This is a genomic window from Collimonas sp. (assembly GCF_035566555.1).
Classification (GTDB): Bacteria; Pseudomonadota; Gammaproteobacteria; order Burkholderiales; family Burkholderiaceae_D; genus Collimonas.
Genome location: NZ_DATMRB010000165.1, coordinates 1 through 45,756 on the forward strand (window position 1 = coordinate 1; position 45,756 = coordinate 45,756).

The window sequence follows — 45,756 nt, forward strand, 5'->3', positions numbered from 1 at the left end:
ATAGGGATGTTTGCGCGACAGTTGTTGCAAGGTTCGTTTCTCCGCTTCAGTCAGTTCAACTTTCAGTTTCATGAGCATCGGTTCGAGTTGAGATTGCCTTCAGACTCATAATCGTGAATTTAGTTTACCCGGGGCACTTACTTCTCGTTGTTTTATTTTGCTAACTGAGTTTTACATCAAAAGGGCATTGTCATGACCAAAGTTGCTATCGTTTACCACTCAGGCTACGGCCATACCAAGAACCAGGCCGAGGCAGTGCATGCCGGCGTATTGCGCGCGCAAGGCGCGACGCCTGAGCTGATCGCCATCGATGCCGAAGGCAATCTGAGCGATGCCGCCTGGGCCACGCTGGAAGCTGCCGACGCCATCATCTTTGGCACGCCGACCTACATGGGCACGGTTTCCTGGCAGTTCAAGAAATTTGCGGATACTTCGTCGAAGCAATGGTTTGGCCAGAAATGGAAAGACAAGGTCGCCGCCGGCTTCACCAATTCGGCGACCATGAATGGTGACAAGGGCACCACCATGAGCTACCTGATCACGTTCGCGATGCAGCACAGCATGGTGTGGGTCGGCACCGGCCTGATGCCAGCCAACAGCAAGGCAGCGCAGCGCAACGACGTCAATTTCGTCGGCGGCTTTTCCGGCGCCCTGGCGCAAAGCCCGTCCGATTCGTCGCCGCAGGAAGGTCCTGCAGCCGGCGACCTGGAAACCGCCAGCCAGTTCGGCCAGCGCGTTGCCGAGACTGCGCAGAAGTTCAAGAAGTAATTGATTTGACGGGAGGGCGCAATCCCTCCGCTCGGAAAACAAAAAGCCCGCGGCAACTGCCAGCGGGCTTTTTCATGGGGCTGAATTGCGCGATTAATGCGCCGTGCTGATGTCCGATGGCGCTGCCGCTTCGGCCGGAACTGTCTCGGCCAGGCAATGCGGGCAAGACTTGCCGGCAACGTATTGCGGCGACAATTGCTGGCGCGGCGTCACCACCGCGCGGCAGGCGTAGCATTGCACCGTGGCGGTTTCCTGCAGTTGCGGATTGAGCGCGGTGCGATAGTCGAACACGAAGCAATCGCCGTCGTAATGGGCGCCGCCGCATTCCTCGAAATACTTGAGGATGCCGCCTTCCAGCTGGTACACGCTGTCATAGCCGATGTCTTGCATGTGGATTGCCGCTTTCTCGCAACGGATGCCGCCGGTGCAGAAGGTAACGATGGTCTTGCCGGCCAGCTCGTCCTTGTGCTCTGCCACTACCGCGGGAAACTCGCTGAACTTTTCGATGCGGTAGTCGATGGTGTTTTCAAAGGTGCCGACATCGACTTCAAAGGCATTGCGGGTATCCATCATCACCACCGGCCGGCCGTTGTCGTCAACGCCCTGGTCCAGCCAGCGTTTCAGGGTCTGCGCCTGTACTGCCGGCGCGCGCCCCAGTTCCGGCTTGATCAGCGGATGCTTCATGGTGATGATTTCCGCTTTCAGCTTGACCAGCATGCGGGTGAACGGCTGTTTATCGGAATAGCTTTCCTTGACTTCGATGTCCGCAAAGCGCTCGTCGGCGCGTAGCCAGGCCAGAAACTGGTCGATTTGCGCACGTTGTCCAGCCAGAAACAGGTTGATGCCTTCCGGAGTGAGCAAGATCGTGCCTTTTAGTTGCAATTCCTTACAAATTGCAAGAAATTCTGGGCGCTTCTGCTCCGTGTCTATGAAAGTGACGAATTTGTAGGCCGCAATATTGACAAAAGAGTGACTGGACTGCATGGGAAATTTCTCGGTAAGTCGTTGATTTATCAGTATTATAAACGGCAGGCATGGGTTTGCCCAATTTTGCTAAAAGTCTGACAGGCCTCGGGGTAAAATACCGCCCATGACGACACCGCAATTTATTCACCTCCGCCTCCACTCTGAGTATTCCATCGTCGATGGCCTGGTGCGCATCGACGACGTAGTGAAAGCAGCAGCCAGCGATGGCCAGGCCGCGCTTGGCATTTCCGACCTCGCCAACCTGTTCGGCATGGTCAAATTCTACAAGGCCGCGCGCGGCAAGGGCATCAAGCCGATCATCGGCTGCGACGTCTGGATCACTAACGACGACGAACGCGACAAGCCGTCTCGTCTGCTGTTGCTGGTCAAGAACCGCAGCGGCTACCTGCAGCTGTGTGAACTGTTGTCGCGCGCCTGGCTGGAAAACCTGCACCGCGGCCGCGCCGAAATCCGCGCCGAATGGCTGGCCGCTCTCAAGGACCACGGGAATGGCAGCGGCAACGGCCTGATTGCCTTGTCGGGCGCCCACTTCGGCGATATCGGCATGGCCATCGACAACGGCAACCTGGAAGCGGCCGAGCGTTGCATCCAGCGCTGGATGAATATTTTCCCGGATAATTTTTACGTTGAAGTGCAGCGCGCCGAGCAGCCGAACATGGAAGCGCATGTGCGCCAGGCAGTGGCGCTGGCGGCGAAATTCGGCGTGCCGGTGGTGGCTACCCACCCGACCCAGTTCCTGGACAAGGAAGAGTTCATCGCGCACGAAGCGCGTACCTGTATCGCCGAAGGCGAGATGCTGGCGAATGCGCGCCGCGTGCGCCGCTTCAATGTCCAGCAATCGTTCAAGAGCCAGGCCGAGATGGCGGAACTGTTTGCCGACATGCCGGCGGCCTTGCAGAATTCGATTGAAATCGCCAAGCGCTGCAACCTGACGCTGCAGCTGGGCAAGCCGCAACTGCCCGATTTCCCGACGCCGGACGGCATGACCATCGGCGAATTCCTGATCCAGCAATCACAGGAAGGCCTGGAGCTGCGCCTGGCGCACCTGTTCCCGGATGAGGCCAAGCGCGAGCAGCAGCGCCAGCGTTACCAGGACCGCCTCAAGTTTGAAACCGACACCATCATCAAGATGGGTTTCCCCGGCTACTTCCTGATCGTTGCCGAGTTTATCCGCTGGGCCAAGCAGAACGGCGTGCCGGTCGGACCGGGACGGGGTTCCGGCGCCGGTTCTCTGGTCGCCTATTCGCTGCAGATCACCGACCTCGATCCGCTCAAATACAATCTGCTGTTCGAACGCTTCCTCAATCCGGAGCGGGTATCGATGCCCGACTTCGACATCGACTTTTGCCAGGAAGGGCGCGACCGCGTCATCCAGCACGTCAAGGATTTGTACGGCAAGGATGCGGTATCGCAGATCGCCACCTTCGGCACCATGGCCGCCAAGGGCGCGATCCGCGACGTCGGCCGCGTGCTCGACTTCGGCTACAACTTTTGCGACGGCATTTCCAAGCTGATCCCGTTCAAGCCGGGCAAACATGTGACCATCGCCGATGCGATCCAGGAGGAACCGATGCTGGCCGAACGCCTCGAAAACGAGGAAGAGGTCAAGCAGCTGCTCAACCTGGCGCAGCAGGTCGAAGGCATCGCCCGCAACATCGGCATGCATGCCGGCGGCGTCCTGATCGCTCCAGGCAAGCTGACCGATTTCTGCCCGCTCTACACCCAGGGCGGCGATGCCGGCGTGGTCTCGCAATACGACAAGGACGACGTCGAAGCGGTCGGCCTGGTGAAGTTCGACTTCTTGGGTTTGACCACCCTCACGATCCTCGACCGGGCGGTGCGCTACATCAAGCAGCTCGATCCTGCCATGGCCGATTTCAGCCTGGAAAAGCTGCCGCTCAACGACCGTGCTTCCTATGAACTGCTGACCGCGGCCAAAACGGTCGCCGTGTTCCAGCTGGAAAGCCGCGGCATGCAAGGCATGCTGAAAGATGCGCGCCCCGACCGCTTTGAAGACATTATCGCGCTGGTGGCTTTGTATCGCCCGGGTCCGATGGACCTGATCCCGGATTTCTGCAAACGCAAGCATGGCGAGCGCTTCGATTATCCGGATCCGCGCACTGAGGGTATCCTGTCCGAAACCTACGGCATCATGGTGTATCAGGAGCAGGTGATGCAGATGGCGCAGGTGGTCGGCGGCTACTCGCTCGGCGGCGCCGATTTGCTGCGGCGGGCGATGGGTAAGAAAAAGGCGGAAGAGATGGCGGAGCACCGCCAGATTTTCCGCGACGGCGCGGCCAAGGACGGCTTGAGCGAAGCCAAGGCCGACGAGATTTTCGACTTGATGGAAAAATTCGCGGGCTACGGCTTCAACAAGTCGCATGCCGCCGCCTATGCTCTGTTGTCCTATCACACCGCCTACCTGAAGGCGCATCATCCTGCCGCGTTCATGGCCGCCAACTTGTCGCTGGCGATGGACGACACGGAAAAGATCAAGATCCTGGTGGAAGATTCGCTGGTCATCTGCAAGCTGACCTTGCTGCCGCCGGACATCAATCTGTCGGACTACCGTTTCACGCCGGAAGGCGAACCGGGCAAGAAAGCAACCTTCATCCGTTACGGCCTGGGCGCCGTCAAAGGTTCGGGACAGAACGCGATCGAAGCCATCATCGCCGCCCGCCAGGAAAAGCCCTTCGTCGACCTCTTCGATTTTTGCCTGCGGGTGGACAAGCGTCAGATCAATCGCCGCACCATCGAGTCGCTGATACGTGCCGGCGCCTTCGACTGCTTCAAGGTCGACCGCGGCATCCTGCTGGCTTCCGTGCCGCGTGCGATGGAAGCCGCCGATCAGAAACTGGCGTCTGCCAATCAGGTGAGCCTGTTCGGCGGTGACGACAGCGACCTGGAAGCGCCGATCGAATATGTGCAGGCGACGCCCTGGACCGATAAACAGAAACTGACGGAAGAGAAGAGTGCGCTCGGCTTCTATCTGTCTGGGCATCTGTTCCACGCCTACGCTGCCGAAGCGCGCCGTTTTGCGCGCACGCCGCTAGGCAGCCTGGAACCATCGCGCGAGCCGCGCACCCTGGCCGGCATCATCTCCAGCTTGCGGACCCAGATGACTCAGCGCGGAAAAATGATGATCGTTACCCTGGACGACGGCAGCGCGACGCTTGACGTCACCGTCTATAACGAGCAGTTCGAACCGAACAAGGCGTTTTTCAAGGAAGACGAATTCCTGGTAGTGCAGGGCAAGGTTTCGGAAGACCGCTTCAATGGCGGCTTGCGGGTGTCGGCAGAAAAGGTGATGGATATTGCTACTGCGCGGATTCACTATGGGCGTCAAATTGTACTGTCTTTATCGTCTCCTTCGCAGAAAGTCGATGCGTTGCAGCTTAGGGAGATGCTGTCGTCACATCGTTCAGAAACAGGCCTGCCGATAACGTTGCGTTACACCGGGGAGGGCATCGCGTGCGAAATCTTATTCGGCGATGAATGGAGGATGTCTCCTAGCGACGGCCTGCAGCTCGCCTTGTCAGAAAAAATAGGCCCGGAAGCGGTCGCGGTGGAATATTAAACTGGTGCAATTTACCAGAGCCATTTCACCATTTAACTTAAATCCGGAGAAGAAATTTGTCTTATATTAAATGGCCTGTAATTCTGGCCATTCTGTTGTTTCCTGCCTTATCCATAGTGCTGCACAATGCTGGCAATGCCTGTTTATTCGTGCTTTTGATTTGCAGCATAGCCGCACTGATCTTGCGCTGTAAGCCCATGGGCATCACGTTCAGTCAAATGTTGAAAGACTATTGGCCGCTTCATCTTGCCATGGCATCCTTGTTCATTGCAGTCATTCTCAATCAGTTTTCGCTTGGGATTTTTGACGCTAAACAATATGATCGCGCTCTGCGCCTTGCCATCTTTGCGCCAGTCTTTTGGATAGTGATGGCGGCACCCCTTAAATATCTGAAGTATGTGCAGTGGGCTTTCATTTGCGGAATCATTGCAGCAACGATCAAGATATATCTGGTGACGGATGGGGGAGTATCCCGGCCAGGCAATATCGGATTTCTGCTGATCATTGCTTTTTCTGATATTGCCCTGTTGCTGGGTTGCATGACACTGCTGTCGATCGGCTGGAACAGCCGCCGCAGTAAAATGATCATGGCCCTGAAATTCATCATTTTTATTGCCAGTCTGTACATCACCATTCTGGGACAGTCCAGAGGTACCTGGATAGCGATTCCTTTTTTTGTGATTTTCGTAGTCCATTCCTGGAGAAGAATCCAGCTGCGCCATAAGTTGATGCTGGCAATTTTCTCTCTTGTGGTGGTGGGATCCGTGTTTACTTTCAGTGGTACTGTGGAAACCAGGGTGACGGAAGCTAAATCGGATATTTCTCTTTATTTGCATGGAAAAAATGTTGATACTTCGCTAGGTATCAGACTTCAGCTCTGGCGGGCGTCGTGGGAACTGTTCAAGGAACGCCCGGTTTTCGGGATCGGACGGGAGAACTTCGGTATCGGCTTGGAAACCCTGTCTGCGCAAAACCAGATTACTCCTCTCGCGGCGTCTCTTGCACATTCTCATAATGAGCTTTTGTTCAATCTGACCATATTGGGGATATTCGGACTGCTTGCGAACTTGTCGATCTATTGTGTGCCAGCATACTATTTTTCCAGGGAGATACATCATCCTGACCGGGACATTCGAGTGGCGGCGGGAATGGGGATACTCCTGTGCCTGGGTTTCTTTATCTTCGGCCTTACGGACCTGATGTTTTTCTGGACGGTTCTTGGCGGATTTTATTGCATGAGCGTTGCGACATTCCTTGCCATCATAATTAAGCGTAAAAAAGAACTTAAAGCAGACTGACTGATGAGCTCATCTTCCTACACAACTTATTTCAAGCGCCTGGCGATACTGCACCGGCCATACAAGAAGCGCCTGTTTCTCGGATTGCTCGGGATGGTGGTAACGGCGGCAACAGAACCGTTGGTTGCCTATATTTTTAAAATTTTGCTGGATAACGGTTTTGTTCAAAAGCCGACTTTCCCTCTGTGGCTGGTGCCGGTTGCAGTGATCGGTGCATTTGTAGCACGTGGCGCGTCAACCTTCTTGACGACATACATGACTAACTGGGTTTCCACTCGGGTGTTGAATACGTTGCGGCAGCAAATGTTCAATCGCATCTTGCATGTGTCGATCGACTTTCACGCCACTCATACGGTAGGGCGGGTGATCAATTCGATCATGTTTGAAGTGCAGCAGATCATAGAAATGATCAGCAAGCTGTTTACGTCGATTGTGCGTTGTGTGCTGACGGTAGTGGGTTTGCTCGGATACATGCTGTTTATCAGCTGGAAGCTGACGATAGTCGCGCTGGTGCTGATGCCTTTGATGATCATGGTAGTCCGCACGACTGCCAAGCGCCTGAAAAAACTCAACAAGGATGCACTCGACGTCAATGCCCAGCTGACTCAGGTAATCGAAGAAACCACGCGTGCCCAGCAGGTCATCAAGGTGTTTGGCGGAGAAACATACGAGAAAAAACGCTTCGAAGAATCGGCCGAGCATATCCGGCACTACAGCATGCGCATGACCAGTACCTTCGCCGCTACCGTACCTGTTACGCAAATCATGATGGCTTGCGCGATGTCGGCCATGATCACCATGGGCCTGGTGCAGGCAAGTCATGCGCAGCTCACCGCCGGTGATTTCGTGTCGTTTCTGGCTGCCATGATCGCTTTACAGGTGCCGCTGAAGCAGCTGGCTGAGGTGAACGGCCCGCTGCAGCGTGGCATGGCTGCGGCGGAAGCTGTATTCAGGCTGATCGATAGTCCGATTGAGCGCGCCGACGGTATACCGCTGGATCGGCGTGTCACCGGGAAAGTTGAATTTTCCAATGTCGGTTTTTCATATCCCGGGCAGGAAAAGCCTGCGTTGATGGATATTAACCTGAATGTCGAACCGGGGGAAACGATTGCATTCGTGGGCATGTCAGGAGGCGGAAAGTCGACCCTGGTCAATTTGATTCCTGGATTTTATTCGGCGACTGAAGGCCGTATCCTGTTGGATGATCTGCCCATTGAGGAGATCTCTTTGCGCAGCTTGCGCTGCCAGATAGCCATGGTGAGCCAGAATGTGGTGCTGTTCAACGATACGATTGCGGCCAATATCGCCTATGGCGACAGTAATCCCGACCGTGCACGGATAGAAGCTGCTGCCAAGGCTGCGCATCTGTCCGAGATGATTGCGGCTTTGCCGGACGGCTACGAGACGCAAATAGGTGATAACGGCTCACGTCTCTCCGGCGGCCAGCGTCAGCGACTGGCGATGGCGCGCGCGATTTACAAGGATGCCCCGATCCTTATCCTGGATGAGGCTACATCCGCGCTAGATACCGAATCCGAGCGAGCAGTACAGGCAGCGCTCGACCAGTTGATGGAGGGCCGCACTACGTTCGTGATCGCGCACAGGCTGTCAACCATTCAGCGCGCCAGCCGCATCGTCGTGCTCTCGAACGGCAGCATTGTGGAAATCGGCACCCATGATGAATTGCTTGGCAAGCGAGGCGCATATGCAAATCTGTATCACCTGCAGTTTTCCAAGGAAGTGGTGAATGTAGAGAGCTGATGCGAGCGGCCCTGAGCAGCGGTCTTGATCTCGTCAACCTGCCGCATTTGAAAATACAGTCTGCAAGAAAATCAATAGAAAATCTCATGACAGCACAACTCGCTCCTGCCGCTTTGTTGGAAAAAACAGATAAGATCCTGTTCATTGCCCATCTCGCACTCGGCGATTTCACTTATCTGCAAAACTGTTTTCAGGCTTTTGCACATGCTTTTCCGCATATCAAAATCCATATTTGGGTTGATGAAGTGCGTCGCACCAACAACACTGCAGCATGGCCGTATTTGAAGAAATACGCCTTGTATGACTGGCTGGCTGAATGCCCGTTCGTTGCCAAGATTTACCAGCAGACTTACAGCCCCGCATTATTTGAGCAATCGATAGTCGAGGCGCAACAGGAGGATTATTCACTCGTCGTGTCGCTGGCGACCTTGCGGCCGCCAATGTATGCGAAACTTGCGCGCCAGATCAGCCCGCGCGGTTTTGTTGCTGGCATGAAAAAACCGGCGAGCATCTTTGCGCTGCATAAGTGTCTTGCCTATCAAAAACTGGATGCCGCGTTTGATCCGGATCGTGTCGCCGAGCGCGGAGTGCACATCAGTGCGGTCTATGCGGCCTGGTTCAATCGTTTGTTTGGCATCGACAGTACGTCATTTTCGCGCCTGCCTTTCGTGCAGATCCCAGAACAATGGGAGACGTACGCTAAAGAACAGCTGAAAGCATGGCATTTTGAATGCGCCGGCGGAAATCCGGCGGATCACCGGGCGCGGCTGATTTTCATTAATCCCTATGCCAAGACACCGAAGCGTTGCTGGCCGCTGGAGCGTGTCGTCGACCTTGTTTCCGCATTGCGAGCACAGGAAACTTACAAAGACACATGCTTTATAGTCAATGTGGTGCCCGAGGAAATGCAGCGGGCTAAAGCCTTTTTCGACGCTTATACGATAGCCCGCATACAGTTGTTCAGCGCGCAGGATAATTTCTTTCAGTTACCGGCGATGCTGCGCCAGTGCGATTTGATCATCTCGGTCGAGACCGCCGTGATGCACCTGGCCAATGCCGTGCACGTCCCGGTGATCGCCTTAATGCGCCAGAAAAATCCTGAGTGGGCGCCTATCGACCAGGAGAACAGTATCGTGATAACCACGGCAAATCGCCGAGACTGGGTTAAGGCAATTACGGTCGAGCAGGTTATCGCTGCGCTGCGCTAACGGTAGCTGCTTCCTCGGGGCTGGTGAGATGAGCGCCGCTATCCTGGCGCCATTGCAAGACAACTTCTGCGACGCTATCGGGTGTGATGTTCTCCATGCAAGCGCAACTGGCGGCGTCGACATCCTTGCAACCCGCGCAGCTGATCGGCAGGCACAGCGCCTGAGCCCGGGTTCCCAATGGCGCCCATCTGCCCGGATGCATCGGCCGGGTGGGTGGGAACAAGCCTAGCGTGCGCTGTCCCAGCGCCGCGGAAACATGGAGCGGTCCGGTACCGCTCGCAATCAAGCCGTCTGCCGCTTTAATGAACGAACTCAGCTGATCCAGCGTGAATTTGCCGCAGACGTTGCTGACATTTGGTAATTGCAATAATTCTGCACCATATGCGGCCAGCCATTCTCCTTCGGCGGCGCTGCCGGTGAGCCATATCCGGATATCCGGATATCTGCCCAGCTGTCTGGCGAGAGTAGTGTAATGCTTGATGGGCCATTCGCGGCCGTGGCCATTTGATTTTGTATGCAGAATCAGATTGAAAGGATGCGGCGCGAACATGCGCGCTATTGCCGGAACCTCTGGAATGTCGAAATCATACAGCGTAATAATTTCTGACAGTTCCGGAATGGTGGTTAATCCGAAAGGGCGCAGGAACTCGAAATTGAACTGTGCTTCATGCAGTTCCGAATTTCCTTTCTTGAATCGCACCCTGCGATTGCAGTAAAGCATTTGATACAGCTTATGGCGTGCATTTCCTATGCGATTGAGGATGCGGGCTTTGAAAGCTATCACCGCCAGACGCTTGTTTGGTTGCGCCAGAATGATGGTGTCAACCTTGGCATGTGCAAAATAGGCAGCAGGATTATCCAGGAATGTTTCAAGTTCCACTACCTCGTCGACGCTGCGGCAGTGCCTGATCACGGGGGCAGCATAGGCGCGGCATAGAAAGCTGATTTTCAGCGCCGGGAAATGCTGTTTTAAATATGCGGCAATAGGCAAGGTCAAGATGACGTCGCCTATATTGTCGGTGCGGCATATTAAGACATGTGAGCTTGTTATTGCCATATTTCGATCAGGTGTTGCTGAACTGATTGTAAGTTTGCAGAATTGTAGCTTGGCCTTGCGCTAGCAGGTCAAGTTATAACGGATAGTTACGTCTTGAATAAATTACCTTGCGGAAAGATATTTGAGGTACCACTTGAAGCTATCCAGCACTTGCCCGCGCTTCATCAGGAAGCGCGAATACATGCGCATCTCTTTGTAGTTGCGCGGCGCCTTGTCCAGCGCCAGGTCGGCCCAAGGCGAAAGCGCCTGGTACTTGACGAACAGGTCCCGGGAGGCATGCAGGCACCAGTCGTTCCACGGCTTGACGGCGCCGGCGAAATGGATGAAGACGACGTCGCCGATGTCGCGCATCTGGCGTTTGTCTTTTTCCAGGTCGTGGATCAGGTCATACAGGAAATTCCATTTGCGCGGGATGTACTGAATTTTTCCTTCCAGCACTACGTTCAGCGCATCCTGGTCAGGGAAGCGGTAGTGCTTGCCGTTCTCTAGGATGGCGTGGATGGTTTTCTCGGTGATTTCCTGCGCCATCCAGTTTTCGACATGCATGTACATCACGCCGGAATTGAAGTATTTCCCCGACGCCAGCTGCAAGGCCGCGCAGCGCCTTCTGGTGGTTTCGTCCGCATCGGGCACCACAATCGCCGCGCTGTCGCCGAACTCCATGCTGAGCAGTTCGGCCATGCTGCCGACGCACAGGATATCAGCGTCCAGGTACAGCACCTTGTCGCAGAGTCCGCGCAAGGTCGAGGGAATCAGCAAGCGGGTGAAGATGGTCGGCGAGTAGTAGGAAAACTGCGAGATGTGAGCAAACGGCTTGAAGACATCCGGATCGATGATGTGGATGTGCGTCTTCAGGCCGTACATCTGTTCCAGCTTCTTGAAGCGCGCCCGGTTGTCGTCGGAGAGCTTGAAGGCGAATACATGAAAGGTGAATTGCACGCCCGGGCTGTTAGCGATGATGGAGGCGATAGTCGCACCCATGCTGCGGCAATAGTGGTCGTCGACGCAAAAGGCAATGTGGAAGGAATCGTCCACCGCGGTGTCCGCCGGAGAAGTCGGTAAAGAGTTGTTCATGCAAACCTTACATAAGAATGATGTCGTACTGTTCCTGCGGATAAACCGTTTCCACCTGCAAGGAAATCGGCTTGCGGATGAAATCGCCCAGCATCGCCAGATGCTGCGATTCTTCTTCCAGGAACATGTCGACCACCACTTGCGACGCCAGGATGCGGAATTCGCGCGGGTTGAACTGCTTGGCTTCACGCAGCACTTCGCGCAGGATTTCGTAGCAGATGGTGCGCGCGGTCTTGACCTGGCCTTTGCCGTTGCAGGCAGGGCAGGGCTCGCACAGGATATGGGCAAGCGATTCGCGGGTGCGCTTGCGGGTCATTTCCACCAAGCCAAGCGCCGAGAATTCCGACACCGATTTCTTGGTGCGGTCGCGCAGCAGGGCCTTGTGCAGCTCGGCCAGCACGGCTAGCTTGTGCTCGCTGTTCTCCATGTCGATGAAATCGAGAATGATGATGCCGCCCAGGTTGCGCAGGCGCAGCTGGCGCGCGATCGCGTGCGCCGCTTCCAGGTTGGTCTTGAAAATCGTGTCGTCGAAATTCCGGCCGTTGACGAAACTGCCGGTATTGACGTCGATGGTGGTCATGGCCTCGGTCTGGTCGACGATCAGGTAGCCGCCGGATTTGAGCGGCACACGGCGGCTCAGGGCTTCCAGGATTTCTTCTTCCACGCCGTAGAGATCGAACAGAGGACGCTCACCGGTGTAATGCATCAGCCGCTCGGTGACCGAGGGCGTGTAGCTGGCGGCGAATTCCTGCAGCTTCTGGAAATTCTCGCGCGAATCGACCTGGATTGTAGTGGTTTCGTCGTTGACGAAATCGCGCAGGACCCGCTGCGCCAGGCTCAAGTCCTGATGCAGCAAGGTCGGCGCCGGCTTGGTCTTGGTCAGCAGCGTGATCGAAGACCAGGTCTTGCGCAGGTACTCGATATCCATCTGCAGGTCCGCATCCGGCGCATCCTCGGCCATGGTGCGGATGATGAAGCCGCCTTTTTCTTCCGGCGGCAGCAGTTTTTGTACTTTATTTTTCAGCAGCTCGCGTTCAGCCTCGTTCTCGATGCGCTGCGAAATGCCGATATGGCGGTCCTGCGGCAGATACACCAGCATGCGGCCGGCAATCGAGATCTGGGTCGACAGGCGGGCGCCCTTGGTGCCGATAGGATCCTTGACCACCTGCACGGTCAGCGACTGGCCGTCGAACAAGAGTTTTTCAATCGGCGTCTGCTGCGCCGCCTGGCCATCGTGGGCGCGGGTTTCCCAGATGTCCGCTACGTGCAGGAAGGCGGCGCGCTCGAGGCCGATATCGATGAAGGCCGATTGCATGCCTGGCAGCACGCGCACCACCTTGCCCAGGTAGATATTGCCGGCCAGGCCGCGCGACAAAGTGCGCTCGATGTGCAGCTCTTGCACCGCACCCTGGAAAATCAGGGCGACGCGGGTTTCCTGCGGCGTGATGTTGACGAGGATGTCTTCGCTCATAAAATGCGGATGCCTGCCTGTTGAAGTAATTGTGCGGTTTCGAAAAGCGGCAAACCCATGATGCCGGAATGGCTGCCGCGTATGCTTTCGATGAAAATCGCTGCCGGCCCCTGGATGCCATAGCCGCCCGCTTTGTCATACGGCTCGCTGGTATCGCAGTAGGCGTCGATCATGGCAGCGCTCAAGCTTTGGAATAAGACATCGGAAACTTGCGTGAGTTGCCAGGATTGCTCCTGATGGATGACGGCGACGCTGGTGAGCACCTGGTGCGTGCGTCCGGACAGCATTTGCAGCATCTCGGTCGCCTCGCGCCTGCTGGCCGGCTTGCCGAGGATCAGGCCGTCGATCGTGACGGTAGTGTCGGCGGCCAGGATAGGCCGTGCCGGCAGGCTGCGCCAGACCATCATCTGATGCGCCGCGCGGGCCTTTTCCATGGTGACCCGGGCGACATAGTGCTGCGGCAGTTCGTCCGGCAGCACATCCTCGCTGACATCGGGGCCGCGCGGCGTCTGATCCCGCAGCAGCAGCAATTCGAAGACCACGCCGATCTGGCGCAGCAGCTCGCGCCGGCGCGGGCTTTTCGAAGCAAGATAGATTTTCTGGTAAGGGTTTTTCATTGCTGGGCGGCATGCGTCGTGATTCCAGCGATTATTACAGAGTTACGCGTCTGACGGGGGTGTTTTGGGGGGAGATAAGCGCTCACCAGGCGAGGGTCAGACGCGATGATAGGGGTGATTCTGGGTAATCGACCAGGCGCGGTATAACTGCTCCGCCAGCAGCACCCTGACCATGCCGTGCGGCAGCGTCAGGCTGGAAATGCGCAGCAGGCTGTCAGCCTTGGCCTTGAATTCAGGATCGAGGCCGTCGGCGCCGCCGATGATGAAGGCAACGTCGCGGCCGTCGCGCTGCCATTGGGTCAGTTGCTGCGAGAGCTGGACGCTGGTGAGGTCTTTGCCGCGCTCGTCGAGGGCGACGATGCGTACGCCTTTCGGCAGCACCGCCTCAATCCGGCTGCGCTCCAGCGCCATGGCGGAAGCGGCCGTATGGCTGCCGGAACGTTCGACGGGTTTGATTTCCTTGAGGACGACGCGGCAATCCGGCGGCATGCGTTTCGCATACTCGCCGAAGCCGGTCTCGATCCATGCCGGCATTTTGTGGCCGACCGCAGCGATGATGAGCTGCATTGCTGAGGCTGTTCCTGCAGCAGCTTATTCAGCTGCCTTGGTTTTTGCCGGCGCGCGCTTGACGGCTGGCTTCTTGGCCGGAGCCTTCTTAGGCGCTGCAGCCTTCTTCGGCGGCACCGAGCTCTTCGACGGCGCTACCTTGATGGTCTTGCCGACGGCCTTCTTGGCGCCATCAGTCTTGACCGGCTTCTTGCGCGCAGGCGCTTTCTTCGGGGTGTCGTCTTCCGGCTTCAAGGCTTGCGAAGTGGTCAGATGGCGCGAGATCTTCTTCGGCGCTTCTTCTTCCGCTGCGGTACGGGTCGAGACGCGCTTGGCGGCGCCGAACTTGACTTCCTTGTCGCCCCAGATTTCTTCCAGGCGGTAGTAGGCGCGGATCGCCGGCTGCATGATGTGCACCACCATGTCGCCCATGTCGACCAGCACCCATTCGCCAGTGTCTTCGCCTTCAACGCTGAGAATGTTGCCGCCGTTTTCCTTGACCTTGTCGCGCACCGAAGCGGCCAGCGCCTTGGTCTGGCGGTTGGAGGTGCCGGAGGCAATCGCGATGCGGTCGAACAGGCCGGTCAGATGGACCGTGTCGTAGACGCGGATGTCCTGGGCTTTGACGTCTTCGAGAGCATCGATGACGAGACTTTGTAGTTTTTTGATATCCATTTAATTCTTATAGAGATGATGTTGTTCAATATAGTCCAGTACTGCGGCCGGGACCAGCGTGTCGGGTCTTTTTGCGTTGTGCAGCGCGGCACGAATTTCTGTTGCCGAAATGTCTATAGCCAGATTCCTTGCCAGATAGGTCAAGCCATGCGCACTCTGGCGTATCTGCTCCGGGGTGGCGGCGCGGCGTGTAAATTCGCGCGTGACCTCGGCTGGCACCTGCGACGCATCCATGGCGAAACCGGGGCGCGAAGCCACGCCCAGATGGGCATAGTCAAACAGCCTATCCCAGCCTTGCCAGGTATTCAGATGCTGCAACTGGTCCGCACCCATCAGGAAAACGATAGACGCCTGCGGCCCGAGTTCGGACCGTAATGCTTGCAATGTATCAATAGTATACGTTGCCGTCTTGCGCTCGATTTCCTGGCGGTCGATGACCAGCGGCACGCTTTGCTGGCTGAAGGCGCGCTGCACCATCTCGACCCGTTGCTCCGGACTGGCCTCCAGCCCGTGTTTTTGCCAAGGGTTGCCGGCAGGAATTACACGCAACTCGTCTGGCGCCAGCAAAGTGACAAAATATTTCGCCAGCGCCACATGGCCATTGTGGACCGGATCGAAACTACCGCCGAGAACTGCTACGCACTGCCTGGAGCGTGGAGAATGATTGGATGTCATTGCGGACTTGCTTATCAAACCCACTCGCGATGGATCAGGAAATCGGAATATAAACGGGCTTCCGGGCTTCCTGCCGCCGGTTGCCAGTTGTAGCGCCACTTGACCACGGGCGGCATCGACATCAGGATAGACTCGGTACGTCCCCCGGATTGCAGACCGAACAAAGTGCCGCGATCATACACTAAATTGAATTCAACATAGCGTCCGCGACGATATGCCTGGAAATCGCGCTCGTTTTCGCCATACGGCGTGTCCTTGCGCCGCGCCAGGATTGGCGTGTATGCCGGGATGAAGGCATTGCCCACGCTTTGCATCATGGCGAAACTCTGTTCGAAGCCCAGGGCGTTGAAATCGTCGAAGAAAATGCCGCCGACGCCGCGCGGCTCCTTGCGATGCTTCAGGTAGAAATAGTCGTCGCACCATTGCTTGAAGCGTGGATAGAGTCCCGGACCCTGGTCGCCAGCGCCGTCAAACGGCGTCAGCGCATCGCGGCAGCTACGGTGGAAGTGTTCCACATCTTCGCTGAAACCGTAGTAAGGCGTGAGGTCGATGCCGCCGCCAAACCACCAGACCGGCTCCTTGCCTTCGGCGCTGGCGATAAAGAAGCGCACGTTCATGTGCACGGTCGGTGCGAACGGATTACGCGGATGCATCACCAGCGAGACGCCCATCGCTTCCCAGGTGCGGCCAGCCAGTTCCGGCCGGTTGGCGGCGGCGGAGGGCGGCAGGCTGCTGCCCATCACGTGCGAGAAGCCGACGCCGCCGCGTTCCAGCACATTGCCTTCTTCGATGATGCGGGAAATACCGCCGCCGCCCTCGGCACGTTGCCATTGATCGCTGCCGAAGGGTTTGCCGTCAATTTGTTCCAGGGCCGCCACGATACGCGTCTGCAAGTCGAGCAGATAGGATTTGACGGCGCTGGCCGGACTGTCGGGAGAGAGGTTTGATGTCATCGTACAGATCGGTGGTGTCTATAAATTTGCTGGTTTACCAACGTCAAAAGCATAAACTGTTTAGTTAAATTGGGGCCAGGATTTTTCGCCATGCATGACGAAAATCCTGGCCCCAACTTGTTTTGTTGCCGCCGCTGCCAGCCGCGAAGTTAGCTTAGCCGTGCTTTTTCAGCGCGCGCCAGCCGATATCGCGGCGGAACTGCGAACCGTCGAAATGAATCAGGTCGACCACGCCATAGGCTTGTTTCTGCGCCATCTTGACGCTGTCGCCCAGGCCCACCACGCACAGCACGCGGCCGCCGGAAGTGGTCAGGCGTTCGCCGGTCAACGTGGTGCCAGCGTGAAAGGTGACGGTATCGGCGTTTTCAGGAGGGATGCCGGAAATCAGGTCATCCTTGCGCGGCGCGTCCGGGTAGCCGGCGGCGGCCATCACCACGCCCAGCGCGGTGCGGCGGTCCCATTCCAGTTCGATGGTGTCGAGCGTGCCGTTGACGGCATGCTCCATCACCACCAGCAGATCGGTCTTGAGGCGCGCCATGATCGGCTGGGTTTCCGGATCGCCCATGCGGCAGTTGAATTCCAGCGTCTTCGGATTGCCTTTGTCGTCGATCATCAGACCAGCGTACAGGAAACCGCTGAACGGAATGCCGTCCTTGGCCATGCCTTGCACGGTCGGCGTGATGATTTCGCGCATCACGCGCGCATGCAGCGCCGGGGTGACGATAGGCGCCGGCGAATAAGCGCCCATGCCGCCGGTATTCGGCCCCTGGTCATCGTCCTTGAGACGCTTGTGGTCCTGGCTGGTCGCCAGCGCCAGAATGTTCTTGCCATCCACCATGACGATGAAGCTGGCTTCTTCGCCGGCCAGGAATTCTTCGATCACGACGCGCGCGCCGGCATCGCCCAGGCGATTATCGGACAGCATCATGTCAACCGCGCCGTGCGCTTCTTCCAGCGTCATGGCCACGACCACGCCCTTGCCGGCCGCCAGGCCGTCGGCCTTGATGACGATCGGTGCGCCTTTTTGATCGATATATTGATGGGCGGCGGCGACGTCGGAGAAGGTCTGGTATTCAGCCGTCGGGATATGGTGGCGCTGCATGAAGGATTTGGCGAAATCCTTGGAGCTTTCCAGCTGCGCCGCTTCCCGCGTCGGGCCGAAGATCTTCAGGCCGCGGGCGCGGAAAATGTTGACGATGCCGGCCGCCAGCGGTGTTTCCGGGCCGACCACGGTGAGTGCGATATGTTCGCTCTCGACGAAATCCGCCAGCGCGGCAGGATCGGTGATGTTGATGTTTTCCAGGCGCTGGTCGAGCGCCGTGCCGCCGTTGCCGGGCGCGACGAAGACCGTTTGAATACGCGGGGATTGGGCGATTTTCCACGCCAGGGCATGCTCGCGGCCGCCAGAGCCCACTACCAGAATTTTCATATGTGTCCGTGTATCATTCTTCAGTATCAGTCTTCCGTATTAATCTTTAATGATTAATCTTCAATGACTGCGTTGCTATAGATTTCCTGCACATCGTCCAGGTTTTCCAGGGCGTCCAGCAATTTTTGCATCTTGATGGCGTCGTCGCCTGTAAACACGGTTTCAGTGGCCGGTTTCATGATGATTTCCGCCATCTCCGCCTTGAAGCCGGCCTTTTCCAGGGCTTGCTTGAGCGCGGCAAAGTCGTGCGGGCCGGAAATGACCTCGATGCCGCCTTCTTCGTCGGTGATGACGTCTTCGGCGCCGGCTTCCAGCGCCGCTTCCATCAAGGCATCCTCATCGGTGCCAGGCGCGAACAGCAGCTGGCCGCAATGCTTGAACATGAACGCCACTGAACCTTCGGTGCCCATGTTGCCGCCGAACTTGGAAAACGCGTGGCGGACTTCAGCCACCGTACGGATTCTGTTGTCAGTCATGCAATCGACGATGATCGCCGCGCCGCTGATGCCATAGCCTTCGTAGCGCACTTCTTCATAGTTGACGCCGTCCAGGCTGCCGCTGCCGCGCTGGATGGCGCGGGTGACGTTATCCTTGGGCATGTTGGCGTCGGATGCCTTGTCGACCGCCAGCCGCAGACGCGGGTTGGCGTCGATGTCGCCGCCGCCCATGCGGGCCGCGACGGTAATTTCCTTGATCAAGCGGGTCCAGATTTTGCCGCGCTTGGCATCGGTGGCGGCCTTCTTGTGCTTAATATTGGCCCATTTGCTGTGTCCAGCCATGATGGTTCTTTCTTGCTCTAGTTAGCTATAATCAAAGCGCAATTTTACCATATCGGCCTTTCTTGAAATCCACTTCTGAGTCAGCGAAAACATGTCAAACCCTCTCCTGATAGCCAAAAATGCCCAGCATGACCTGATGCTCCTGCCTGCATTGGTGAACCGCCACGGCTGCATTACCGGCGCCACCGGCACCGGCAAGACCGTGACCCTGCAAGTGATCGCCCAGGCATTGTCGGAGCGCGGCGTGCCGGTGTTCATGGCCGATGTCAAGGGTGACCTGTCCGGCATGGCCAAGGCCGGCGCCGCGTCCAGCAAGCTCAAGGAGCGGCTGGAGACGCTCGGTATCGAGGAGCCGCAGTGGGCGGCCACGCCGGTGACTTTCTGGGATGTCTATGGCCAGCAAGGCCATCCGGTGCGCGCCACCATTTCCGATATGGGGCCGCTGCTGCTGGCGCGCATGCTGAATCTGAACGACACCCAGCAGGGCGTGCTGCAGCTGGTGTTCAAGATCGCCGACGACAATGGCTTGCTGCTGCTGGACCTGAAGGATCTGCGGGCCATGCTGCAGCATGTCGGCGACAACGCAGCCAGCTTCCAGACCGAATACGGCAATATTTCCGCCGCCAGCATCGGCGCCATCCAGCGCGGCCTGATCGGCATCGGCGAGCAAGGCGGCGAGCAGTTCTTCGGCGAGCCCATGCTGAACATCGACGACCTGATCCAGACCGACGGCAACGGCAAGGGCGTCGTGAATATCCTGGCGGCGGACAAGCTGATGAACGCGCCGCGCCTGTACTCCACCTTTTTGCTATGGATGCTGTCGGAACTGTTTGAACATTTGCCGGAAGTAGGCGATCTTGATCAGCCCAAGCTGGTGTTCTTCTTTGATGAAGCGCATCTGTTGTTCAGCGAAGCACCCAAGCCCTTGCTGCAAAAAATCGAACAAGTGGTGCGCCTGATCCGCTCCAAAGGCGTCGGTGTTTTCTTCGTCACGCAAAATCCGCTGGACATTCCCGACACCGTGCTGGGGCAGCTCGGCAACCGCGTACAGCACGCGCTGCGCGCCTATACCCCGCGCGACCAGAAGGCGGTGCAGGCGGCTGCCGACACCTTCCGCACCAATCCAGCCTTGAATACCGCAGAAGTGATCAGCGAACTTGGCGTCGGCGAGGCGCTGGTGTCTTTCCTGGACGAGAAGGGCCGTCCGACGATAGTCGAGCGCGCCTTCATCCTGCCGCCGGCATCGCAGATCGGGCCGATCACGGATGAGGAGCGCAAGCAGCTGATGGCGACTTCGATTGTCGCCGGCGTTTATGAAAACGCGGTCGACCGCGAGTCCGCCTACGAGAAGCTGAAGGGCCGCAGCGCTGCGGCGCCTGCGGCCAAAGACGGCGCTGAAGCCGGTGCGGATTCTTCCATCGGCGCCACCGTCAGTTCCTGGGGCAGCGCCCTGGGCGGCTTGCTCGGCGGTAGTTCCGGGCGCAAGGACAGCGTGGTGCAGGCCGTGGTGAAATCGGCTGCACGCACCATCGGTTCGCAAGTCGGACGCGAGCTGATCCGCGGCGTGCTGGGTTCCTTGCTGAAGAAAAAATAAATCCCGTCGGTCCGCGTTGCCGGCAATCCGCGATTGCCTGAACCGGAGAAAATGGCCTGGCCATTTTCTCCATCCGCTCCCTTGGCAACGCGATCTTCACATACCCATTACAATTCCATCATGAGCATTCAATGAGTAGTAAGTTACCGGTGGTCGATCGCCAGCTTTTTCTTGGCGGCCTGGCAATTGCCGTCGTCGGCGCGATTCTGTTTTCAGCCAAGGCGATAGTCGCCAAGCTGATCTATCGCTACCCGGTCGATGCGGTGCTGCTGATCACCTTCCGCATGCTGTTCGCGCTGCCATTGTTTGCCGCGGTGGCGGTGTGGAAGGCGCGTAGCGAAGCGCCGCTGTCGACGCGCGACCGCATGCGGATCGTGGTGCTGGGCTTGATCGGTTATTACCTGTCAAGCTTTCTCGATTTTCTCGGCTTGCAGTATATTTCGGCCGGGCTGGAGCGCTTGATACTGTTTTTGACGCCGTCTTTCGTGCTGCTGATGTCTTTCTTTTTTTATCGGCGCCGGGTGAGCTGGATGGAATGGGCGGCATTGCTGATTTCCTATCTGGGAACGGTGCTGGTGTTCTTGCATGACGTGCGCCTGGGCGGCGCCAATATCGGCCTGGGCAGTGTGCTGGTGCTAGGCGCCGCGGTCAGCTATGCGCTCTACCTGATGCTGTCGGGCGAGCTGGTTAGCCGGGTCGGGGCGATGCGGCTGGTGGCGTATGCGATGTGTGTTTCGTGTGTTGCCTGCATTGTGCAGTTCCTGCTGCTGCGGCCGTGGCCTGTGCTGTTGCAGCAGTTGCCGCAAGTGTATGGCTTGTCGTTGATTAACGCCGTGTTTTGCACGGTGCTGCCGGTGTTCCTGACGATGATTGCCGTGGCCCGCGTCGGGCCGGCGACGGCGGCGCAAGCGGGCATGGTGGGGCCGGTTTCGACCTTGTTTTTGGGTGCCCTGATCCTGGCGGAGCCGATTACGGCGATCCAGCTGACAGGCACCGGTCTGGTGTTGGTGGGGATTTATCTGATCTCAAAGAAGAAGGCATAAAAAGGCACGATCAAGCGCGATCAGATAATGATTTTTTGCAGTTTCATGCAATGTTAAGCAGTAGCACAGAGAGCATCATTAGGAGGTGAAAGCAATCATGGTAAAAGCAATCAGGATATCGAAAACCGGCGGTCCCGAAGTCATGGAGTATGTCGACGTCGAAGTTGGCGACCCTGGCCCGGGCGAAGTCCGGATCCGGCACGCCGCCTGCGGCTTGAATTTTATCGACGTTTATTTCCGCAGCGGCCTGTATCCGCAACCTTTGCCGGGAGGCCTCGGCCAGGAAGCCGCCGGCGTGATCGAGGCGGTCGGCGCGGGCGTGACGCACGTGAAAGTCGGCGACCGCGTGTCTTATGCGACCCGTCCGAACGGCGCCTATTCTGAAGCGCGCGTGATGCCCGCCGCGTTCCTGATCAAACTGCCGGATAGCATCAGCTTCGATACCGCCGCCGCCATGACCTTGCAGGGCCTGACCGCGCAGTATCTGTTCCGCCGCACCTTCCCTTTGCGTGGCGGCGAAATCATCCTGTTCCACGCTGCCGCCGGCGGCGTCGGCCTGATCGCCAGCCAATGGGCGCGAGCGCTTGGCGTGACCATGATCGGCACTGTCAGTTCGGCTGAAAAAGCCGCGCTGGCGACCGCGGCCGGCTGTACCCATGTGATCAACTACAAGACCGAGAATTTTGTCGAGCGGGTGCGGGAAATCACCGGCGGCAAGGGCGTGCCGGTGGTGTACGACTCGATCGGCAAGGACACCTTCATCGGTTCGCTGGACTGCCTGGCGCCGCTGGGCACGATGGTCAGCTTCGGCAATGCCTCAGGTGCGGTGCCGCCATTCAGCCTGAACGAACTGGCGTCGCGCGGTTCGCTGAGCATCACGCGGCCGTCGCTGCCAAGCTACGTATCGACCCGGGCTGACCTGGACGCAGCTGCCGCGGATCTGTTCCAGATGGTGGAAAGCAAAAAGATCACGATTGAAATCAACCAGCGCTATGCCCTGAAAGACGTGGCGCAGGCGCATGCCGACCTGGAGGGGCGCAAGACCACCGGCTCCACCATCCTGGTTCCCTGAGATGAGCGACCCTTTGAAAGACCAGCCGCAGGCTGAGCTGGAAAATCCGATGCACCATCCGGACGAACAACCGAGCGGCAGCGAGGGTTCGCCCAAATTCGGCCGTTTGCTGATCGTGCTGGTGCTGGCGGTCATACTCATCGGTTTCATCACCTTTGCCAGCGAATGGTTTTATAGCTGACCGTCGCCGCTGCATAAAAACGGCCTGTGACCCCGTCTGGACGGGAGCACAGGCCGTTTTTATTGCCGGGTTTGCCGCGGCGGTTATGGTTGATTCACTGCTGGTCTTCCACCTTCAGCTTGACCACGTGCGGCACGCCGCTCTTGCCGGGGAAATCGGTAAAGGCGCTGCGCACCAGATACGGCATGATGGCCGGCAGCGAGCCCACTTTTCCTTCGCTGCTGACGCTGACGTCATACAGTTTCTGACCGCCGGCGGCGCGCGTGATGGTGACATTCAGGCGGCGCAGGAACAGTTGAAAGTCGTATTCGCGCTGGCCGATCACTTGCGGGCCATACCAGAATGGGTCGTAGAAAGGATCGTTGAAGCGCGGGCCATAGAATCCCGGGCCATAGAAGCCTGGCCTTCCCCAGCCATAGGGGCCATACCACATCGGATCGGCGACCACCGGTTCGACCACGTGGACATCGCGCGCGCTGATGTCATATTTCAGGGCCACCTTCAATTGCGCCGCGCCGCCATCCTGCTGCACAAATCCCAGGCGTTGCAGCTCCGTGCGTACCAGGCTTTCGTAGTTGCGGTATTCCAGGTCGTTGTTCTGTGCTTCGGTGTGCTCGAAGACGAAAGATTTGTTCGGCAAGTCCGCCGGCCACTCGTTGAATGCCGTGACATTGCTGCTGACGACGGTGGCGCAGCCGCCAAGCAGCAATAACAGCGAGGCCAAACAGAGACTGATGATGCGTTTCATTGCGGTTCCTCTTCGTGGGGGAATGTGCACTGCAATTCCGGGATTTGCCTGATAGGCAAGGACGGCAGCTGGCACGTGGGACTGGCGGTCTCGCGGCCGGATGGCCGAAAGAACAGCTTTATGTGCATATTTTAGCCAAGTCTTGATAGTGCTGCTCTATCGCATTGTCACGACCTGTAACTTGCGGGCCGGTTTTTCTTCCGGCAGATGAACAGCTGATTTTATAGCAACTTCCATTACCTATCATTATATTGTTTTATTGATATCCATTGTTTGGCGATGCTGCGGCATATATGCCTCAAATTGGATGATGCTTTGCGCTTTGATTGGTAGAATCACTGTCTGCCCGAATTATTAACACTGATAAGACTGACCAGCAGGTCATCAGGCAAGTCACTGGGTTATCGCCCATGCTGACCGCTTGATTGCCGACTTTGCCGACTGTCGTTACCAACCATAGTTGTCAACCGAAGTTATCACTCGAATTTACCATCATTCACCCGCCACCTTAGCCACCACTACCTATGCGCACCGATACTTCCGTCACGCCTCCAACCATCCACCGCAAGGACTATTCCGTTCCTTCCTTCCTGGTCGACACCGTCGACATGGGCTTCGATCTCGATCCGGCTGCGACCCGCATTGCCACCCGCATCGCGATGCGCCGCAATCCGGCCAGCGCCAGCAAGGAAATCGTGCTGTTCGGCGAAGGACTGGAACTGGTGCAGTTGCGCCTCAACGGCAAGCAGCTGAAAGCCAGCCAGTACCACCTCGAAGGCGGCAAGCTGCGGATTCCATCCGCGCCCGCCAAGGTAGTGCTGGAAATTGAAACGCTGACCAGCCCGGAAAAGAATACCTCGCTGATGGGCTTGTACGTTTCCAACGGCAATTTCTTCACCCAGTGCGAGGCTGAAGGCTTCCGCAAGATCACCTATTTCCCGGACCGTCCGGATGTCATGGCCAAGTACACAGTCATGCTGCGCGCCGACAAGAAAAAATACCCGGTGCTGCTGTCGAACGGTAACCTGATCGAAGAAGGCCGCCTGCCTGACGGCCGCCACTATGCCAAATGGGAAGACCCGTTCAAGAAGCCATCCTACCTGTTCGCGCTGGTGGCCGGCAACCTGGTGTGCCAGGAAGAAAAGTACACGCTCAAGTCCGGCCGCGAAGTCTTGCTGCAGGTGTGGGTCGAAGAGGGCAATCTGGACAAGACCCAGCACGCCATGGATTCGCTGATCAACAGCATCCGCTGGGATGAAGAGCGCTTCGGCCTGGAGCTGGACCTGGACCGCTTCATGATCGTCGCCGTCGGCGATTTCAACATGGGCGCGATGGAAAACAAGGGCCTGAACATTTTCAACACCAAGTATGTCTTGGCCAATCCGCGCATCGCCACCGATGTCGACTACGCCAATATCGAGGCCGTGGTCGGTCACGAATACTTCCACAACTGGACCGGTAACCGCGTCACCTGCCGCGACTGGTTCCAGCTGTCCCTGAAGGAAGGCCTGACGGTATTCCGCGACCAGGAATTTTCGGCCGATATGGTCGGCACCGACAGCGGCCGCGCCGTCAAGCGCATCGACGACGTCCGTGTCTTGCGTCAGGCGCAGTTCCCGGAGGATGCAGGTCCGATGGCGCACTCGGTGCGTCCGGACTCCTACGTCGAAATCAATAATTTCTACACCGTCACGATCTACGAAAAAGGTGCTGAAGTGGTGCGCATGTACCAGACCTTGTTCGGCCGCGACGGCTTCCGCAAAGGCATGGACCTGTACTTCGAGCGTCATGACGGCCAGGCCGTCGAGTGCGACGATTTCCGCGCCGCCATGGTCGACGCCAACGGCCGCGACCTGAGCCAGTTCGAGCGCTGGTACAGCCAGGCCGGCACCCCGCGCGTGCAGGCACAGGGCAAGTACGATGCCGCCAAGAAGACGTATGAACTGACGCTGTCGCAAAGTTGCGCGCCGACGCCGGGGCAGAACAAGAAACTGCCGTTTCATATTCCGGTCGCGGTTGGCCTGCTCGACAGCAGCGGCAAGGACATGGCGCTGCGCTTGAGCAGCGACGGCAAAGGCAAGGCCGGCAGCGAGACCACTCGCGTACTGGAACTGACCAAGACGCAGCAGATTTTCCGTTTCGTCGATGTCGCCGAACAGCCGGTGCCGTCGATCCTGCGCAATTTCTCCGCGCCGGTGGTGCTGGATGTTGAGTACACTGATGCCGAACTGGCTTTCCTGCTGGCGCACGACAGCGATGCCTTCAACCGCTGGGAAGCGGGGCAGCGCCTGGCGACACGCAGCTTGCTGGCATTGACTGCAGCGGTGCAGGAAGCAGCGCAGGCAGGTCACGTGGTAGCGCTGGAAGAAGTGATGAACCATGCCGCCTCCAACAGTGCGGCACTGGGTCAGGCGCTTGGCCTGATCCTGAATGACGGCGCACTGGATGCCGCGTTCCGCGAGCAAGCGCTGACGCTGCCATCGGAAGCGCTGCTGGCCGAACAGACCGAAGTCATCGATCCGCAAGCGATCCATAGCGCGCGCCAGTACCTGCGCGGCAAGCTGGGTGCAGCGCTCAAGGACGACCTGCTGGCCGCTTATCACGCCAGCCAGACGCCAGGCGACTACAGCCCGGACGCCGATGCCGCAGGCAAGCGCGCCTTGAAGAACGTCGCCTTGTCGTACCTGATCCAGGCTGACGATGCGGCCGCGCATGCGCTGGCGCAGCAGCAATACGACAGCGCCAACAACATGACCGACCGTCTGGCCGCATTGGTGGCGCTGACCAACAGCAGCGCGCCGGGCAAGGCCGCAGCGCTGGAAAAATTCTACCTGGACTTTGAACAGGAAGCGCTGGTGATCGACAAATGGTTTGCACTGCAAGCCATGGCCTATACTGCCGACGTCGCCACTATCCGCACCCTGGCCGAACATCCGGCCTTCACGCTGAAAAACCCGAACCGCGCGCGTAGCCTGATTTTCAGCTTCTGCAGCGGCAATCCGGCCAATTTCCATGCGGCCGACGGCAGCGGCTACGAGTTCTGGGCAGATCAGGTGATCGCGCTCAACAGCGTCAATCCGCAAGTGGCTTCGCGGCTGGCGCGCAGCATGGACCGCTGGCGCAAATATGCGCCAGCGCTGCAGGAAAAAATGCGCAGCGCCCTGCAACGGGTGGCGGCAGCGCCAAACTTATCGAAGGATGTACTGGAAGTGATTGGCAAGGCATTAGCCAATTGATTTTGGCTGGTTCGCCGCCATTGCGGGATGCCGCGGCGGCGGCGAACGGCTACAACGAAGAAAGAGCAATATGAAACGTATCAGTCTTACGCAGCACCTGATCGAGCAACAGCGTTTGCACAACAGTATCCCGGCCGAACTGCGCCTGCTGATCGAAGTAGTGGGCCGCGCCTGCAAAACCATCAGCCATGCCGTAGGCAAGGGCGCGCTGGGCGAAGTCCTGGGCAGCGCCGACAGTGAAAACGTGCAGGGCGAAGTACAGAAGAAGCTGGATATCATTTCCAATGAAATCCTGCTGGAAGCGAATGAATGGGGCGGCCACCTGGCGGCGATGGCGTCGGAAGAAATGGAATCCATCCATCCGATTCCCAACCGTTATCCGCAAGGCGAATACATGCTGTTGTTCGATCCGCTTGACGGCTCCAGCAACATCGACGTCAATGTCTCGATCGGCACCATTTTCTCGGTGCTGAAGGCGCCCGACGGCATGACCACGCCAACCGAACAGGAATTCATGCAATCCGGCCGCAAGCAAGTGGCAGCCGGCTACGCCGTCTACGGCCCGCAGACCATGCTGGTGCTGACCACCGGCAACGGCGTCCATTGCTTTACCCTGGACCGCGAGATGGGTTCCTGGGTGCTGACCCAGCGCGACATGCAGATCCCGGCCGAGACCAAGGAATTTGCCATCAACGCTTCCAACGCCCGCCACTGGCATCCGCCGGTGACGCGCTATGTCAACGAGATGCTGGCCGGCAGCACTGGTCCGCGCCAGAAGGATTTCAACATGCGCTGGATCGCTTCGATGGTGGCGGATGTCCATCGCATCCTGAATCGCGGCGGCATTTTCATGTATCCGGCCGATGCGCGTGAACCGGACAAGCCAGGCAAGCTGCGCCTGATGTATGAAGCCAATCCGATGGCTTTCATCGTCGAACAGGCCGGCGGCGCCGCTACCGACGGCAAGCAAGCCATCATGGATATCCAGCCCGAGAAGCTGCACCAGCGTGTGCCGGTGTTCCTCGGTTCCAAGAGCGAAGTGGAACTGGTGACGCGCTATCACCAGGAGTAAGGGAACCCGCGGCGTGCGGCCGGGTCAGAGCAGGAGATCCGTGCCGTGCGCGGCAGCGAAATGCCAGGCGTTGTAGAATCCCGCACTGGCAGCAAACGCTTTACCGCAATACACATTGATAGAAATAAGAGGAATAGATTGAAAACTGCACTAGTCGGAGATAAGAGTATCCCCGAGTTCGACAAAGACATCATGACCAACCTGCTGATCACCACCGTGGAAGAGAAGCTGGTCCGGCAAGAACAGATGCTGATCGCTGTCCTCAACGCGAAGCAAGAGATTTACCGGGTGATTGGCGCCGCCGACCGCAAGCAGTTCATCAATGCGGTGGAAGAGCTGGAAGACCTTGAGCTGAGCAACGAGCTGAAGGAAGTCGACCGGGTCAAGAACGGCTACGACGCCATTTTCGGTTTAAGCGCCTAAAGCCTGGTTTTACCTGTTTATCGTGACTGTCGGCGCGCCGCGCCGGCAGCTTCATGGTGACATACTGCTTCCCACATCCGGGGTAATTCCCGGTCCCGCCATTTTTCGCCCGCGCTTCTCCGCATTAATCCCTGACGGGTCCTAAGCTCTGCATTTTTGTCTTCATTATATTTCTATATGGAAATATAATGGCCGCTGCATTCAACCAGGGGAACAGAATAATGAAAGCAATCATCGCACTGACGGTGCTGACGATCATCATCTTGGTGGTTATTACCGTACTCACCAGAGAGAAGCAGGCGGCCCAGCAGAAGCGCCGCGAATACATCAAGAAAAAACCCCTGTCGAACCATGAGCAAGTCCTGTACTGGCGGCTGGTCGGCGCCTTGCCGGACCATATGGTGCTGGCGCAGGTCAGCCTGGGCCGTTGCCTGGGCACCAAGGATAGCGGCGGGCTGGATGCGATGACATCCAAGAACCTGGATTTTGTGGTGTGCGACAAAGCCAGCGATGTCGTTGCGGTAATAGAAATCGATACCAAAAACCACAGTTCAAAGACAGTCAGCAAGGATGATGAAAGAAAGTACAAGGCGCTGAAAAAGGCCGGCATCGACATTATCCGCTGGCGCGCCAATTCCCTGCCTAGCGAAGCCGACATCCGGGAGCGCTTCACTTTGCTGGATCCGAGCAAGAAGCTGCGGGTAGTGAAAAACAAAACCCATCAGACCAGCATCTTTGGTATCGGCATCGGCAAATACCGGAATACCGGCGCCGGCTGACCATTCTCTGGCAGGGACGCTTTATTCGGTAATGACGCAGTTCCGTCCCTGGTTTTTGGCGCGGTACAGGCGCTCGTCGGCAGCCCGGAAGATGGTGTCGATCGTGCTGCCGTCGAGCCCGAACTGGGACACGCCGATGCTCACCGTCAGCGCCAGCCTGGGAATCACTATGCTGTCGAATACCGCGCTTTCGGTCGCCGCGCGGATCCGCTCTCCGATCGTCACCGCCAGTTCCTGCGTCGCTTGCGGCAGCAGCACCATGAATTCTTCGCCGCCCATGCGCGCCACGCTATCGTAGGGACGGATCTGTTCCGTGCATTTCTGCACGAATCCCTGCAGCACCTGGTCTCCCACCTGATGGCCGTAACGGTCGTTGATGGCCTTGAAATTATCCAGGTCCAGCGCCAGCAATGCGAACGACAGGTTGTCGCGCTTGGCCCGGGCGATCTCGGCGTCGACCCGTTCGATGAAGTGACGGCGGTTGGCGGCGCCGGTGAGCGGATCGGTCGACGCCAGGTGCTCCAGCATCTGATTGCTGCGCTGTAGTTCCTGCAGGGCGCTTTCAGTTCTCACCATGGCCATAGCCAGCCGGTTCACCATCTCTTCCTGGTTATAGATATTGGCGAACGAGCGTGTGGTGTGGAATGCCTTGACGATGCCGTAGCTGAGGATGAAAAAGCCGCCGGCGAAGATCGCATGCGCCAGCCACCACATATGGTTCCACGGCTTGCCGAGAATGAAGGCCAGCGAGGACAGGCCGAACAGCGCAATCGAAATCCCGAAGATCGTCATCAGCGGCGAGCGGATCCGTCCCATCAGCATGACGCTGAGGTTAATCGCGGAAAACATCAAGGCGCCGCCTTCCATCGACAGCCGCAGCGCCGGGCTGCCGGCAAACGGCGAGTAGGCGGCAATCGCCACCGCTACGTCAATCGCAAGAAAAGCCGCGATCCAGGCCAGCCATGCGCGCGGATTGACCCGTTGCGCGGGCGCGTCGGGTTCCTGGTTGAAGGACAGCAAACCGATCAGCAGCAGGATCGCCATCGCCAGCCGCGAAGCCGGGCCGTACAGCAGGAACAGCCAGATGTTATGGTGCGCCATGCCGGTGAAAGCGCCGTGCAGCACATAGATCAGCGTGAAGCCGAGAAAACCCAGGGTCAGCCAGCGCAGCAGCGGTTCTCCCGACGACAGGTAGCAACGCCAGCTGACGTAGGTAACGAACAGGCCTTCGATGGTGGCGCCGGTGATCGCGAATTCGTGGAACAGGTGATTCTCGAATTTGAGCGTAGGATCCTGGAAAAAATACAGGTAGGCAATCAAAAAGACCGGCGACAGGGCGAAGCCGGCGATCAGGAAAGCAGCATAGATTTTGGTGACCCGGCGAATGGTTTCTGGCCGTTCGCCGATTTTTGCGCTCATGTCCATATGCATCCTCGGCTCAGATGATAATTCCGTCAGGCAACGGCGGCACGGCTATTCACAAAATGGCTGGAGAAAACTGTTCCTGTATGCAAGGTAACAAACATTTTCCCGTTTCGATAGGATTTTGTGCAAGGCGATTGTGAAACTGTCATTTTTCACAGCTGAAGACGGATTGCGTTTTTGTCGCCGGCTGCATATATGATGTCGGGAAATTCAACAAGGAGTGCAGCATGAGTGGCCAGCCAGGCAACGGTGAAGACAAGGGCGAATTTGCCAAGCTGCGCGAGGAAATTCGCGTTTTCGTCGATGAACGCGACTGGGATCAGTTTCATACGCCGAAAAACCTGTCGTCTGCGCTGTGCGTCGAAGCGGCAGAGCTGCTGGAGCATTTCCAGTGGCTGAAAACCGGCAGCAGTGAAGAGCTCGGTCCGGACAAATTGCAGCAGGTCGGACACGAAATGGCCGATGTGCTGGTGTATCTGATCCGCCTCGCCGACAAACTGGATATCGACCTGAACGCGGCAGTGGCGGAAAAAATGCTGCTTAACCGCGCCAAGTATCCGGCCGACAAAGTGCGCGGCGACGCGCGCAAATACTACGAATACAAGAATCCATGATGAGCGCGTCCCGGGCGGTCGGCGCCTGGCATAAGGCCTTCAGCTCTGGGCGCTGGCCTTGGACCGCTGCGTCGCCTTGGCCAGTTTGTCTTGCGCCAGGGCGTCGGCATTCAGGCACTCGCCTTCGGCCCAGCTTTCAAGCAGCGTGACGCGCAAGGCCTGCAAGTGCTGCTGCTGTTCGCGCAGCGTGCCCATGAGCTGGTCGATTTCCTCCAGCCGGCCGTCCAGCCTGTGTAGAAGTTCATCTTTGGACAAACCTTCATTGCCAGCTGCAAATACGCTGCGGATCGCATCCAGCGAAAATCCCAATCCCTGCGCCATCTGGATCCGCCGCAGGCGTTCCACGGCCGCATCGGCATACTCGCGATAGCCGTTGGCGCCGCGTTCCGCCTTCGGCAGCAGGCCGCTTTGCTCGTAGTAGCGGATGGCGGAGGACGCCATGCCGGTTTTTTCCGCCAGTTCACCGATCTTCATAATGCTTGACCTTCAAGTTGACTTTAAGCTTAGGATACCTTATTTCCACCTTTACCGACGGATGCACCATGCAATCAGCCCTGTTTTCAAGCTTGCAACTACCGAATGGCAGCCTGCTGCCCAACCGCCTGGCCAAAGCCGCCATGGAGGAAAACATGGCCGACGATGGACAACTGCCCGGCCCGGCCATACGCCGCCTATACCAGACCTGGGCGGAGGGCGGCGCGGGTTTGATCATTACCGGCAATGTCATGATCGATGGCGCCGCGCTGACTGGCCCGGGCGGCATCGTGCTGGAAGCCGGCACGCCGCTGGAACCCTTCAGGCAGTGGGCTGACGCCGCCAAGCACAAGGGCGCGCAAGTGTGGATGCAGATCAACCATCCGGGCCGTCAGGTGATGGCGGCCATGGGCGGCCGCGCCTGGGCGCCTTCGGCGGTGGCGCTGGACATGGGTAAGCACAGCAAGCTGTTTGTGCGGCCGAAAGCCATGGACGCCGCCGAGATCGAGGAAGTCATCGGCCGTTTTGCCGCCACCGCGGCAGCCGCCGAGCAGGCAGGCTTCAACGGCGTCGAGATTCACGCCGCCCATGGTTATCTGATATCGCAGTTCTTGTCGCCTCTCAGTAACCAGCGCAAGGATGACTGGGGCGGCAGCCTGGCCAACCGGGCGCGTCTGCTGCTGGCAGTGGTGCGTGCGGTGAGGGCGAAAGTATCCAGCGGATTCTGCGTGGCGGTGAAACTGAATTCCGCCGATTTCCAGCGCGGCGGCTTTACCGAAGACGATGCCCGGCAAGTGATCCTGTGGCTGAACGAACTGCCGGTGGATCTGGTCGAGCTCTCCGGCGGCAGCTATGAAAGCCCGGCCATGCAAGGAAACACCGCCGATGGCCGCAGCTTGGCGCGCGAAGCCTATTTCCTGGAGTTTGCCAGAGAACTGGCTGCTGTCGCCCGCATGCCGCTGATGACCACTGGCGGCATCCGCCGCAAGGCTGTCGCCGAGCAGGTGCTGGCCGGCGGCGTGGCGGTCGCCGGCATGGCCACCGCGCTGGCGCTGGCGCCGGACTTGCCGGCACAATGGCGGGCCGGCGGCGACCAGGCTGCGCACAGTCCGCAAATCGACTGGAAAGACCAGGTCATCGCGGCACTGGCGCGCATGGCGCTGGTCAAGCGTCGCTTGCGCCTGCTGGGCGCTAGCGGCAGCGCGGGCGGCAAACATTCGCCATTGCTGACCCTGATTGTCGACCAGTTGCGTACGCGGCGGCTGACACGGCGTTACCGGCGCTGGTCGCAGGCGCGCACCTGAGGTAGCGGCGCGGCTATACGGTGACGCTGCCGCGGCCAATCTCGATGACTTTGCCGCCCACCTGAATCGCTGCGTCGGCAGTAACCTGCAGGCGCAGCAGGCAAGGGCGCTTGACTGCCGCGCCTTGTTCAATCTCGTACTGCAGCGGCAATGCATGTCCTTTGGCGATCAGCCAGCCGCCGAGATTGGCACAGGCCGATCCGGTGCCGGGATCTTCAACCACGCCGCCGCCTGCCTTGGCGAAGAAGTAGCGCGACACGACCCGGCCCGGGCGTTCGGGATCGAAGGCAAACACATACACGGTCTTGCGTTCAAGGCTGCTCACCGGCCAGGCATCGAGCTGTCCGCTGTCGGGGCAAGCGCGCCGTACCGCATCGACGCTGCGCAGCGCCACCAGCAACTGGTCGCTGCCGGTATCTACCCATAAGGGCACATCCAGCACGTCGTCAGGATACAAGCCGAGCAATGCCGCCATGGCGGCAATAGTCATGTTTTCCGGCGCGGTCTTCAAGCCGCCGGGCTGCGGTGCGACCAGGGTCCAGACGTTGCCTTGCGCACGCACCGGTACCACGCCAGCCTTGAATTCCAGCGACAGCGCATCGCCGGTGCCGGCCAGCTCCCGCACCACCTGGGCCGTGCCTAGCGTCGGATGGCCGGCAAAGCGCATTTCATAATCCGGCGTGAAGATGCGTACCAAGGCATCGGCGCGTTCCGATGGCAGGATGAACGTGGTTTCCGACAGATTGAACTGCAGCGCCAGCGCCCGCATGGTGGCCTCGTCCATGCCGCGCGCATCTTCAAACACGCACAGCTGGTTGCCGCCGAAAGTGGATTCTGCAAAAACATTGAGGAGCCGGAAGGCATAGGTGCTCATGGATGTCCCGTGGTTCTGTGGTGAGATGAAAAGGCTGCAATTGCGCGCGATTCTTGCGCAGCGCTAAAAACAATATCCTACCGCACCGGGCAAGCGGTTTTCAGCTATTTCCTTGACAAGACCGGCAAGAAGGCGCAAAAGTTGAGCTCGTACCAATCCATTGTTGACCGGTCGCGGGGGCTCCAAGAAATGGACTTCAATTTACCTGAATTGATCGAGCTGGAACGCATCATCCAGGAGGGCCAGCCCTACCTGGAGAGCAGGATTGTGTGCGACATCGAAATGAAGGGACATTGCTTCCCGGTCTATGTCCTCAGCATCGGCAGCAAGGATCCGGCAGCGCCCGCGGTCGGCTTTTTTGGCGGCGTCCATGGCCTGGAAAAGATCGGTACGCGGGTATTGCTGGCCTTCTTGCGCAGCCTGCTGGCGCGCCTGAAGTGGGACGCGCTGCTGCATCACCAGCTGGCCTCTGTACGCCTGGTGTTCATGCCGCTGGTGAATCCCGCCGGCATGTGGGACAGCACCCGCTGCAATCCGCGCGGCGTCGACCTGATGCGCAATGCCCCGCTGGACGCCAATGAGAAAGTGCACTTCCTGCTGGGCGGGCAGCGCATCAGCGCGCGCCTGCCGTGGTACCGCGGCGCCAGCGATGCGCCGATGGAGGCTGAAGCGCAGGCGCTCTGCAGCGTGGTGCAGGAAGAACTGATGAGCCGCGAGTTCAGCATCGCCCTCGACTGCCATTCCGGTTTCGGCGCCAAGGACCGCATCTGGTTTCCTTATGCGCACAGCCGGACGCCGATTCGCCACCTGCCGGAAATCCTTGCCCTTGCCGATCTGTTCAACCAGACCTATCGCGAACACAACTATCTGTTCGAAGCACAAAACGCTCAGTACCTGACCCATGGCGACCTGTGGGACTACCTGTACCTGCAGATGCCGCCCGGCAGTGGCCAGGTTTTTCTGCCGCTGACGCTGGAGATGGGATCCTGGCTCTGGGTAAGGGAAAATCCCCGTCAGCTGTTTTCCCGGCAGGGGATGTTCAATCCCCGCTCGCCCGGCCGGCTGCACCGGGTACTGCGCAGCCACCTGGTCTGGCTTGAATTCCTGACGCGTGCCGCCGGCGCCCACAAAAGCTGGATGCCGGCCAGTTCCGTCAATGCTGCGCCAAGCGCCGCCTGCCATGAGTAACTGGGTATTCCTGCGCGGGCTGATGCGGGAGACGCGGCATTGGGGTGAGTTTCCAGAAGTGTTTCGGGCGACTCTGCCGCAAGCCGGCGTCACGCTGCTCGATCTGCCGGGCAACGGCCGCCTGCATAAGGAGAAGAGCCCGGTACGCGTGGAAGCAATGACAGATGCCTGCCGGCGCCAGCTTTTGAGCCAGAACATTTCACCGCCGTATTATTTATTCGCCTTGTCTCTTGGCGCCATGGTGGCCATCGACTGGGCCGCGCGTTATCCGCAGGAACTGGCCGGCTGTGTGCTGCTCAACACCAGCCTGCGGCCGGTCAGCCCGTTCTACCAGCGTTTGCGACCGCGCAACTATCCGGCGCTGCTTAGCCTTGCCTTGTCGGGACTCCGGCAGCGCAATTTCGCCCGGCAGGAACGCCTGCTGCTGCAGCTGACCAGCTGTCGCGGCGCTGAGCAGGCGGCGGTGCTGGCGGCATGGATCGGCTATCAACACGATCATCCCGTGAGCCGCGGCAACGCCTGGCGGCAGCTGTACGCCGCGATGCGTTACCGCGCGCCGCCACATGCGCCGACGATGCCAATATTGATCCTGGCCGGCGGCGCCGACCGGCTGATCGACCCACGCTGCCCGCAGAATCTGGCGCGTCTGTGGCAGGCGCCGCTGGCGGTGCAGCCGACAGCCGGCCACGACCTGACCCTGGATGCCGGCGGCTGGGTTGCCGAACAGGTGCGGTACTGGCTGGCGGCAACCGGGCAGTGCAACAGAAATGACTTGTAGTGTGAGGAAATGCGACGGCTCGATCGTGCTGGCCTTCGCTTACGACTACGCTCAGAGTGCGGGGCGATCCGCATCGCCGCTTCCATTTACGGCTAAAGAATTCGAGTAAAAAGCCGAAACGGTGCAGTGGAAGTGATGCGGTTGTAACGACTGCCGATACCTCAACCATCAGCTTGAAATCAATCGGGCTTTTACTGCTCGAGCTTCCATGCGCTGAATGCATCGGCGCATAGAGGCTCGCGTATTTTGTTGCGGCGGAATTCGGGATTCTCGCGCTGTAGCAAGGAGCACCGCACCCGCTTGTCATTCAATGCATTTCCTGACAGGAGGGCTGTATAACAACTCTGCAAGGCTGCGTTAGAGAGAGAATCGCAAAGTTCCGAGACTGCCTACTTCGACCACGCCGTCGCTGTTGACGAAAGAACGGGTTCCTTCAACCAAGATGGTATTGTCGGTGAGATAGGCGCCATTCCAATTGTCAACGATATTGTATGGACGCTGATCCGGACGCTGAGCGCCGCCGAAGGAGAGATTAAATGGCGCAACGCCGTCTTTGCCTTGGCTTTTGCTGAATACCCAGCCGTAGTTGCCGACATTCCCTTCCACTGAAAATGCGCCGATGGGGCTGTAGTTGGCGCTGTAAACGCCGGTGATGACACCATTCGACGAATTCGCCGAAGAAATCTTCAATGTGAAATTCTTGTCCGCAGAGGTATAAGTTCCAATTGCAGGTACGTTGCTCATTATGAGTTCCTTTCATAGGAAGTAGGAGGCAGTCAGGCGCATTTGTGCGCCTCTGCGGAGTTCATGGTAGTGCATAAAAATCTGGATAGCATCCTGTCAAAAGTGGCAGCGAGAGCAGGCGTCACTTCAAAAAAATCAAGTCGAAAACGAACTATGTAGCCCGCAGGCGTGGCGGGAGGGGACGACTACGTGCCCGGGGGATCACGATTGGGAGTGGTGCTTATTTTGATGAATTCATGATTGCTGCGTAGCAGCGCTGCACACCAAATGGAATAGCAAAGCGACGTTGACAAGCCGCGCATCGACACTACAATAAAACCATTGTCGTGTGGAAATAATGTGATGTGTATCCCAATGTAAATGACTGGGCGCTGGGCGGCAGTTGTATCAGTACTTGGAGTTACCTCAATTATGTATATCTTTGATATTCAGGGAGAAACCACAAATGACCAAGTCAATCGAAAAAGAGCTTCGCAGCTTCGTGACGTTTGCTCTGGCGCTTAAACCGAGAGTCACGTTTCATCGAAAACCGGATTCAAGAGGGCCAGAAATCAGCCTGAGTTTTTCCGTCAAAAATGCGAAGGTCAAACCGCGCTTCCATGACGAAGACGTCCTCATCGAAAAATACAAACAACTCAAACCCTATCTGGACGTGATGGTGAATTCAGGCGAATCGATCGCCGATTGCGCCCCGACCATTAATTTTCAACCCAATGTCAAATACCAAACGGTCAAACTCACGGAAGGGGAGTTCGAGATCGCACGGCAGTCGGCGCTGCATTTGGGCGAAATCGAGCGTGCGCGTGCGGCGAAGGATAAGGCGGGCGCAGCAAAACACTTCGAGCGTTTTGACGCGTTCATCCGCAGCAAGCGCGATGAATTGCTGGTCGCTTTCGGCGATCTTGCGATTGCGAATCCGGTCGCGTCTTTCGGAGCCGGGCGGGTCAGCGACGATGGAGACTGCACGGGTCAGGTGATTTTTGTGATTGCCGAAGTCATTATCGTCTGCCCCATGACCGAGGATGTCGGCGTAGTCGAACTGCAACAATAGCCGATGAGGCAATGGACGATCCGACGAAACAGTTGGTGGAGCGATTCAGTCGCTTGAACGGCGATTGGAACGAAGTCGCCAACCTTTTCGTCGACGAATTTCGTAGAGGTTTCATTTCGAGGCTGGTGTCGCGCGAGCTCGGCGCGATCACGCGCGATCGGCGTCACACCATTACCTCCGGCGTCAACCAATACACGCTGACGCCAATCAATCTGCCAGAGCTGGAATATAGTACCCGCATTATGACGCCCTTCCAGAGCCGTCCGCACATCGTCAAATGGCTGGGGATGCGGCAGATCATCGGGATGAAAGGGAAAGGATCGGTTCGCATCCGGAAGTTGCGCGCTCCAGCTTCCTGCAGCATCGAACAGTTCCAGGCCGGCATCGAGTTGGAACACGTCGACGACGTCATTCTGACGAATTTGCAGCACCTCGCCACCGACGACGGCCGGGATCTGCTGGACCTGGATTCCGTAACGGAACCTTCCATCCTCGAAATCCTGACGCTGAAGGCCGACGCCAGTCCGATGATCTGGACCTTCGGACAAGATTTGAAGTCGACCTATGCCGAACAATCCTCGCCTCTCGTCTCACGCTTTCGGAATGTCGTCAAACTGGCTGTCGCCATGGGGCGACGGATGCCCGACGACATCTATGAGAAAGCCTTGAGTTCGACCAACACCCGCCTTGCCCTCGCGGCGATGGAGGGTATGTTTGCGGAAAGACGCTCAGACGCGTTTGCGACACTGCACGAGGCGATCGAATCTGAAAACGACGCTTTGCGCAACGGCGCCGAGACACTGCTGGCGCTTGTGGCCAATCCGGCGGGAGGCGCGGATGCCGCTTGAGATTTGCCCTCCGCAAGACGACGAGGCGATCACGCTCGCCGAATATCTGCATCGCCTGCACGCGGGAGGGTATGAGCTTTCGACGATCGAGGGATTGACGGCGTCGGCGCCGTTGTTAAAGAAGCTCAGCAACAACAAAGATTTTCTTTTCGATTTCCTGACCGACCAGCTGCGCCAGAATCTGAATTTTCAATTCAACAATGCTTATGGACCGGAAGTATTCGTTCTGCATAGCGAACCGGCTTTCTTCCTGCGAGCGAATATCTGGATGCCGCGCCAAGAAGTGTTTACTCGCATACCGGGATTTCGCTACGATATTTGCCATGATCACAATTTTCATATTCTGACGATCGGATATTTTGGTCCGGGATACGAAAGTCTCACGTTCGAATATGACAAGAGCGCGCATGTCGGGGCGTTGGGCGAATGCCTGCATCTTCATAATTCAACAGTATTCAATCTTTCCGTGGGAAAGATCGCTATCTATCGTGCCAAGCACGATATCCATATCCAGCTTCCGCCGCCTCAGATGTCGATTTCGTTAAATCTGATCCCACGGACCGAACACCAGCAGGACCTGCAATTCGAGGTCGACGAAGCGACCGGGAAGATTCTCCGCTATCTCGATTTCGCGGGGTCCGACGCAGCAGTCCGCATCGCCGGCCTGATCGGGGAGCACGACGATTTGCAGGTACTCGCCGAAGTCGCAGCGACGCATCCCAATCCAAAGGTGCGCGCCTTGGCAGTATTGGCGCAGATGCAGATTGCGCCCGAACTTGCGGCCGCCATCGAAGAAGAGACGCGCGCGAAACAACCGGAAATCGTCCTGAACATCGTCAACAGCGAGCTGTCCCGATACGGCGCTTGCATGAACTACGGGTAGCAAGCGGTGCTGCTTATTTGCTGAGCAGCCAGGCGACGGTGATGCGGTCCCATGCACCGGCGATGCCGCCAAGGGCTGATAAAGCTGCCGAAGCTGGGGTCGTATCACTTGATTGACACCAAGTAGCCCCGGCTCTGATACAATTTCGCCGCAGCCGGTCCCGGCTGCGCGTTGTCTCGCCATAGTTCACGGCGTGGAATGAGACTGAAACCCCGCGCCAGTCCTGGCTCTCACTATTTGCTGTAGCAAATTCGTAGCACTCAAATTCTTCCAAATTTTTGTTGTTTTGACGCAAGGTCATCACCGACTGCGTAATGGATGACGAACACGCGCAAATCAAGCATGCGCGCCAGGGTAGAACATGGGTTCGGGGTGATCAAACGCATCTTCGGATTCTCTAAGGTGCGCTATCCCTGGGGTGACGAAGAGCGCCGATCGATTCTTCGTCACTTGTGCGTTGGCCAATTTGTTCATGGTGCGTAGGAACTCGCTGTGTCTTCAACGAGCATAATGCCTCCAGTGTGCGTAAAATCGCATCTGGATGCAGTAAATTAGGACGTAGATCACCTGATTTCACTTGAAAGTCGCTGTCTCGTAGTCGCTTTTTTTTGATTCACAGAATTTTTTTGTCAACATTAGAATGTTTGGGGCTTATTCAGACGTTCCTTAACTTGCAAATAACACAACATCCATAAGGAAAACGCCATGGAAATTCGACGGGCCATCCCGAAAGACTACGAAAAAATCATCGCACTGCAACAGGAAAACACGCCAGATCAGCTAAGTGAAGAAGACAAGCTGCAGGGCTTTATCGTCTCGAGCATGAACACGCAGCAGGTAGCTGCCATCAATCAGGCTCTGGGTATTCTGGTCGCCATGGACGGCGAACGACTTGCCGGTTTCCTGTGCATGGCGCCCACTGATACGCCACCACCACGCCATCCGGTAGTTGACGCCATGCTCAAGACATTCCCCGAACAGCAGTTCGGCGGTAAAACATTGCAGGAGCAACGCGTTTTTGTCTATGGTCCGGTGTGTGTCGGCAAAGCGTGGCGAGGCCATGGCATTGCGAAAAAGCTGTTCGTCGCCGTAAAGGAATATACCCGTCCGAACTACGATGTCGGCGCCGCGTTTATCAACGACCTCAATCCCCACTCGCTGGCGGTGCACCTCCAAGGCTTGAAAATGACAGCCTTGACCCCGTTCGAGCACGAGCAAAACAGGTATCAGTTTGTGGTATTTTCTACTGCCGGGTAGCCCTTGGCGGATCTAGGATTCACCCGAACAAACCGTATGAATATCGATGTTTATGCGGTTTTTTATATGCTTCATTCGTACTCTGATTAGAGTGTTGAGACGCTGACGATGTCCACTAAATCGGCCGAAAAGCCTTTAAATACACGGCTTACGGGGATTTGCTAGGATTTCCGGAAAATTGGGTTGGTCCCACCAACAGGTATCAAGTTATCAATAAAATCAATTACTTACTGTCGAATTTCGTAAAATTTTAGTAATCAACTCATTGCTTTGCAAAATCATGACGTCATCTGACTTCATCCCCGAAATTGTACATTCACATTGGTTTCGCAAGAGATTCTTGCGCACCAATACAGAATTTTGTATAATCCCACCAATGACCGTACCCAAGCCCGTGCAATTCCGAGGGAGCGCCCTTGATGACCTACGCACTTTCCCTCTCTCAGCACGTCGGGAAGCTGGATACCAGATTGACCAGGTGCAACACAGCAACGAACCTGACGACTGGAAGCCAATGCCATCGATTGGACAAGGTGTCCGCGAGATTCGAATTCGAGATGTTGCTGGCGCATTCCGTGTCGTCTACGTAGCGAAGTTTGCCGATGCGATCTATGTGCTTCACTGCTTCCAGAAAAAGACACAAAAAACTAGCAAAACAGATGTGGATTTAGCGGAGAGCCGTTACCGTGACTTAACTAAGGAGCTAGGCAAATGAGTAATGAAAAATTCGCCAGTGTGTGGGATGCAATCGAAGACACCCCAGAAGAAGCAGAAAACATGAAGCTGCGCTCTGGCTTGATGATGGCGCTGAAAGAACATATCGTCCGTGTCGGCATGAATCAGTCGCAGGCCGCAAAGCTATTCGGCGTCACACAGCCGCGTGTCTCCGATCTCATGCGTGGAAAAATCGCTCTATTCGGCCTAGATGCCTTGGTCAACATGGCGGCATCCGCTGGACTGCATGTTGAAATGCGGGTACTGGAAACCGCTTAATTCGGATATCGCGCTAGAATTTTCCGGGTTACACAATTCGATCTAAAGCTTCCCGAGATCATATAGTTTCCCATATGTGGCGCGGCTTTACAGCCGCATTTCGCTCCGCAAAAAGGCGAATTTCGTCGGCTGGCATCCCAATAAGTAGGTTGGAAGAATATTTTTTCGGAGCAAATTTCTACCCATAATTTCTATATATAACCCGAATAGCATTGTCCATTTAAACCAGCAAATTTTTCAGAAAAATCGGAGCAGTGTCGGATGTTTACGCGATGGCTCGGCGGCGAAATCGTCGTCACCGGCTCAATCCGCGCGCGAATTGAACCTCGGTGCCCACTAACTGGGCTGATGGATAGTGCTTAAACAATTAAGGAGGTAGGCGAACGGCCGTACCCTCTGCTATTGGGGACACACCACCAGGGCTTGTGTAAAGAGTCCTGGCAGTGGCACCAGTAACTTGCGTACCGCCTAGGACACATACTGGTTGTGAAAACTCGAAGAGTAACTTGCCCATCTCTTGAACGCCCGCAGAGTTGACTGTAGCGCTAGAGACCCGAAGCCAACCATTTGGGGGAGAAAAATAATAAGTGCCAGGTTGTTCGCCGTATTTTGATGTAGTCGTAGTGGCGGTTTTTCCATCAGGCATTAAAACGATAGCACTATTGTCACCAGAAGAGTTGAATACAGTGTACTTGCCCCCCCCCACCGCCCAATCAGTCGGGGCACCGCCACAGGTTTCAGCGGCAACGGTTCGCGTAGAGACCGCAGAAATTCCTCCAATACTGAGCGCAACCGCCGCCATGCGAAGTAATGCTTTACTTTTGAGCAGATTGATGGTCATCGGAGAGCCTCCTCGGAGTGTTTAACGAAATGAAAATTTAAGTACATTGTGCTGAAATGAGCTTCCCCTGCTTGCACCACTGGGGCAGTGAGCACAATCAAGAAGAGGAAGTCGCACAAAAATCTCCGAATAGAAGATTGCAATGAAAGGATAGAATAGAAAATATTTATATCAAGAAATATTTTTAAGATAGAATTATTTGAAGAAATAATGCGCGCAGCTACAAAGTAGGCTATGGCTCCATGAATTATCTTGCATTTTCACAATTGTTTGCTAGGCTGACATTTCGAACACTATACAGTGAGGAAATCATGGACGACGACGAAGAGGTTGCTGCAATAGTTCTCGATAATGCATCAGGATTTGATAAATCTGGTTTTTCCGCTAAATATGCAAAAGTAGAAAGCAATGGAATTGTGACTGATATTCAAAGTTGCTTCTCCCCTCCTTCGCCTGAATGGAAACCTTGCAAGGACAATACTAAGATAGGCTCTCCTTATTAGAGAACGTATGGCGTAAAATTTTACGCAGTGTTTTTCAGGATAACACTGCGCAATATTTTTTAATCGCACTAGCAGGCTCGACGTACATTCAATGTATTCCATGCGTATTTTTATAGGCATTTTTGATGAAAAAATCTGACTTACTGCCAGATGAAATTCATACGAAACGTCTATTGATCCGTGTTGCCAAGCCAGGTGACGGCGTTATATTTAATCAAGCAATTGTCGATTCGGCAGAACACCTGAAGGATTGGCTATCATGGGTGGCACCGGTTCCAACTGTTGATGAGTCCGAGCTATCCTGCCGTCAAGCATATGCCCGATTTCTGATGAATGAAGATCTAATGGCGTTCCTCATTCTAAAATCTAATGGTGCATTGGTTGGGGGTAGTGGTTTGCACTATGTAAATTGGAGCTTGCGACGTTTTGAAATGGGCTACTGGGGCAGAACTCAATATCTTGGGAAGGGACTGATTAGCGAAGGCGTTGCGGCCTTGGCCCAATATGCGATAGAAAATTTACAAGCAAATCGTGTATTTTTGTCTATGGATGAAAGAAATTTCGCAAGTCGACGACTCGCTGAGCGTGTTGGATTTGAGTTCGAAGGGACGCTTAGGCAAGACAGAAAAAATCTCCAAGGCAGCTTACGCAATACTCGCATTTATTCAGTCATTCGTCCCTTGACCTAAATAAGTAACAGACCCTGGACGGAAATCAATGAGTCACTGGGCAAAAAGCCGTACCTGATTAATACAGATCCGATGGGTAGCGGTTGGATCTTCAAAATGAAAGTGAACAATAAGGACGCCTGGTCCAGGCTGTTGGATGAAGCAAAATATAAGGCGTTGGTCGCTAAATTGTGAAAAATTAGCAGTGGTTGCGGAAATTCGGCCAGTTTGCTAAATGGAGCATCACAGTCCCGGTGGCGTGACCCCAATAGCTGAAAGTACGGCCATTCGTTTAACTCTCTATGGGGTTAAACCCTAAGCCCATAAAATCTCGTCAGTCCAAAATGCGTCATTTTGCGTTAACGCGTTGCAGTCAATTTCCCAACGCGCCCCGCGTAGCTTGGGGACTTGGCGCTTTTGCGAACTGCGTTAAAAGCACACCATTTAACGGGGCGGGCAGGCGTGGTGGGGGACTGCGATTGAAAGGTCACGGTCGACGATCTTTTTCATGGCAAGGCAACAATGCCAGGGCGTAAAAAAAGCCGCGTAAAGCGGCCTGAGGCGACGCAGACGCTGCCGTAACAACATGGCAGCGGGCAGGTATACCGTCAGCGCCCGGCGCGCCTGAGCGCCTCCTGTTCCGTCTGGTAGTCGTCCCGGCAATCGGTATTGCAGAACAGCGCCCCATGGGCGACGGCGTCATCGCAATAGTGGCAATGTCTGTCCGCCTCCAGCTGGAGCGTCTTACGTGCGTGCGCCATGGCTGCCTTGATGTCCTGCGCGATGCGCCACTCGGCGCGGTCGGCTACGTCGCTCATGCTGTCTTCCCTTCCATGTTCCCCAATGTGTACTCGTCAAATCTCACGATCTCTTCTCCCATCCATTCATTCATCATTAAAAATTGCGATTGCAGCGGCACCAGCTCGTTACGGGCAAACACGCGGGCCGCTGGCTCCACGGCACCGAAGCCGCCGGCATTGCTCGGCATGATCCCCATCAGCTGGGGCGGCACACGGTGCGCGGCCAGCAGGTCGTCCCTGGTCACGCCCTTGATATTGAAAAACTCATCCTTGGCGGCGACCTCGGACACCGGCAAGATCTGGATGCCGTCTTTCTTGCCCCCTGGCGCGTACATAAAGACGTTCCGGAAATTGCCGGGTCCCTTGCTATCCCGCAGCGCCGTGCGCAGGTTGTCCACGTCTTTGATGTTCTGGGCAGCGTCGGTCATGTAGAGGATGAAACCGGCATGAGAGCCGTTCTTGTAATACTTGCGACGAAACAGCGTGGCCGATTCGTTGAGCCAGGCCGACTGCAACGCGGACAGGTATTGCGGCAGGCCGTACACCTCCTGGTTCACATCCGGGTCCATCAGGTGGAATACAGCGCCCTTGGCAAACTCATGTTCTTGCTGCCAGCCAGGCACAAAGAAATAGTTGTCCAGATCCCGCCCGCGCCGTGTGTACTTGGCAAGGGAATGCGTCAACCCAACCAGGCGCCCGGTACGGCTGCTGCGCTTTTCTGGATAGGCATTGCCGAAGGTCAGAAAGTCCAGCGCCAGGCGTTTAAACGTATCCCGCGACAGGTATTTGTTCGGCAAGAAAGTGGATGTCAGGATGTTGGTTTTAAAGTAGATCGCGCTGCTGTGATGGACGCTGGCGTTAAACGACTTTGCCAGCCCTTGCCAGCTGACTGGCGGTTCGTACCACTTGCCATTGAGCCAGCACTCCATGCTTTCCATGATGTCGGCGTGATCCAGCACCGGCGTCGGATCGCCAAACGAAAAAGCTTCCACGGATGCGGCGGCCTGTGGCGCTGGCACGTTGCTTGCCGGCGGCGCCGTCGCGTGCTGTCGTACCTGTTTAAATCGCTGTTTCTTCATGATGTAAAAATCTCCATAAATGAGGTGGTGCTTTCCGATACGCCTTCTATCGGTTCGTGATCGAGCGCGTGCATGCAGGCCCAGGCCAAGTCGGCGTGACCTGTCTCGGCGGTCCGGCCAGCGTCGAAAGTGACGTGCCGGCCGCTGGCAGTAATGGTTTTGCGGATTGCCATGAAGGCAGCCGACAGGTCGGTGGCGCCGGCGTCGAATTCGAGACGGCCCTTGCTGATGACGTCCTTGGCTTTCAGGACCATGCGAGTCTTGACCTCCGGCGAATAGTTGATCGCGGTGGCGCCGGGGAAAAACTGTTTTACGATGGGGAATACGCCGATACCCATGCCGGTAGTGTCGATGCCGATGTATTCGACGTTGTATCGCAAGCTCATTTGCCGGATGGCTTCTGCCTGGG

General features: G+C 57.0%; 46 protein-coding genes and 2 pseudogenes. 27 read left to right on the top strand and 21 right to left on the bottom strand.

Annotated features, from left to right (window positions below):
* The first annotated feature begins 192 nt into the window (after window positions 1-192).
* Window positions 193-768 (top strand): flavodoxin family protein, encoded by a 576-nt coding sequence (locus tag VNZ65_RS20200; protein WP_325672214.1) that lies wholly within the window; start codon window positions 193-195, stop codon window positions 766-768.
* A 93-nt stretch (window positions 769-861) separates the two neighbouring features.
* Here VNZ65_RS20200 and VNZ65_RS20205 read toward each other — a convergent pair whose 3' ends face one another.
* Complete coding sequence (locus tag VNZ65_RS20205; protein ID WP_325672216.1) at window positions 862-1,752, bottom strand: sulfurtransferase; 891 nt, start codon at window positions 1,750-1,752, stop codon at window positions 862-864.
* 106 nt (window positions 1,753-1,858) lie between these two features.
* Here VNZ65_RS20205 and dnaE point away from each other — a divergent pair, with 106 nt between their 5' ends.
* The 4 genes from dnaE to VNZ65_RS20225 all read left to right on the top strand — a co-directional run bounded on the left by dnaE (window position 1,859) and on the right by VNZ65_RS20225 (window position 9,599).
* Window positions 1,859-5,332 (top strand): DNA polymerase III subunit alpha, encoded by a 3,474-nt coding sequence (gene dnaE, locus VNZ65_RS20210; protein WP_325672218.1) that lies wholly within the window; start codon window positions 1,859-1,861, stop codon window positions 5,330-5,332.
* A 56-nt stretch (window positions 5,333-5,388) separates the two neighbouring features.
* Window positions 5,389-6,630 (top strand): O-antigen ligase family protein, encoded by a 1,242-nt coding sequence (locus VNZ65_RS20215; protein ID WP_325672220.1) that lies wholly within the window; start codon window positions 5,389-5,391, stop codon window positions 6,628-6,630.
* A 3-nt stretch (window positions 6,631-6,633) separates the two neighbouring features.
* A complete protein-coding gene (gene msbA / locus VNZ65_RS20220) occupies window positions 6,634-8,391 on the top strand; it encodes a lipid A export permease/ATP-binding protein MsbA (RefSeq protein ID WP_325672222.1) in 1,758 nt (585 codons plus the stop codon).
* Between the two features lie 86 nt (window positions 8,392-8,477).
* Window positions 8,478-9,599 carry a glycosyltransferase family 9 protein gene (locus VNZ65_RS20225; RefSeq protein WP_325672297.1) on the top strand — a complete coding sequence of 374 codons (1,122 nt, stop codon included), beginning with the start codon at window positions 8,478-8,480 and terminating at the stop codon, window positions 9,597-9,599.
* Here VNZ65_RS20225 and VNZ65_RS20230 read toward each other — a convergent pair.
* The 10 genes from VNZ65_RS20230 to VNZ65_RS20275 all read right to left on the bottom strand — a co-directional run bounded on the left by VNZ65_RS20230 (window position 9,580) and on the right by VNZ65_RS20275 (window position 18,875).
* Window positions 9,580-10,596, bottom strand: coding sequence for a glycosyltransferase family 9 protein (locus VNZ65_RS20230; protein WP_325672224.1), 1,017 nt, complete (start codon window positions 10,594-10,596; stop codon window positions 9,580-9,582). The two genes, VNZ65_RS20225 and VNZ65_RS20230, sit on opposite strands and share 20 nt — an antisense overlap.
* Window positions 10,597-10,758: 162 nt before the next feature.
* Entirely contained in the window at window positions 10,759-11,730 is a 972-nt protein-coding gene (locus VNZ65_RS20235) for a glycosyltransferase family 8 protein (RefSeq protein ID WP_325672226.1), read from the bottom strand.
* A 7-nt stretch (window positions 11,731-11,737) separates the two neighbouring features.
* Window positions 11,738-13,201 (bottom strand): ribonuclease G, encoded by a 1,464-nt coding sequence (gene rng / locus VNZ65_RS20240; RefSeq protein WP_325672228.1) that lies wholly within the window; start codon window positions 13,199-13,201, stop codon window positions 11,738-11,740.
* On the bottom strand, window positions 13,198-13,818 hold the full coding sequence (locus tag VNZ65_RS20245) for a Maf family protein (protein WP_325672230.1): 621 nt from the start codon (window positions 13,816-13,818) through the stop codon (window positions 13,198-13,200). The genes rng and VNZ65_RS20245 overlap by 4 nt, the downstream gene beginning before the upstream one ends.
* A gap of 96 nt (window positions 13,819-13,914) precedes the next feature.
* Complete coding sequence (gene rlmH, locus VNZ65_RS20250) at window positions 13,915-14,385, bottom strand: 23S rRNA (pseudouridine(1915)-N(3))-methyltransferase RlmH (protein ID WP_325672232.1); 471 nt, start codon at window positions 14,383-14,385, stop codon at window positions 13,915-13,917.
* A gap of 24 nt (window positions 14,386-14,409) precedes the next feature.
* Entirely contained in the window at window positions 14,410-15,039 is a 630-nt protein-coding gene (gene rsfS / locus VNZ65_RS20255) for a ribosome silencing factor (RefSeq protein ID WP_325672234.1), read from the bottom strand.
* A complete protein-coding gene (locus tag VNZ65_RS20260; protein ID WP_325672237.1) occupies window positions 15,040-15,714 on the bottom strand; it encodes a nicotinate-nucleotide adenylyltransferase in 675 nt (224 codons plus the stop codon).
* Between the two features lie 14 nt (window positions 15,715-15,728).
* On the bottom strand, window positions 15,729-16,667 hold the full coding sequence (hemF, locus tag VNZ65_RS20265) for an oxygen-dependent coproporphyrinogen oxidase (RefSeq protein WP_325672239.1): 939 nt from the start codon (window positions 16,665-16,667) through the stop codon (window positions 15,729-15,731).
* Window positions 16,668-16,821: 154 nt separating this feature from the next.
* Complete coding sequence (gene purD / locus VNZ65_RS20270; RefSeq protein ID WP_168228964.1) at window positions 16,822-18,096, bottom strand: phosphoribosylamine--glycine ligase; 1,275 nt, start codon at window positions 18,094-18,096, stop codon at window positions 16,822-16,824.
* A gap of 53 nt (window positions 18,097-18,149) precedes the next feature.
* Window positions 18,150-18,875 carry a YebC/PmpR family DNA-binding transcriptional regulator gene (locus tag VNZ65_RS20275; RefSeq protein ID WP_325672241.1) on the bottom strand — a complete coding sequence of 242 codons (726 nt, stop codon included), beginning with the start codon at window positions 18,873-18,875 and terminating at the stop codon, window positions 18,150-18,152.
* A 91-nt stretch (window positions 18,876-18,966) separates the two neighbouring features.
* Between VNZ65_RS20275 and VNZ65_RS20280 the strand changes: the two genes are divergently transcribed.
* The 4 genes from VNZ65_RS20280 to VNZ65_RS20295 all read left to right on the top strand — a co-directional run bounded on the left by VNZ65_RS20280 (window position 18,967) and on the right by VNZ65_RS20295 (window position 22,765).
* Entirely contained in the window at window positions 18,967-20,469 is a 1,503-nt protein-coding gene (locus VNZ65_RS20280) for a DUF853 domain-containing protein (protein WP_325672243.1), read from the top strand.
* Between the two features lie 131 nt (window positions 20,470-20,600).
* Window positions 20,601-21,512 (top strand): DMT family transporter, encoded by a 912-nt coding sequence (locus tag VNZ65_RS20285; RefSeq protein ID WP_325672245.1) that lies wholly within the window; start codon window positions 20,601-20,603, stop codon window positions 21,510-21,512.
* A 97-nt stretch (window positions 21,513-21,609) separates the two neighbouring features.
* Window positions 21,610-22,584 carry a quinone oxidoreductase gene (locus tag VNZ65_RS20290; RefSeq protein WP_325672247.1) on the top strand — a complete coding sequence of 325 codons (975 nt, stop codon included), beginning with the start codon at window positions 21,610-21,612 and terminating at the stop codon, window positions 22,582-22,584.
* 1 nt (window position 22,585) lies between these two features.
* Window positions 22,586-22,765 carry a hypothetical protein gene (locus VNZ65_RS20295; RefSeq protein WP_325672248.1) on the top strand — a complete coding sequence of 60 codons (180 nt, stop codon included), beginning with the start codon at window positions 22,586-22,588 and terminating at the stop codon, window positions 22,763-22,765.
* A gap of 94 nt (window positions 22,766-22,859) precedes the next feature.
* On the opposite strand, the gene VNZ65_RS20300 is transcribed toward VNZ65_RS20295, so the two are convergent.
* Window positions 22,860-23,513 carry a DUF4136 domain-containing protein gene (locus VNZ65_RS20300; RefSeq protein ID WP_325672250.1) on the bottom strand — a complete coding sequence of 218 codons (654 nt, stop codon included), beginning with the start codon at window positions 23,511-23,513 and terminating at the stop codon, window positions 22,860-22,862.
* Window positions 23,514-24,037: 524 nt separating this feature from the next.
* Here VNZ65_RS20300 and pepN point away from each other — a divergent pair.
* The 4 genes from pepN (at window position 24,038) to VNZ65_RS20320 (ending at window position 29,023) form a co-directional block, all read left to right on the top strand.
* A complete protein-coding gene (gene pepN / locus VNZ65_RS20305; RefSeq protein ID WP_325672252.1) occupies window positions 24,038-26,749 on the top strand; it encodes an aminopeptidase N in 2,712 nt (903 codons plus the stop codon).
* Window positions 26,750-26,819: 70 nt separating this feature from the next.
* A complete protein-coding gene (locus tag VNZ65_RS20310; RefSeq protein WP_325672254.1) occupies window positions 26,820-27,821 on the top strand; it encodes a class 1 fructose-bisphosphatase in 1,002 nt (333 codons plus the stop codon).
* 138 nt (window positions 27,822-27,959) lie between these two features.
* Window positions 27,960-28,244: a hypothetical protein gene (locus VNZ65_RS20315; protein ID WP_325672256.1), complete on the top strand. Its 285-nt coding sequence runs from the start codon at window positions 27,960-27,962 to the stop codon at window positions 28,242-28,244.
* Between the two features lie 221 nt (window positions 28,245-28,465).
* On the top strand, window positions 28,466-29,023 hold the full coding sequence (locus tag VNZ65_RS20320) for a DUF2726 domain-containing protein (RefSeq protein WP_325672257.1): 558 nt from the start codon (window positions 28,466-28,468) through the stop codon (window positions 29,021-29,023).
* A 21-nt stretch (window positions 29,024-29,044) separates the two neighbouring features.
* Here VNZ65_RS20320 and VNZ65_RS20325 read toward each other — a convergent pair whose 3' ends face one another.
* Window positions 29,045-30,448, bottom strand: a complete 1,404-nt coding sequence (locus VNZ65_RS20325) for a GGDEF domain-containing protein (protein ID WP_414649187.1) — start codon at window positions 30,446-30,448, stop codon at window positions 29,045-29,047.
* A gap of 227 nt (window positions 30,449-30,675) precedes the next feature.
* Between VNZ65_RS20325 and VNZ65_RS20330 the strand changes: the two genes are divergently transcribed.
* Window positions 30,676-31,062 (top strand): nucleotide pyrophosphohydrolase, encoded by a 387-nt coding sequence (locus VNZ65_RS20330; RefSeq protein ID WP_325672261.1) that lies wholly within the window; start codon window positions 30,676-30,678, stop codon window positions 31,060-31,062.
* A 39-nt stretch (window positions 31,063-31,101) separates the two neighbouring features.
* Here the strand turns inward: VNZ65_RS20330 and VNZ65_RS20335 are convergent, their stop codons facing one another.
* Entirely contained in the window at window positions 31,102-31,536 is a 435-nt protein-coding gene (locus VNZ65_RS20335; protein ID WP_325672263.1) for a MerR family transcriptional regulator, read from the bottom strand.
* Between the two features lie 68 nt (window positions 31,537-31,604).
* On the opposite strand from VNZ65_RS20335, the gene VNZ65_RS20340 reads away from it, so the two are divergent.
* Window positions 31,605-32,840, top strand: a complete 1,236-nt coding sequence (locus VNZ65_RS20340) for an NADH:flavin oxidoreductase/NADH oxidase family protein (protein WP_325672265.1) — start codon at window positions 31,605-31,607, stop codon at window positions 32,838-32,840.
* Window positions 32,841-32,853: 13 nt separating this feature from the next.
* Here the strand turns inward: VNZ65_RS20340 and VNZ65_RS20345 are convergent, their stop codons facing one another.
* The gene (locus tag VNZ65_RS20345; RefSeq protein ID WP_325672267.1) at window positions 32,854-33,714 is read right to left on the bottom strand and encodes a PhzF family phenazine biosynthesis protein; all 861 of its coding nucleotides are present in this window, start codon (window positions 33,712-33,714) and stop codon (window positions 32,854-32,856) included.
* A 189-nt stretch (window positions 33,715-33,903) separates the two neighbouring features.
* Between VNZ65_RS20345 and VNZ65_RS20350 the strand changes: the two genes are divergently transcribed.
* Entirely contained in the window at window positions 33,904-34,902 is a 999-nt protein-coding gene (locus VNZ65_RS20350; RefSeq protein ID WP_325672269.1) for a M14 family zinc carboxypeptidase, read from the top strand.
* On the top strand, window positions 34,895-35,680 hold the full coding sequence (locus VNZ65_RS20355; protein ID WP_325672271.1) for an alpha/beta hydrolase: 786 nt from the start codon (window positions 34,895-34,897) through the stop codon (window positions 35,678-35,680). The genes VNZ65_RS20350 and VNZ65_RS20355 overlap by 8 nt, the downstream gene beginning before the upstream one ends.
* Before the next feature lie 357 nt (window positions 35,681-36,037).
* On the opposite strand, the gene VNZ65_RS20360 is transcribed toward VNZ65_RS20355, so the two are convergent.
* Window positions 36,038-36,424 (bottom strand): hypothetical protein, encoded by a 387-nt coding sequence (locus VNZ65_RS20360; protein ID WP_325672273.1) that lies wholly within the window; start codon window positions 36,422-36,424, stop codon window positions 36,038-36,040.
* 445 nt (window positions 36,425-36,869) lie between these two features.
* Between VNZ65_RS20360 and VNZ65_RS20365 the strand changes: the two genes are divergently transcribed.
* The 3 genes from VNZ65_RS20365 to VNZ65_RS20375 are packed head-to-tail and all read left to right on the top strand — an operon-like array spanning window position 36,870 to window position 39,206.
* Window positions 36,870-37,475: a hypothetical protein gene (locus tag VNZ65_RS20365; protein ID WP_325672275.1), complete on the top strand. Its 606-nt coding sequence runs from the start codon at window positions 36,870-36,872 to the stop codon at window positions 37,473-37,475.
* 11 nt (window positions 37,476-37,486) lie between these two features.
* Complete coding sequence (locus VNZ65_RS20370) at window positions 37,487-38,323, top strand: hypothetical protein (RefSeq protein ID WP_325672277.1); 837 nt, start codon at window positions 37,487-37,489, stop codon at window positions 38,321-38,323.
* Window positions 38,313-39,206 (top strand): hypothetical protein, encoded by an 894-nt coding sequence (locus VNZ65_RS20375; RefSeq protein ID WP_325672279.1) that lies wholly within the window; start codon window positions 38,313-38,315, stop codon window positions 39,204-39,206. The genes VNZ65_RS20370 and VNZ65_RS20375 overlap by 11 nt, the downstream gene beginning before the upstream one ends.
* Before the next feature lie 13 nt (window positions 39,207-39,219).
* Here VNZ65_RS20375 and VNZ65_RS20380 read toward each other — a convergent pair whose 3' ends face one another.
* Window positions 39,220-39,507 (bottom strand): hypothetical protein, encoded by a 288-nt coding sequence (locus VNZ65_RS20380; RefSeq protein ID WP_325672281.1) that lies wholly within the window; start codon window positions 39,505-39,507, stop codon window positions 39,220-39,222.
* A 23-nt stretch (window positions 39,508-39,530) separates the two neighbouring features.
* Here VNZ65_RS20380 and VNZ65_RS20385 point away from each other — a divergent pair.
* From VNZ65_RS20385 to VNZ65_RS20400, 4 genes and pseudogenes are all read left to right on the top strand, one after another.
* Window positions 39,531-39,717, top strand: a pseudogene (locus tag VNZ65_RS20385) (IS5/IS1182 family transposase); the annotation flags it as partial.
* Window positions 39,718-39,911: 194 nt separating this feature from the next.
* The gene (locus tag VNZ65_RS20390; protein ID WP_325672283.1) at window positions 39,912-40,463 is read left to right on the top strand and encodes a GNAT family N-acetyltransferase; all 552 of its coding nucleotides are present in this window, start codon (window positions 39,912-39,914) and stop codon (window positions 40,461-40,463) included.
* Window positions 40,464-40,839: 376 nt separating this feature from the next.
* Window positions 40,840-41,178: a type II toxin-antitoxin system RelE/ParE family toxin gene (locus tag VNZ65_RS20395; RefSeq protein WP_325672299.1), complete on the top strand. Its 339-nt coding sequence runs from the start codon at window positions 40,840-40,842 to the stop codon at window positions 41,176-41,178.
* Window positions 41,175-41,456: a helix-turn-helix domain-containing protein gene (locus VNZ65_RS20400; protein ID WP_325672285.1), complete on the top strand. Its 282-nt coding sequence runs from the start codon at window positions 41,175-41,177 to the stop codon at window positions 41,454-41,456. The genes VNZ65_RS20395 and VNZ65_RS20400 overlap by 4 nt, the downstream gene beginning before the upstream one ends.
* Before the next feature lie 367 nt (window positions 41,457-41,823).
* Here VNZ65_RS20400 and VNZ65_RS20405 read toward each other — a convergent pair whose 3' ends face one another.
* Entirely contained in the window at window positions 41,824-42,297 is a 474-nt protein-coding gene (locus tag VNZ65_RS20405; RefSeq protein ID WP_325672287.1) for a hypothetical protein, read from the bottom strand.
* Window positions 42,298-42,608: 311 nt separating this feature from the next.
* Between VNZ65_RS20405 and VNZ65_RS20410 the strand changes: the two genes are divergently transcribed.
* The 3 genes from VNZ65_RS20410 (at window position 42,609) to VNZ65_RS25400 (ending at window position 43,663) form a co-directional block, all read left to right on the top strand.
* Window positions 42,609-42,800 (top strand): hypothetical protein, encoded by a 192-nt coding sequence (locus tag VNZ65_RS20410; protein ID WP_325672289.1) that lies wholly within the window; start codon window positions 42,609-42,611, stop codon window positions 42,798-42,800.
* Window positions 42,801-42,925: 125 nt separating this feature from the next.
* Window positions 42,926-43,489, top strand: a complete 564-nt coding sequence (locus tag VNZ65_RS20415) for a GNAT family protein (RefSeq protein WP_325672291.1) — start codon at window positions 42,926-42,928, stop codon at window positions 43,487-43,489.
* A gap of 24 nt (window positions 43,490-43,513) precedes the next feature.
* Complete coding sequence (locus VNZ65_RS25400) at window positions 43,514-43,663, top strand: hypothetical protein (protein ID WP_414649188.1); 150 nt, start codon at window positions 43,514-43,516, stop codon at window positions 43,661-43,663.
* Window positions 43,664-44,076: 413 nt separating this feature from the next.
* Here the strand turns inward: VNZ65_RS25400 and VNZ65_RS20420 are convergent, their stop codons facing one another.
* The 3 genes and pseudogenes from VNZ65_RS20420 to VNZ65_RS20430 all read right to left on the bottom strand — a co-directional run.
* Window positions 44,077-44,286: a DUF2116 family Zn-ribbon domain-containing protein gene (locus tag VNZ65_RS20420; RefSeq protein WP_325672293.1), complete on the bottom strand. Its 210-nt coding sequence runs from the start codon at window positions 44,284-44,286 to the stop codon at window positions 44,077-44,079.
* Window positions 44,283-45,347, bottom strand: coding sequence for a phage portal protein (locus VNZ65_RS20425; protein WP_325672295.1), 1,065 nt, complete (start codon window positions 45,345-45,347; stop codon window positions 44,283-44,285). The genes VNZ65_RS20420 and VNZ65_RS20425 overlap by 4 nt, the downstream gene beginning before the upstream one ends.
* A pseudogene (locus tag VNZ65_RS20430) lies at window positions 45,344-45,756 on the bottom strand (terminase); the annotation flags it as partial. The gene VNZ65_RS20425 and the pseudogene VNZ65_RS20430, both read right to left, overlap by 4 nt.

Bases quoted from the DNA above. Each gene is read 5' to 3' on its own strand.
- VNZ65_RS20200 (WP_325672214.1), top strand. From the start codon at position 193: ATGACCAAAGTTGCTATCGTTTACCACTCAGGCTACGGCCATACCAAG.
- VNZ65_RS20205 (WP_325672216.1), bottom strand. From the start codon at position 1,752: ATGCAGTCCAGTCACTCTTTTGTCAATATTGCGGCCTACAAATTCGTC.
- dnaE (WP_325672218.1), top strand. From the start codon at position 1,859: ATGACGACACCGCAATTTATTCACCTCCGCCTCCACTCTGAGTATTCC.
- msbA (WP_325672222.1), top strand. From the start codon at position 6,634: ATGAGCTCATCTTCCTACACAACTTATTTCAAGCGCCTGGCGATACTG.
- VNZ65_RS20225 (WP_325672297.1), top strand. From the start codon at position 8,478: ATGACAGCACAACTCGCTCCTGCCGCTTTGTTGGAAAAAACAGATAAG.
- VNZ65_RS20235 (WP_325672226.1), bottom strand. From the start codon at position 11,730: ATGAACAACTCTTTACCGACTTCTCCGGCGGACACCGCGGTGGACGAT.
- rng (WP_325672228.1), bottom strand. From the start codon at position 13,201: ATGAGCGAAGACATCCTCGTCAACATCACGCCGCAGGAAACCCGCGTC.
- VNZ65_RS20245 (WP_325672230.1), bottom strand. From the start codon at position 13,818: ATGAAAAACCCTTACCAGAAAATCTATCTTGCTTCGAAAAGCCCGCGC.
- rlmH (WP_325672232.1), bottom strand. From the start codon at position 14,385: ATGCAGCTCATCATCGCTGCGGTCGGCCACAAAATGCCGGCATGGATC.
- rsfS (WP_325672234.1), bottom strand. From the start codon at position 15,039: ATGGATATCAAAAAACTACAAAGTCTCGTCATCGATGCTCTCGAAGAC.
- VNZ65_RS20260 (WP_325672237.1), bottom strand. From the start codon at position 15,714: ATGACATCCAATCATTCTCCACGCTCCAGGCAGTGCGTAGCAGTTCTC.
- hemF (WP_325672239.1), bottom strand. From the start codon at position 16,667: ATGACATCAAACCTCTCTCCCGACAGTCCGGCCAGCGCCGTCAAATCC.
- purD (WP_168228964.1), bottom strand. From the start codon at position 18,096: ATGAAAATTCTGGTAGTGGGCTCTGGCGGCCGCGAGCATGCCCTGGCG.
- VNZ65_RS20275 (WP_325672241.1), bottom strand. From the start codon at position 18,875: ATGGCTGGACACAGCAAATGGGCCAATATTAAGCACAAGAAGGCCGCC.
- VNZ65_RS20280 (WP_325672243.1), top strand. From the start codon at position 18,967: ATGTCAAACCCTCTCCTGATAGCCAAAAATGCCCAGCATGACCTGATG.
- VNZ65_RS20285 (WP_325672245.1), top strand. From the start codon at position 20,601: ATGAGTAGTAAGTTACCGGTGGTCGATCGCCAGCTTTTTCTTGGCGGC.
- VNZ65_RS20290 (WP_325672247.1), top strand. From the start codon at position 21,610: ATGGTAAAAGCAATCAGGATATCGAAAACCGGCGGTCCCGAAGTCATG.
- VNZ65_RS20295 (WP_325672248.1), top strand. From the start codon at position 22,586: ATGAGCGACCCTTTGAAAGACCAGCCGCAGGCTGAGCTGGAAAATCCG.
- VNZ65_RS20300 (WP_325672250.1), bottom strand. From the start codon at position 23,513: ATGAAACGCATCATCAGTCTCTGTTTGGCCTCGCTGTTATTGCTGCTT.
- pepN (WP_325672252.1), top strand. From the start codon at position 24,038: ATGCGCACCGATACTTCCGTCACGCCTCCAACCATCCACCGCAAGGAC.
- VNZ65_RS20310 (WP_325672254.1), top strand. From the start codon at position 26,820: ATGAAACGTATCAGTCTTACGCAGCACCTGATCGAGCAACAGCGTTTG.
- VNZ65_RS20320 (WP_325672257.1), top strand. From the start codon at position 28,466: ATGAAAGCAATCATCGCACTGACGGTGCTGACGATCATCATCTTGGTG.
- VNZ65_RS20325 (WP_414649187.1), bottom strand. From the start codon at position 30,448: ATGGACATGAGCGCAAAAATCGGCGAACGGCCAGAAACCATTCGCCGG.
- VNZ65_RS20330 (WP_325672261.1), top strand. From the start codon at position 30,676: ATGAGTGGCCAGCCAGGCAACGGTGAAGACAAGGGCGAATTTGCCAAG.
- VNZ65_RS20335 (WP_325672263.1), bottom strand. From the start codon at position 31,536: ATGAAGATCGGTGAACTGGCGGAAAAAACCGGCATGGCGTCCTCCGCC.
- VNZ65_RS20340 (WP_325672265.1), top strand. From the start codon at position 31,605: ATGCAATCAGCCCTGTTTTCAAGCTTGCAACTACCGAATGGCAGCCTG.
- VNZ65_RS20345 (WP_325672267.1), bottom strand. From the start codon at position 33,714: ATGAGCACCTATGCCTTCCGGCTCCTCAATGTTTTTGCAGAATCCACT.
- VNZ65_RS20350 (WP_325672269.1), top strand. From the start codon at position 33,904: ATGGACTTCAATTTACCTGAATTGATCGAGCTGGAACGCATCATCCAG.
- VNZ65_RS20355 (WP_325672271.1), top strand. From the start codon at position 34,895: ATGAGTAACTGGGTATTCCTGCGCGGGCTGATGCGGGAGACGCGGCAT.
- VNZ65_RS20360 (WP_325672273.1), bottom strand. From the start codon at position 36,424: ATGAGCAACGTACCTGCAATTGGAACTTATACCTCTGCGGACAAGAAT.
- VNZ65_RS20365 (WP_325672275.1), top strand. From the start codon at position 36,870: ATGACCAAGTCAATCGAAAAAGAGCTTCGCAGCTTCGTGACGTTTGCT.
- VNZ65_RS20370 (WP_325672277.1), top strand. From the start codon at position 37,487: ATGGACGATCCGACGAAACAGTTGGTGGAGCGATTCAGTCGCTTGAAC.
- VNZ65_RS20375 (WP_325672279.1), top strand. From the start codon at position 38,313: ATGCCGCTTGAGATTTGCCCTCCGCAAGACGACGAGGCGATCACGCTC.
- VNZ65_RS20380 (WP_325672281.1), bottom strand. From the start codon at position 39,507: ATGACCTTGCGTCAAAACAACAAAAATTTGGAAGAATTTGAGTGCTAC.
- VNZ65_RS20390 (WP_325672283.1), top strand. From the start codon at position 39,912: ATGGAAATTCGACGGGCCATCCCGAAAGACTACGAAAAAATCATCGCA.
- VNZ65_RS20395 (WP_325672299.1), top strand. From the start codon at position 40,840: ATGACCGTACCCAAGCCCGTGCAATTCCGAGGGAGCGCCCTTGATGAC.
- VNZ65_RS20400 (WP_325672285.1), top strand. From the start codon at position 41,175: ATGAGTAATGAAAAATTCGCCAGTGTGTGGGATGCAATCGAAGACACC.
- VNZ65_RS20405 (WP_325672287.1), bottom strand. From the start codon at position 42,297: ATGACCATCAATCTGCTCAAAAGTAAAGCATTACTTCGCATGGCGGCG.
- VNZ65_RS20410 (WP_325672289.1), top strand. From the start codon at position 42,609: ATGGACGACGACGAAGAGGTTGCTGCAATAGTTCTCGATAATGCATCA.
- VNZ65_RS20415 (WP_325672291.1), top strand. From the start codon at position 42,926: ATGAAAAAATCTGACTTACTGCCAGATGAAATTCATACGAAACGTCTA.
- VNZ65_RS20420 (WP_325672293.1), bottom strand. From the start codon at position 44,286: ATGAGCGACGTAGCCGACCGCGCCGAGTGGCGCATCGCGCAGGACATC.
- VNZ65_RS20425 (WP_325672295.1), bottom strand. From the start codon at position 45,347: ATGAAGAAACAGCGATTTAAACAGGTACGACAGCACGCGACGGCGCCG.